The 57,671-nt window shown below is 69.1% G+C and carries 44 protein-coding genes and 4 pseudogenes; 21 read left to right on the top strand and 27 right to left on the bottom strand.

Going from position 1 to position 57,671, the window contains the following annotated elements:
- Positions 1-146 precede the first annotated feature (146 nt).
- From ABT004_RS14365 to ABT004_RS14335, 7 genes are all read left to right on the top strand, one after another.
- On the top strand, positions 147-647 hold the full coding sequence (locus ABT004_RS14365) for a flavin reductase family protein (RefSeq protein WP_351335758.1): 501 nt from the start codon (positions 147-149) through the stop codon (positions 645-647).
- Between the two features lie 145 nt (positions 648-792).
- Positions 793-933, top strand: coding sequence for a hypothetical protein (locus ABT004_RS14360; RefSeq protein ID WP_351335755.1), 141 nt, complete (start codon positions 793-795; stop codon positions 931-933).
- A 90-nt stretch (positions 934-1,023) separates the two neighbouring features.
- Positions 1,024-2,103 (top strand): LLM class flavin-dependent oxidoreductase, encoded by a 1,080-nt coding sequence (locus tag ABT004_RS14355; RefSeq protein WP_351335752.1) that lies wholly within the window; start codon positions 1,024-1,026, stop codon positions 2,101-2,103.
- Between the two features lie 35 nt (positions 2,104-2,138).
- Entirely contained in the window at positions 2,139-3,596 is a 1,458-nt protein-coding gene (locus ABT004_RS14350) for a benzaldehyde dehydrogenase (protein ID WP_351335750.1), read from the top strand.
- Positions 3,597-3,715: 119 nt separating this feature from the next.
- Positions 3,716-5,041, top strand: coding sequence for an MFS transporter (locus ABT004_RS14345; RefSeq protein ID WP_351335748.1), 1,326 nt, complete (start codon positions 3,716-3,718; stop codon positions 5,039-5,041).
- Positions 5,042-5,079: 38 nt separating this feature from the next.
- Positions 5,080-5,964, top strand: coding sequence for a LysR family transcriptional regulator (locus tag ABT004_RS14340; RefSeq protein ID WP_351335745.1), 885 nt, complete (start codon positions 5,080-5,082; stop codon positions 5,962-5,964).
- Between the two features lie 103 nt (positions 5,965-6,067).
- On the top strand, positions 6,068-6,877 hold the full coding sequence (locus tag ABT004_RS14335) for an IclR family transcriptional regulator (protein ID WP_351335742.1): 810 nt from the start codon (positions 6,068-6,070) through the stop codon (positions 6,875-6,877).
- 89 nt (positions 6,878-6,966) lie between these two features.
- On the opposite strand, the gene ABT004_RS14330 is transcribed toward ABT004_RS14335, so the two are convergent.
- Positions 6,967-7,482 (bottom strand): VOC family protein, encoded by a 516-nt coding sequence (locus tag ABT004_RS14330; protein WP_351335739.1) that lies wholly within the window; start codon positions 7,480-7,482, stop codon positions 6,967-6,969.
- Between the two features lie 185 nt (positions 7,483-7,667).
- Here ABT004_RS14330 and ABT004_RS14325 point away from each other — a divergent pair, with 185 nt between their 5' ends.
- Positions 7,668-9,278 (top strand): bifunctional 3-(3-hydroxy-phenyl)propionate/3-hydroxycinnamic acid hydroxylase, encoded by a 1,611-nt coding sequence (locus tag ABT004_RS14325; RefSeq protein WP_351335736.1) that lies wholly within the window; start codon positions 7,668-7,670, stop codon positions 9,276-9,278.
- 36 nt (positions 9,279-9,314) lie between these two features.
- Positions 9,315-10,142 carry a fumarylacetoacetate hydrolase family protein gene (locus ABT004_RS14320; protein WP_351335734.1) on the top strand — a complete coding sequence of 276 codons (828 nt, stop codon included), beginning with the start codon at positions 9,315-9,317 and terminating at the stop codon, positions 10,140-10,142.
- A gap of 66 nt (positions 10,143-10,208) precedes the next feature.
- On the opposite strand, the pseudogene ABT004_RS14315 reads toward ABT004_RS14320, so the two are convergent.
- From ABT004_RS14315 to ABT004_RS14305, 3 genes and pseudogenes are all read right to left on the bottom strand, one after another.
- Positions 10,209-10,658: pseudogene (locus tag ABT004_RS14315) on the bottom strand (hydroxymethylglutaryl-CoA lyase-like TIM-barrel protein); the annotation flags it as partial.
- A 6-nt stretch (positions 10,659-10,664) separates the two neighbouring features.
- Positions 10,665-10,814, bottom strand: coding sequence for a hypothetical protein (locus ABT004_RS14310; RefSeq protein WP_351335731.1), 150 nt, complete (start codon positions 10,812-10,814; stop codon positions 10,665-10,667).
- A 164-nt stretch (positions 10,815-10,978) separates the two neighbouring features.
- A complete protein-coding gene (locus ABT004_RS14305; RefSeq protein WP_351335729.1) occupies positions 10,979-11,398 on the bottom strand; it encodes a TOBE domain-containing protein in 420 nt (139 codons plus the stop codon).
- 94 nt (positions 11,399-11,492) lie between these two features.
- Here ABT004_RS14305 and ABT004_RS14300 point away from each other — a divergent pair.
- From ABT004_RS14300 to ABT004_RS14285, 4 genes and pseudogenes are all read left to right on the top strand, one after another.
- Positions 11,493-11,690, top strand: a pseudogene (locus ABT004_RS14300) (TOBE domain-containing protein); the annotation flags it as partial.
- A gap of 212 nt (positions 11,691-11,902) precedes the next feature.
- On the top strand, positions 11,903-12,556 hold the full coding sequence (locus ABT004_RS14295) for a molybdopterin-dependent oxidoreductase (protein ID WP_351335726.1): 654 nt from the start codon (positions 11,903-11,905) through the stop codon (positions 12,554-12,556).
- A gap of 128 nt (positions 12,557-12,684) precedes the next feature.
- Positions 12,685-13,461 carry a class I SAM-dependent methyltransferase gene (locus ABT004_RS14290; RefSeq protein WP_351335723.1) on the top strand — a complete coding sequence of 259 codons (777 nt, stop codon included), beginning with the start codon at positions 12,685-12,687 and terminating at the stop codon, positions 13,459-13,461.
- 25 nt (positions 13,462-13,486) lie between these two features.
- Positions 13,487-14,093: pseudogene (locus tag ABT004_RS14285) on the top strand (NAD-dependent formate dehydrogenase); the annotation flags it as partial.
- Positions 14,094-14,294: 201 nt separating this feature from the next.
- Here the strand turns inward: ABT004_RS14285 and ABT004_RS14280 are convergent.
- Together ABT004_RS14280 and ABT004_RS14275 are read right to left on the bottom strand one after the other, a co-directional pair.
- Positions 14,295-15,302, bottom strand: a complete 1,008-nt coding sequence (locus tag ABT004_RS14280; RefSeq protein ID WP_351335721.1) for an arginase family protein — start codon at positions 15,300-15,302, stop codon at positions 14,295-14,297.
- 43 nt (positions 15,303-15,345) lie between these two features.
- Positions 15,346-16,692 (bottom strand): MFS transporter, encoded by a 1,347-nt coding sequence (locus ABT004_RS14275; RefSeq protein ID WP_351335713.1) that lies wholly within the window; start codon positions 16,690-16,692, stop codon positions 15,346-15,348.
- Positions 16,693-16,982: 290 nt separating this feature from the next.
- Here ABT004_RS14275 and ABT004_RS14270 point away from each other — a divergent pair, with 290 nt between their 5' ends.
- Together ABT004_RS14270 and ABT004_RS14265 are read left to right on the top strand one after the other, a co-directional pair.
- Positions 16,983-17,744, top strand: a complete 762-nt coding sequence (locus ABT004_RS14270; RefSeq protein WP_351335711.1) for an FCD domain-containing protein — start codon at positions 16,983-16,985, stop codon at positions 17,742-17,744.
- 192 nt (positions 17,745-17,936) lie between these two features.
- On the top strand, positions 17,937-19,646 hold the full coding sequence (locus tag ABT004_RS14265; protein ID WP_351335709.1) for an ABC transporter substrate-binding protein: 1,710 nt from the start codon (positions 17,937-17,939) through the stop codon (positions 19,644-19,646).
- Here the strand turns inward: ABT004_RS14265 and ABT004_RS14260 are convergent.
- The 12 genes from ABT004_RS14260 to ABT004_RS14205 all read right to left on the bottom strand — a co-directional run bounded on the left by ABT004_RS14260 (position 19,639) and on the right by ABT004_RS14205 (position 41,094).
- A complete protein-coding gene (locus ABT004_RS14260) occupies positions 19,639-20,352 on the bottom strand; it encodes an SDR family NAD(P)-dependent oxidoreductase (protein WP_351335707.1) in 714 nt (237 codons plus the stop codon). The two genes, ABT004_RS14265 and ABT004_RS14260, sit on opposite strands and share 8 nt — an antisense overlap.
- Complete coding sequence (locus ABT004_RS14255; protein ID WP_351335704.1) at positions 20,349-21,185, bottom strand: polysaccharide deacetylase family protein; 837 nt, start codon at positions 21,183-21,185, stop codon at positions 20,349-20,351. Before ABT004_RS14255 ends, ABT004_RS14260 begins: the two co-directional genes overlap by 4 nt.
- Positions 21,182-22,369: a C45 family autoproteolytic acyltransferase/hydrolase gene (locus tag ABT004_RS14250; RefSeq protein ID WP_351335701.1), complete on the bottom strand. Its 1,188-nt coding sequence runs from the start codon at positions 22,367-22,369 to the stop codon at positions 21,182-21,184. The genes ABT004_RS14255 and ABT004_RS14250 overlap by 4 nt, the downstream gene beginning before the upstream one ends.
- An 11-nt stretch (positions 22,370-22,380) precedes the next feature.
- Positions 22,381-23,691 (bottom strand): MFS transporter, encoded by a 1,311-nt coding sequence (locus tag ABT004_RS14245; RefSeq protein WP_351335698.1) that lies wholly within the window; start codon positions 23,689-23,691, stop codon positions 22,381-22,383.
- 75 nt (positions 23,692-23,766) lie between these two features.
- Positions 23,767-24,525: an SDR family NAD(P)-dependent oxidoreductase gene (locus ABT004_RS14240; RefSeq protein WP_351335695.1), complete on the bottom strand. Its 759-nt coding sequence runs from the start codon at positions 24,523-24,525 to the stop codon at positions 23,767-23,769.
- A 97-nt stretch (positions 24,526-24,622) separates the two neighbouring features.
- Positions 24,623-26,593: a GTP-binding protein gene (locus tag ABT004_RS14235; protein ID WP_351335692.1), complete on the bottom strand. Its 1,971-nt coding sequence runs from the start codon at positions 26,591-26,593 to the stop codon at positions 24,623-24,625.
- Positions 26,594-26,719: 126 nt separating this feature from the next.
- Positions 26,720-26,890, bottom strand: coding sequence for a hypothetical protein (locus tag ABT004_RS14230; protein ID WP_351335689.1), 171 nt, complete (start codon positions 26,888-26,890; stop codon positions 26,720-26,722).
- Between the two features lie 19 nt (positions 26,891-26,909).
- Positions 26,910-28,319: a DUF3500 domain-containing protein gene (locus ABT004_RS14225; RefSeq protein WP_351335687.1), complete on the bottom strand. Its 1,410-nt coding sequence runs from the start codon at positions 28,317-28,319 to the stop codon at positions 26,910-26,912.
- A 119-nt stretch (positions 28,320-28,438) separates the two neighbouring features.
- A complete protein-coding gene (locus tag ABT004_RS14220) occupies positions 28,439-29,269 on the bottom strand; it encodes an ABC transporter permease (RefSeq protein WP_351335685.1) in 831 nt (276 codons plus the stop codon).
- Positions 29,257-30,324, bottom strand: coding sequence for an ATP-binding cassette domain-containing protein (locus tag ABT004_RS14215; protein ID WP_351335817.1), 1,068 nt, complete (start codon positions 30,322-30,324; stop codon positions 29,257-29,259). The genes ABT004_RS14220 and ABT004_RS14215 overlap by 13 nt, the downstream gene beginning before the upstream one ends.
- A gap of 98 nt (positions 30,325-30,422) precedes the next feature.
- Positions 30,423-30,626 (bottom strand): MbtH family protein, encoded by a 204-nt coding sequence (locus ABT004_RS14210; RefSeq protein WP_351335682.1) that lies wholly within the window; start codon positions 30,624-30,626, stop codon positions 30,423-30,425.
- 37 nt (positions 30,627-30,663) lie between these two features.
- On the bottom strand, positions 30,664-41,094 hold the full coding sequence (locus tag ABT004_RS14205; RefSeq protein WP_351335679.1) for a non-ribosomal peptide synthetase: 10,431 nt from the start codon (positions 41,092-41,094) through the stop codon (positions 30,664-30,666).
- 325 nt (positions 41,095-41,419) lie between these two features.
- Between ABT004_RS14205 and ABT004_RS14200 the strand changes: the two genes are divergently transcribed.
- Together ABT004_RS14200 and ABT004_RS14195 are read left to right on the top strand one after the other, a co-directional pair.
- Positions 41,420-41,734 carry a hypothetical protein gene (locus tag ABT004_RS14200; RefSeq protein ID WP_351335676.1) on the top strand — a complete coding sequence of 105 codons (315 nt, stop codon included), beginning with the start codon at positions 41,420-41,422 and terminating at the stop codon, positions 41,732-41,734.
- A 127-nt stretch (positions 41,735-41,861) separates the two neighbouring features.
- On the top strand, positions 41,862-42,323 hold the full coding sequence (locus tag ABT004_RS14195; protein WP_351335673.1) for an SRPBCC family protein: 462 nt from the start codon (positions 41,862-41,864) through the stop codon (positions 42,321-42,323).
- A 68-nt stretch (positions 42,324-42,391) separates the two neighbouring features.
- Here the strand turns inward: ABT004_RS14195 and ABT004_RS14190 are convergent, their stop codons facing one another.
- On the bottom strand, positions 42,392-43,132 hold the full coding sequence (locus tag ABT004_RS14190) for a metallophosphoesterase (RefSeq protein ID WP_351335672.1): 741 nt from the start codon (positions 43,130-43,132) through the stop codon (positions 42,392-42,394).
- Between the two features lie 145 nt (positions 43,133-43,277).
- On the opposite strand from ABT004_RS14190, the gene ABT004_RS14185 reads away from it, so the two are divergent.
- Entirely contained in the window at positions 43,278-43,895 is a 618-nt protein-coding gene (locus tag ABT004_RS14185; protein WP_351335669.1) for a CGNR zinc finger domain-containing protein, read from the top strand.
- Positions 43,896-43,968: 73 nt separating this feature from the next.
- Here the strand turns inward: ABT004_RS14185 and ABT004_RS14180 are convergent, their stop codons facing one another.
- Positions 43,969-45,288 carry an MFS transporter gene (locus ABT004_RS14180; RefSeq protein ID WP_351335667.1) on the bottom strand — a complete coding sequence of 440 codons (1,320 nt, stop codon included), beginning with the start codon at positions 45,286-45,288 and terminating at the stop codon, positions 43,969-43,971.
- A 151-nt stretch (positions 45,289-45,439) separates the two neighbouring features.
- The gene (locus ABT004_RS14175) at positions 45,440-46,750 is read right to left on the bottom strand and encodes an FAD-dependent oxidoreductase (protein WP_351335664.1); all 1,311 of its coding nucleotides are present in this window, start codon (positions 46,748-46,750) and stop codon (positions 45,440-45,442) included.
- 126 nt (positions 46,751-46,876) lie between these two features.
- On the opposite strand from ABT004_RS14175, the gene ABT004_RS14170 reads away from it, so the two are divergent.
- A complete protein-coding gene (locus ABT004_RS14170) occupies positions 46,877-47,944 on the top strand; it encodes a LysR family transcriptional regulator (RefSeq protein ID WP_351335663.1) in 1,068 nt (355 codons plus the stop codon).
- Here ABT004_RS14170 and ABT004_RS14165 read toward each other — a convergent pair.
- Complete coding sequence (locus tag ABT004_RS14165) at positions 47,830-48,570, bottom strand: IclR family transcriptional regulator (protein ID WP_351335660.1); 741 nt, start codon at positions 48,568-48,570, stop codon at positions 47,830-47,832. The two genes, ABT004_RS14170 and ABT004_RS14165, sit on opposite strands and share 115 nt — an antisense overlap.
- 83 nt (positions 48,571-48,653) lie before the next feature.
- Between ABT004_RS14165 and ABT004_RS14160 the strand changes: the two genes are divergently transcribed.
- Entirely contained in the window at positions 48,654-50,570 is a 1,917-nt protein-coding gene (locus ABT004_RS14160) for an FAD-dependent monooxygenase (RefSeq protein WP_351335657.1), read from the top strand.
- Positions 50,571-50,652: 82 nt separating this feature from the next.
- Here ABT004_RS14160 and ABT004_RS14155 read toward each other — a convergent pair whose 3' ends face one another.
- From ABT004_RS14155 to ABT004_RS14140, 4 genes are read right to left on the bottom strand one after another with little or no spacing between them, the layout of a single operon-like run.
- Positions 50,653-51,918: an NAD(P)/FAD-dependent oxidoreductase gene (locus ABT004_RS14155; RefSeq protein WP_351335654.1), complete on the bottom strand. Its 1,266-nt coding sequence runs from the start codon at positions 51,916-51,918 to the stop codon at positions 50,653-50,655.
- A complete protein-coding gene (locus ABT004_RS14150; protein ID WP_351335652.1) occupies positions 51,918-53,378 on the bottom strand; it encodes an NAD(P)/FAD-dependent oxidoreductase in 1,461 nt (486 codons plus the stop codon). The genes ABT004_RS14155 and ABT004_RS14150 overlap by 1 nt, the downstream gene beginning before the upstream one ends.
- The gene (locus ABT004_RS14145) at positions 53,375-54,808 is read right to left on the bottom strand and encodes an FGGY family carbohydrate kinase (RefSeq protein ID WP_351335649.1); all 1,434 of its coding nucleotides are present in this window, start codon (positions 54,806-54,808) and stop codon (positions 53,375-53,377) included. Before ABT004_RS14145 ends, ABT004_RS14150 begins: the two co-directional genes overlap by 4 nt.
- Positions 54,805-56,343 (bottom strand): APC family permease, encoded by a 1,539-nt coding sequence (locus ABT004_RS14140; protein ID WP_351335647.1) that lies wholly within the window; start codon positions 56,341-56,343, stop codon positions 54,805-54,807. The genes ABT004_RS14145 and ABT004_RS14140 overlap by 4 nt, the downstream gene beginning before the upstream one ends.
- Positions 56,344-56,618: 275 nt before the next feature.
- Between ABT004_RS14140 and ABT004_RS14135 the strand changes: the two genes are divergently transcribed.
- Positions 56,619-57,380 (top strand): DeoR/GlpR family DNA-binding transcription regulator, encoded by a 762-nt coding sequence (locus ABT004_RS14135; protein WP_351335644.1) that lies wholly within the window; start codon positions 56,619-56,621, stop codon positions 57,378-57,380.
- Positions 57,381-57,563: 183 nt separating this feature from the next.
- On the opposite strand, the pseudogene ABT004_RS14130 reads toward ABT004_RS14135, so the two are convergent.
- Positions 57,564-57,671, bottom strand: a pseudogene (locus tag ABT004_RS14130) (DNA-binding response regulator); the annotation flags it as partial.

The raw sequence follows: 57,671 nt of genomic DNA, 5'->3' as shown, positions 1-57,671 counted from the left end.
CATTCGACTGTTGTGGCAGCTCACAGGGGTTAAGGCAGAGCCATAAGTGCCTCTTATCGAGAGCATACGGAAAGCGACTTGGACTCGATCGGGCGGCAGCTTCTAGCTTGTGTCTCACAGCACATATCGAGCCGGAGGAGATCGACATGGCCACCTTGAATTCCTCACTTCACCCGATAGAACCCCATCGCATGCGCGCTGCCATGGCGAAGGTTCCGACCAGTGTCGCAGTCGTGGCCGGAGACCCGGATGGTCGGGCGGCGATCGTCGTTGGCTCCTTTGTGTCCGTTTCGCTGGAGCCTTCGCTGGCCGGATTCTTCGTGGACCGATCCTCGACCAGCTGGCCCAAACTACGGGCTGCTGAAATTCTCGGGATCAGTGTTCTTTCGTCCCGCCAGCATTTCATGTGCGACAAAATCGTGCGCAAGCACGAGGATCGATTCGATGAAGTGCATTGGACACATGGGCCGTTGGGGTCTCCGCTCCTTCCGGGAGCGGTCGCGCACATTGAGTGCCGAGTCGAACAGGTGTCATCGGCGGGAGACCACGAACTCGTCCTGGTCAGGGTGGTCGGCTTGTCCGAAGGCGAAATCGCGGACCCGCTGGTTTTCCACGATCGCGGGTACGCGGGCCTGGCCGCACGCTGATCCCCGACCGACGGGCCGCTCAGCTGTGCCGGCGCCCTCAACGACGCCTCATGGAGCGGGACATCGTGACCTGCGGTGGGGCCAGAGTCCGAACCAGGTCGCCGGCCGCTTGAAGCGGGAGTTCGAAGACGCCACCGTATCCGTCGTGGAAGGCGTCCTGTCGCCCGGCGGACAGACCCTCTCGCACGAGGCCGTCTACGCCTGGATCCAGTCCCCGCCCAAGGACGAACTAGCCTGCCACGGCACCCTGTTGCCCTCCGGGAGCACCCGGAGCGTGGCGCCCTGACTGTGCCGCCCCCACGACCCCTGGCCGTCGCCCGCCAACGGTGTCATCCGCCGTCACTCAAACTCCCTCCTATAGAAAGCAGGAGCACTCATGACAGTTGAATTCGGTTGGTTCATTCCCACAATGGGCGACACTGCCGCACACGGAGTGGCCGAGGCAGCCATCCCTCAGAGTATCGAACTGTTCACGAACGTTGCACAAACCGCGGAGGACGCAGGATTCGAATACATTCTCGTCCCCGTGCAGACCAACTGCTACGACGCCTACATCACTTGTGCCATGGTCGCGGCGAAGACGAAGAAGATCTCTCCTCTGCTGGCAGCCCGCGGAGGATTCATGGCACCGACACTGATGGCCAAGATGATCTCTACCTTCGATCAGCTCAGCCAGGGACGTGTTCGCATCAACCTCATCACCGGCGGCAGCTCTGTCGAGATGGCAGCTGATGGGATGTTCCATGACCATGACCAACGCTACGCGGTACTCACCGAATCGCTCGAGGTCATGAAGGAGGCGTGGACGGAAACCGAGCCGTTCGACGTCGATGGCACGTTCTTCAAGGCCAACGGTGTCAATGTCCTCCCCAAGCCGTACCAGACGCCATACCCGCCCCTGTATCTCGGCGGGCTCTCGCCGGCGGCGAAGGAGCTGTGCGCGAAGCACGCGGACGTGCATCTGTTCTGGGGCGACACTCCGGACAACATCGCCAAGCTGGTAGCAGAGATGGACGAGCGCGCCGCGGCCGAGGGGCGTTCCCTCCGGTACGGGATGCGCTTGCATGTCGTCGTGCGAGAGACCGAGGACGAGGCGTGGAATGCCGCGCACGCGATTATCGCCAACGCCGCTGACGGTCCCAGCGAGACCAGCGTCAAGTGGGACCAGTCCACGGCCAATCTTCGGATGAAGGAACTGGCAAAGGCAGAGAATCACCTGATCGCAGACCACTTGTGGAGCGGAATCGCCAGTGTTCGTGAGGGGTCGGGCGTGGCCATCGTGGGCAACCCGGAACAGGTGGCCGCCACAATTCGCGAGTTCATGGCGGCCGGGTGCTCAAGTTTCTGCCTGTCGGGTTACCCGCACGCCGAGGAAGCAGAGCGCTTCGGCCGGCTCGTGATGCCGCTCTTCGCCGATGAACTTGCCGAGCGTGGTGTGGAATTGGCAAGCGTCTGAGTCGGACGTCCCCCAACGTCATCGAGGAGATGTACATGTTGCTGTCCGATACTGCCGCTTGGGCAGGACAAATCTTCGTGGACGGTTGGTCTGTCGGAGGCGGTGGCACCCGCGACGTCGTCGAACCAGCCACGGGAAACCGGATTGCACGGTGCGGCAATGCGTCGGTGGAAGATGTCTTTCGTGCATCCACTTCCGCCGCCGAGGCGCAGCGGTCATGGGCCGCGTTGCCCCCGGAGCAACGAGCAGCGATCCTGCGCCGAGCCGGCTCGATCATCGAAGAGAACGCCGCGGAGATCGCGCAATGGATCATCCGCGAGAGCGGATCCGCTTCCGCCAAAGCAGAGCACGAGACACGCTCCGCGGCCGCGGAGTGTTTCGACGCCGCGGGACTGCCGAGCCATCCGGCAGGTGAGGTGCTGACGTCCAACGAGGACAGGTGGTCCTTCGCGCGTCGCCGGCCGGCCGGCGTGGTCAGTGTCATCGCCCCGTTCAACGTCCCGCTGCTACTGGCAATGCGATCAATCGCACCTGCACTTGCGCTGGGGAACAGCGTGCTGCTCAAACCGGATCCGCGAACCACGATGTGCGGCGGAGTGGTACTTCTGCGCGTCTTCGAAGAGGCAGGGCTGCCCGCGGGCCTGCTCCAGTTGCTGCCTGGGGGCGCAGATGTTGGAGCAGCGGTGGTCGAGGCGCCGGAGGTGCGCATCATCTCCTTCACCGGCTCGACACCGGCCGGCCGAAAGATCGGTGAGACCGCTGCCCGACTCCTCAAGCGCGCCCACCTCGAACTGGGGGGAAACAACGCGCTCGTGGTTCTGCCTGGAGCAGACGTTCCCAAGGCGGCGTCCGCGGGCGCCTTCGGAACGTTCAACCACCAGGGGCAGGTCTGTATGAGCACCGGCCGTCACATTGTTCATGAGTCGCTTTATGACGAGTATGTGACGGCGCTGGTCGAAAAGGCGGAGAAGCTGTCGGTCGGCGACCCTGCCGCTACGTCCGCCGACCTGGGTCCGATAATCGACGAAGGTCAGTTGTCTCGAATCGACGAGATCGTGCGACGTGCGGAGCGCGCAGGTGGACGAATCGCAACAGGCGGCACATTCGACGGATTGTTCTACGCGCCCACTGTGATGGTGGACATTACCCGGAACAATCCGGCCTGGCGCGAGGAGGTCTTTGGGCCGGTAGCCCCTGTCCTCACATTCTCCTCCCTCGATGAAGCCGTCGATCTCGTGAACGACAGTGAGTATGGGCTTTCGGTCGGAATCCTCGGCAACGTCGACGATGCCATGACCCTCGCCGACAGGATCGACTCCGGCAAGATTCACATCAACGAGCAAACGGTGAACGACGAGTCCAATGCACCGTTCGGCGGCACTCGCGCATCGGGGAATGGAGCCCGATTCGGCGGCGCGGGCGCGAACATCGAGGCATTCACCGAGACGCAATGGCTCACGATGCGGCCAACTACCGCCCCATACCCCTTCTGATGAACGGGAGTCCCCAGAGGGGCGTGTGGCCTGCATCCTCCGATGGGCGGCGCGGCGCACCGTATTGGCCAACCATGAGAATTCTCAAGTGCTGCACAGGCATATCTTAGGGAGGGTTGATGAGCGTTACGACCATCGATTCTGAGCCAACGAGTGATGTCTCCACGACCCGGCGGGTCGTGACAGCGGCCACGGTCGGCACTGTCGTCGAATACTTTGACTTCGCCGTATACGGCTACCTGTCGACGACCTTGGCTCTCGTGTTCTTCTCTCAGCGCGACTCCTCAACGGCACTGATGGGGACTCTCGCGACACTGGCCGTGGCGTTCGCGGTGCGACCGATCGGCGCGATCGTGTTCGGCCACGTCGGAGACCGATGGGGACGACGCACATCGTTGCTTTCCACTCTGCTGGTGATGACTGGCTCGACCGTCGCAATCGGTCTGCTTCCCGGCTACTCGAGTATCGGGGTCATGGCAACCGTCGGGCTTGTGCTACTGCGCTGCATCCAGGGGATGTCCGCCGGTGGCGAGATTGGAGCGGCGGTCTGCTTCGTGGGCGAACACGTCGAGCCGCGCCGACGGGGTTTCTACACCGGGTTCACTCAGCTCGGGGTGGTCATAGGAACACTCTTCGGCTCTGCGGCAGTTGCCGTCATCGCAGCCGTGGCGTCGGAACAGGCGACAGTTGATTGGGCGTGGCGGATACCCTTTCTGCTGGCCGTTCCGATGGGTACTATAGGAATCTATGTACGCCTTAAATTGGAAGAATCTCCCGATTTCAAGCGTGCGATTGCCTCAAAAGAGACTCCGCCCCTGCCTGTCAGGGGACTGCTTCAGAACCACCGCGGCGCGCTGCTTCGCACGATCGGCATTGCGACCACGAGCGTTGCGGGCTATTGGGTGGTATATGTCTACATGGCCGTCTACCTGCAGAAAAGCCTTGACTACAGTCTAGGTGTGGCCATGGGCTCGACCACGGTCTGTCTTTTGGTGTCGGCGGGAGCGATGCTCCTGTTCGGTAAGTTCACCGACCTCTTTGGCCGCCGTAGGACCTTCAACGCCTCCGCGATTGCCCTGTTCGTACTGGTTTGGCCGCTGATCAAGGTGATGCAAGTCGGCTCAATTCCGTTGGCGATAGCCGCTCACGCCTGCCTGGGTGTCCTCGCCGGCGGCCTCATGCCGGTCATCAGTGCGGCCATGCCTGAATCGTTCCCGACATCTGTCCGTGCCACGGGAATGGGGCTAGGGTTCAACATCGCGAACATCCTCGCCGGTGGAACTGCCCCGTATGTTATCGCCCAGTTGACGATGTGGTTTCCGGGTATCGACATCCCGGCTTTCTACGTCATGTTCTTCGCGGTGGTCGGTTTGATTGCGGCGCAATCCCTCCCGAGGACCGAGGGTCTCGCCTTTCGTGAGATCGATCGCCGGCTGTCCCTGTAGAGGGCGGTGTCACTGCGAAAACTTGAGGAGGCAGTTCCATGGAAGTCCGCCAGGCCAGCCACTTTCTGGCTATCGCAGATCATGGCACGATGGGGCGGGCTGCCGAACACCTACACCTCTCCCAACCCGCACTCTCACAGTCGCTTGTGGCTCTGGAGCGTGAAGTCAGCGCAGTATTGTTCGAGCGATTCACTCGAGGGATGAGATTGACCACTGCGGGTGAGGCGCTGCTGCAACCCGCCCGCAGGCTCGTGGACGCAGGCATACGTGCGAAAGCCGCGATTGACGGTATCAAGGACTCTCCAAGAGGGGAATTCCATATAGCCGCGATGCCCGCTCTCGCGGCCGTTCCCGTGTCTCAGTGGATCGCTCGGTTCCGGGAGCGGTACCCTAAACTTTCCGTACATTTCGGACCGTTCACCGGGGAAGAGCCCATCGAGCGTTTCCTTGATCGTGGCCCAGTGGAACTGGTGATCAGTCACTACGACAACGCGACCCCGAGTTCGATCCAAAAGTTCTCGGCAGGAATGCAGGGTATGGTGGTGGCGTTTCCGCCGAACATGGTGGTTCCTGACGCCCCTCTCATCACTATCGAGCAGCTCGCTCATTATCCGCTCATAGTCAGCCCCCCGAACACGTCCATGCGACGTGTGGTCGAGCGTGCATTCGCCGATGCGAATCAGGTCCTCACCGTGGCGGTCGAGACACAGCTGATGGATTCCTTCGCATCGCTGGTGGCGGCCGGTGCCGGCTGCGCTTTGCTGCCCCTGCAGATTGTCGAGACTCTCCACCGGCTGGGCGTTACTACCCGCCATCTCGACATCCCGATCACGCGGACCTATTCGTTGTTGTACCGAAAAGATCAACTCTCCTATGCGGGGCAGGAGTTTGCGCGAATGGTTCTGTCCGAAAACGGGAGTTGAACCGGCCCGTCCCCTGTAGCGGGTGTTCCCGGCGACGGTGATCCGCGAGGTCGGTTGAGGCCCGCTGTCTACCCGTGCAGTGTTTCCCGGTAGCATGTCCTGCATGACAGGACGTGAGTCGAGTGCCGTGCCCGCCGCCTCCTCCGGGCAGTACCGGGAGCGCAATTCCACCGCCGACAAGGCGCTGGACATCCTTGGGCTCTTCTCCGACGAGCGGCTGTCGTTGTCCGGCCAGGAGGTGGCGCAGGCGCTGGGCACCGCGCGGTCGACCGCGTACCGGTACCTGCAGAGTCTGGTGGCCGGCGGGTTTCTCGAGGAGGACCCGCGCGGCGGGTTCCGGTTGGGGATGCGGGTGCTGGAGCTGGCCCGCCTGGCCCGCAGGCGCTACGGGTTGTCCGAGATCGCGGTGCCGGTCATGGAGAAGCTGTGCGAGCAGGTGCAGGAGACCGTGCTGTTGACCCGCCGCTCGGGAACCAGGGCGATCTGTCTGGAGAAGTGCGAGGCCGGGCACGCGGTGCGCATCTCCTACGAGCGCGGCGGCGTTCTGCCGGTCAATGCCGGCGCCGCGGCGCTGGTGCTGCTGGCGTGGCTGCCGAAGGAGGAGGCGCGCCGACTGCTGGAGAGCGAGCCGCTGCAGCGCTTCACTGCCCGCACGCTCACGGATGTCGACGCGCTGCAGGCGCGATTGGCGACGATCCGCCGGGAAGGGCAGTGCGTGACCTGGAGCGAGTTGGACGAGGACGTGCTGGGCGTCGCGGCTCCTGTCTTCGACGCCTCGGGTTCGGTCGTCTCCGCCCTGAGCATCGCGGCACTGGAGCGGAGGGTGCCCGACAGCCGGCTGGAGGAGGTGGTGAGCGCGGTGCGTGAGGCGGCCGCGCAGGTCACCACGCAGCTGGAGCTGGCCACGGCCTGAGAAGCGCAGGTCTTCATTACAACGCATCCCCCGCCGCGGAGCGCTGCTCGGCGACGGGGGAGGGGCCGGGAAGTGACGTGGCGCAGCCGTCAACCGGCCATGTCGGGCTGGGTGGTGACGGGCTGGTAGGAGGCGCCGCCCTCTGCCAGTAGCCGGTCGGCCTCGGCGATGATCTGCTCCAGGTCCTGGTCGAGGTCGAGGGACTTGCGGAAGGGCTGGCGCACGTCCTTGTCGATGCGCAGGTAGACCTCATTGCGGTTGCCCTCGGGGTCGAAGAAGTAGATCCCGATGGCGTTGCCGTGTGTGACTTCCTGCTGGACCTGGACGCCTTCGGCGCGGAAGCGGCGGTGGTAGTCGACGATCGTCTCCAGGGAGTCCACGCGCCAGGAGACCTGGTGGGTGAGCAGTGTCCCCATGGGGGCGGTGCGTCCCTTGGCGAGGACGAATTCGTGGTGTTCCTCCTTGGGGCGGGAGGAGAAGAAGACGATGCCGAGTTCCTCGTCCTCGTCGGTGACCGTCAGTCCCAGGACGCGGGTGTAGAAGTCGCGCATCTTCTCCAGGTCCTCGACCCAGAAGCCGGTGTGTCCGAGCTCGACGATGGCCATGGTGTCTCCTTTTATAGGACGGCTGACCTAGCAATCAGTACAGTAGGGAGCCCGGCAGGGGCGGTCAACCCTTGATCTGGCCAAGAGTGTCCGGTACACAGAGACTGCGTTCCTGAATTACGGGACACTGTTCCGTGCCGCGGCGTACACCCTCCCCACGGCACGACGGAGAAGGGAAACCCCTCGTGAAACGCGAAGAACCGACCGTCGACGTGGTCGTCGTCGGAGCCGGCCCCGTCGGTATGACGGCAGCCGCCCTCCTGGCGGCCCGCAACCTCTCCGTCCTCGTTCTGGAAGCTCAGGCCGAACCCGTCCCCGAACCCAAAGCCATCAGCATCGACGACGAATCCCTGCGCACTTACCAGGCCGCAGGCGTGGCCGACCGGATCCTGGAGATCGTCGTCCCCGGCACCGGAACCGTCTACTACGACACCGAGGGCAGCCCCCTCTTCCAGGCCACCGGACCTGCGCCCTACCGCCTGGGCTTCCCCTTCAAGAACCCCTTCGCCCAGCCCGACCTGGAACACGTCCTGCGCCAGGTCCTCGCAGCCTCCCCGCACATCCGGGTGCGCTTCGGCTCCCGCGTCACCGGTCTCGAACGCGACGGTCACGACATCCGCGTCACCACCGTCGAAGCCGGCGGCACCCGGCACGTGCGCGGCCGCTACGTCATCGGCGCCGACGGCGGACGCTCAACCGTGCGCACCCTCCTGGGAATTGACATGGACGGACGCTCCTACTCCGACAGCTGGCTGGTGGCCGACACCCTGGAGGACCCCCACACCCAGCGCTACGCCATGCACCACGGCGACCCCGAACGTCCCCACGTCATCGTCCCCGGCCTGAACGGCCGCTGCCGCTACGAGTTCCGCCTCAAGCCCGGCGAGGCAGCCCCCGGGACCGATCCCGACTTCGCCCTGATCGAGAAGCTCCTCGCCCCCCACCGCACGCTCACTCCCGAGCAGCTCGAACGTGCCGTCGTCTACCGCTTCCACGCCCTCAACGCCCGCCAGTGGCAGGCCGGAAACGTCTTCCTGATGGGCGACGCCGCCCACATGATGCCGCCCTTCGCCGGGCAGGGCCTCAACTCCGGTGTCCGGGACGCCGCCAACCTCTGCTGGAAGATCGCCGGTGTCCTGGACGGCACCCTCCACGAAAGAGCCCTGCACACCTACGGCTCCGAGCGCCGCCCCCACGTCGCCGCCACCATCCGTACCTCCCAGCGCCTCGGCCGGGTGGTGATGACCACCTCCCACCGTCTGGCCGCCGCCCGCGACCGCATCATCGGCCGCATGCTCGAGACCGACGAGGGCCGCAACTGGCTCGAGGAGATGCGCTACCGCCCCGCCACGAGTGCCACCGACGGACTCTCCCGTACCGGCGACCCGGGTGCCGGTACCGCCGTCGGCCAGCCCCGCGCCTTCGACGCAGGCACCAGCCGCGTCCGCATGCTCGACGAACTCCTCGGCAACGAATGGGCGTTGATCGGCGTCGACGTCCCCGCCCACGCCTGGCCCGTGGCCCGGCAAGCCGCAGCACCGGTCCGAGCCCACCCCCTCCACGTCGTCGCCGACCAGACCCTGCCCCGTGACACCGGGACCACCCTGGCCGTCGACGTCGACGGCGGCCTCCTGCGTGAATTCGCCCCGCACCGCGGGAGGTTCCTCCTCGTACGCCCCGACCGGTTCATCGCCGCCACCTGGACGCCGGGCGATGACGAACAGCTCCACACCTGGCTCACCCGCTGGTGCACCACCACCGACGCCCCGCGGCCCCGCCCGCTCGTGGGCGTCTGAACCCCGAAGCCCCTTCCGCCCGACCCAAGGAGAGCAATGCGCTACGTCCGCTACTACGACGACAACGACACCATCCGCGTGGGCGAGTTGAACGGCGACCACGTCACCCCGCTCACTGACATCACCACCATCGACGCCACCACCGACACCGACCGCCTCGCCGCCGCCGACCGCGACACCGGCGCACGCTTCCCCGCCGGAGCCCGCCGCCTGGCCCCTGTCGCCGACCCGCGCCGCGTCTTCTGCGTCGGCCTCAATTACCACGCCCACGTTGAAGAGACCCGCCGCGAACTGCCCACCTACCCCGTGCTGTTCACCAAGTTCGCCTCCGCTCTCATCGGCGCCCACGACGACATCCCCCTGCCCCCTGAGTCCGAACAAGTCGACTACGAAGGCGAGTTGGCCGTCATCATCGGCCGCCCCGGACGCCGCATCACCCCCGAGGATGCCCCCCGCCACATCCTCGGCTACAGCGTCGCCAACGACATCACCATGCGCGACTTCCAGTACAAGACGCACCAGTGGCTCCAGGGCAAGGCCTGGGACAACTCCACCCCGCTCGGCCCCTGCCTGGTCACCCCCGACGAGATCGATCTGGACTCCCAGCGCATCACCACCACCCTCAACGGCGAAGTCCTCCAGTCCTCCACCCTCGACCGCCTGATCTTCTCCATCCCCCAACTCATCAGCACCGTCTCCGGGTTCACGGCCCTCCAGCCCGGCGACGTCATCCTCACCGGCACCCCCGGCGGCGTCGGCCACCGCCGTGACCCTCAGCTCTTCCTCCACTCCGGCGACGAGATCACCGTCGAGGTCACAGGCATCGGCAAGACCCACAACCGGGTCGTGGACGAGAAGTTGTAACCGCATCCCCAACGCGCTGGGCCTCCGCCGCACGCCGGAGGCCCGGCGGGCGGCGCAACTCCCGCATCAGCTGCCGGCGAGGGCACGGACGGTGCGGGAGGGGCTGGGCCGGCCGAGCAGGCCGGCGAGCCAGGTACTCGTCTCGACGAGCTTGTCCAGGTTCACGCCGGTGTCGATGCCGAGACCCGCGAGCTGCCACGGCAGATCCTCGGTGGCCAGGTTGCCGGTGGCGGACTTCGCGTAAGGGCAACCGCCAAGGCCGCCGGCGGAGGCGTCGGCCGTGGTCACTCCGTGCCGCAGAGCCGTCAGGGTGTTGGAGAGGGCCTGACCGTATGTGTCGTGGAAGTGCACCGCGATGTTCTCCACCGGCAGGCCGCTCGCGGTGAGGGCGTCCAGCAATGCGGAGACCCTGCCGGGCGTGGCGACCCCGATGGTGTCGCCGAGCGACAGTTCGGTGCAGCCCAGGGCCAGCATTCGGGAGGCCACGGACACTACTTGCGGAATCGGGACCTCGCCCGTCTTTCAGGCTGGCGACGGTGAGTGCGGCGTGCTCAGCGAGCATGCGGTGCGCCCACACCAGTAACGGGCGCCGCGGCGGATGAGGGGGATGCCGAGTTCGCTCTCGAGTTTGCGTAGGCCGGCAGACAGAGAGAGTTGGGAGACGAAGCACACCTCAGCAGCGCGGCCGAGTGTTGCTCCCGGGCGAGAGCCACCAGGTACTCGAGTTGCCGCAGCACATGCCCCGCCCCCCTGAGCGATCGCGTGGATCAGTGGCTGCACTCCAGGCCCGCAGGCCCGCACCGTGGAGGGCGCGGGCCACTGCTTCGGCGTCTGGATCAGACGCCGGCGAGGGAGACCTCGGTGGACTTGATCAGCGCGACGACCGGAGAGCCTGCAGCCAGGGCGAGGTCGGCCACGGCGTCCCTGGTGATGGCCGCGGTGAGTGTGCCGCCCTCGACATCGACCTTGACGGAGGCCATGGCGCCGCCGACCGCGATGTCGGTGACGGTCCCGGCGATCTGGTTACGGATGGAAAGACCCTGGAGGGGGCCGGTGGCCAGCGAGACCTCGGTGGACTTCACGAGGATCTTGACTTCGGCGCCTTCGGCGAGGCCGAGGTCCTTCACGGACTCGGTGGTGATCGCTGCCGTGATGTCCTGTCCGCCGCCCAGGCGAACCTTGACGGTCGCCATGGCTTCGCCTGTGGTGACGGAGGTGATGGTTCCCGGGAGCTGGTTGCGGATGCTCAAACTCATGGGGTGTTGCCTCACAGGTCTGGGGATGGTGATGAGGGTGCGGTGGCGGGCCACCACCGTAAACGTAGTACGTCCGTGAATGTCCCGTTGGAACCGTCTCATTGAGGGACGCGACCTCGCGGCGTTCGCGGCTGCGATGGCGCGTGGCGGGATCGCCCAGGTCGGGATCCAGGCCGGCCCGCACCGGCTGGTGTCCCTCGTGACCAGGGAGGCCGTCGAAGAACTCGGCCTCGAGGTGGGGATGCGGGCCACGGCGCGCGTGAAGTCGACGAACGTGCACGTCGACCGCGTCTGGTCCGGCCTGGGCCGGACCAGCGGCTGCGTCTCCCGGTTGATCGCCTGCCGAGGCTGTGCCGCGAGCCGCGGATCGTGCGGTACAGCCCCTCCGGCATCGCGACAGGTTTCGGCAAATTCCCACCGCACGGTTCAATGTGGCTCGCATGTGCTGGCTACACGTAGGATTATTCCTGGAATTTGCGACCTATGTAGATGGTGGGGCTGTCGATGAAGGAAGGCATGCTGCCGCCCGGTCAGCGCCTGGCCAAAGGGTGGCCGGTCTCGCACTACGGGCCGGTGCCACGGTTCCGTCCGGATCGCTGGAGGCTGCAGGTCTTCGGCGCGACGGCGAGCGGCGGGACTCATTCCTGGACCTTCGACGAGGTCACTGCCATGCCCAGGGACACCGTGCACGCGGACCTGCACTGCGCTTCGGGTACGAGCACCATCGGACACACCTTCTTCGGCGTGCCCGCCCGTCTCCTGCTGGACCTCGCTCCACCGGCCGAGGGTGTTGAGCACGTCATGGCCTGGGCCGAGTACGGGTACAGCGCCAACCTGCGGCTTGCCGACCTCGCCGCCGAGACCACGCTCATGGCGACCCATCACGGCGGCGAGCCGCTCACCGCCGAGCACGGTTTCCCGCTGCGTCTCGTGGTGCCGCACCTGTACGGCTACAAGGGCCCCAAGTGGCTGCGTGGGATCGAGTACATGACGCAGGACAGGCGCGGATTCTGGGAGGAGCGCGGCTTTCACAACCTGGCCGACCCGTGGGTCGGTCAGCGCTACTCCCACCAGGAGGAGGGTGAAGGGCGGCCGGGCGGCGAAGAAGCGCCGACACAACCTACAAACCGAACAGGGTCGCAGATGCAAGTGATCTGAATGTTCCACCAAGCATGAGCCAGTCCTATGCACAAGTCTGCCTAGCAGATGCAAGATGAAGGCGTAGTTCGGTGCGGTGGGGGTGTGACCGCTCCGGTCAGGTCCAGGCCCACAAGGCGAGGTCTTTCATGGTCATTCGAACTCACGACGGCAGTGCCGGTGATGTCGACTACGGCGCCATCGGCTCCGGTTACTCCTCCTTCCGCCGCCCCGATGCACGCATCGCCCACGTCATCGCCCGGGCCCTGGGCGGCGCCGACACGGTCCTGAATGTCGGCGCCGGCACCGGCTCCTACGAGAACCCCGCGCACACCGTCACCGCGGTCGAGCCGTCCCTGGCCATGCGCGCCCAGCGTCCGGCCCAACTGGCCACCGCCATCGACGCCGTCGCCGAGGACCTGCCCTTCGATGACGATCAGTTCGAGGCCTCCATGGCCCTCTTCAGCGTCCATCAGTGGTCCGACACCGCCGCGGGTCTGCGGGAGATGCGCCGCGTGACCCGCGGCCCGGTCGTCGTCCTCACTTGCGACCCCACCCTCGTACGCGACTTCTGGCTCTACGACTACGCGCCCGACGTTCTCGACACCGAGGCCCGCCGCTACCCGTCCCTGAATACCCTGACCGAAGCCCTCGGCGGCACCGTGACCGTCGAGGCCGTCCCCATTCCGCTGGACTGCACCGACGGTTTCAACGAGGCGTACTACGGCCGCCCTGAGATACTCCTCGACCCTGCGGCCCGCCAGGCGTGTTCGGCATGGAGCTTCATCGACGACCGCGCACGTCAGGAGTTCGACATCTCGCTGCGCCGAGCCCTGGGCTCCGGCGCATGGGACGAAGCCTTCGGCCACCTGCGCAGCCGCCCCGTTTACCGCGGCTCTCTCGTCCTCCTGCGGGCCTTTGCCTGAGCACTCTCCGAGACCACCATCGATACCCCTGGGCACCGACTTCGCTCCTGGTCACCTGCTCGGCAGCGTTTCCGGCCAACTCGGCCTGCGGGCCTTCTTGGAAAGCCGCGGCCACACCCTGGCCGTCACCTCTGACAAGGAGAGCGACGGCAGCGTCTTCGACCGTGCGCTGCCCGACGCCGACGTGGCGATCTCTCAGCCGTTCTGGCCCGCCTACCTGACTGCCGAGCGCATCTCAGCCGTCAAGAACCTCAAGCTGGCCATCACCGCCGGCATCTGCTCCGACCACGTCGACCTCGATGCCGCCATCGCCCATGACGGTGGCCGTCGCCGAGGTCGCGTCCTCCAACAGCATCAGCGTCGCCGAGCACGTCGTGATGTCGATCCTGGCGCTGGTGCGCGACCACCTGCCCTCCCACCACATCGCACGGGAGGGAGGGTGGAACATCGCCGGCCGCATCGGCCAGGCCGTACTGCGACACTTGGCTCCCTTCGACGTCAACCTGCACTAGACCGACAGACCACCGCCTGTCCGCCGACATCGAGGGCGAACTGGGCCTGGTGTTCCACGAGTCGCCGCCGACCTGGTGCCGCACTGCGACGTCGTCATCATCAACGCTCCTCAGCATCCGCCCGCGCCCTCCTGTGTGCTGATGTCCATGGCCCAGGTCACGCGGTCACCGTCGACGAGGTCGAGAACGTCGCCGATCAGCTTCAACAGTTCACGCGGTCGACACCAACCACGCCCTCGCCGCCGCGGTCGACTGACTCGGCGACTCCGCTGTGGTCGCCGCCGGTCAGGCGCCCCGAGGCCGCGCTGCCCGGGCCCAGGGTCAGTTGGCAGGGGTGGCTTCGGCGGCCGGGAGTCGGCCGTTCCTGCGCAGGAACGGATCGCTGTCGGCCACGCGTGCCATGAATTCCACGCCCAACTGGGCTCCGAGCAGGGAGGTGTTGTTGGACCGGACGTCGATCATCGGGTTGATCTCGACGATGTCGAAGCCGACGACGTCGGCGTGCCGGGCGATGCCGAACAGGGTCTGCTTCATCTCCTCGTAGCCGAACCCGTCGGGTTCGGCAGAGGCGCATCCCGGGACGAGCGGCATGTCGAGCACGTCGATGTCCATGCTGACGTACACGGCTGCGCCCTCGGGGATCCTGTCGAGCAGCCGCTCAAGACCGTGCCGGCGGTACTGCTTCATCGTGATGACGTCGTTGCCGTGCTGCCGGGCGTCGGCCAGATCGTCCTGGCTCATCCGCATGCTGCGCATGCCGACCTGCACCATCTGCCCGACCTGCTTCAGGGATGCCATCTGCCGCACCGGGCTGCCGTTGCCGTAGTGGGCGCCGTGGACGAAGGGCCGGAAGTCGAGGTGCGCGTCGAAGTGGATGAGGATGACCGGCTGCTCGTAGGCGCGTACGACGCCGTAGGAGATGGCGTGGTCACCGCCGTAGACGACCGGTAGCGCGCCGGCATCGAGGATCTTGCGCACCGAGCGGGTGACGTTGCTCATCGTCTGTTCGGGGTTGGTGTAGACGATGTCGACGTCGCCGCAGTCGACGATGCGGTTGTTCTTCGTCTCGTGCACGAGGTACCGGCGGTCCTCGTCGAGGTCGTAATAGCCGCCGTGGCGCTGAGTGGGGCCGTACTCGGCGTACCGGACGGACATTTCACGGATCTGGCGTGGTGCCATGCGGGCGCCGGGGTACCAGGGGGAGCCCTCGTCGCTGGGTACGCCCAGGATCGCGATGTCGGCGTCGAGTTCGTCGAGGTCGTTCACGATCGGGGCCCGCATGAAGGACGGGATGCCGGTGAACGGGAGGTTGAGTTTGGCTTCGGACACGGTGAATCTCCAGATGTTCAGCGGAACTGTGGTGGATCGAGGGTCAGTTGAGGGGCGCCGGTGCGGTCTCCGGTTGCCCCTTGACCTTGAGGGGCTCGATGTCGCCGACCATGAAGAGGTAGACGAGGCAGCCGGCGACGGCGACGCCCGCCGCTGCGACGAGGCCTCCGGTGAAGGAGCCGGTCCGGCTGTAGAGGAGACCGATGACGAACGGGCTGGCGACACCGGCGAGGTTCGACAGCGAGTTCTGGAAGCCCTGGATGGTGGAGGCCCACGGCCGGGTCGACACCGGGGCGACGTCGGCCGGCAGCGTCACGATGCTGGAGGTCGCGAACGTGACCCCGCCGAAGGACAGCGACAGCAGGATCAGCGCCATCGCACTGCTGTCGACCACGGCCGCCAGACCGATGACCGACGAGACGAGCATCCCCGCCACGATGCAGGACTTACGGGCGAGCGTCAGGCTGTGACCGCGCCGGACCAGCGCGTCCGTGGCCCAACCGCCCACGAAATTGCCGATGAACGCCGTGATCGCGGGGATCATGCCGAGGATGCCAAGGGAGAGCAGGGAGAACCCGCGGGCCTCCACGAGGTAGGACGGGAACCACGTGATGAAGAAATAGATCACGAAGGACTGGCAGGCGAAGCCCAACGCCATTCCCCAGATCGTTCGGTACCGCAGCAGGTCCTGCCAGCGTGGCTGGGGGGCGTCTGCGGGGGCGTCGGTCTCCTGCGCCTGGCCGGCTTCGATGTGGGCGAGTTCCGCCGCGTTGACCTTGGGATGCTCGCGGGGCTCGCGGTACATCTTGAGCCAGAACACCACCCAGATCAGGCCGAGCGCCCCGGTGATGACGAACGAGCCGCGCCAGCCGACGACCGCGATCAGCGCGGTCACCACGGGGGTGGCCAGCAGCGTGCCGCCTCGTGCCCCGCTGTCGTAGATCCCCGAAGCGGTGCCGCGTTCCTGGCGGGGGAACCACCGCTCCACGACCTTCGTGCACGCCGGGAATGCGGCCGCCTCACCGATGCCGAGCAGCAGCCGGGCACCGATCAGGGTGCCGAGACCGCGGACGGCGGCCATGGCGACCGTGATGAGTGACCACCAGGCAACGGCGGCGGCGTAGAGCATGCGGCTGCCGAAGCGGTCGACGAGCCAGCCCATCGGGATCTGGAACAGGGAGTACGTCCAGAAGAAGGCGCCGAGGAGCAGCCCCGAGAGAGCCGGGTCGATGTTCAGGTCGTGGGTCATGTAGGGCAGGGCGACCGAGAGGTTGGCCCGGTCCACGTAAGAGATGAGCAGGCCGGCGAAGGCCAGCCAGATCATGACCCATCTGACGCGGGAACGGCGCTGGTTGGGAGGGGCGGTGGCAGCCCCGACCGAAGTAGTCATCGCTTCTCCTTCTGGAGAGGGACGTCTGAGCTGCCACAGGGCCACATGGACCGTGCCAACGTCAGGCGACCACCGGAACCGCCGATTCCGCGAGAAGGCGGCCTTTCGATGGCGGGGAGTCTGCCTCGGACGACCGATGTCCGTCAATGGTGACGGACATCGGTCGCCTGTGGGGGACGGCAACCAGGGCTGGCATACTGGCGTCCGAGTGGTTGGAGGCACGGGCCCATGCCCGTTGCCGTCTCCGAATGGGGAGTGTTGTGAGCGAATCGGTACGTGGCGCGTCACCGATGCCGGACCCGCTTGACGACAACGTTGCTGACGCGCTGCTTGTCGTCATCCACGAAGCCGACAGCCCGGTGGGCGCTCGGCAGATCAGCGCGGCGTTGGCCGCACGCGGCCGGACAGTTTCCGAGTCCAGCGTGGCGCGCCGACTGCGTCACCTGGACGCCCGCGAGCTGACCGTGCAGCTGGGGGCCAAGGGGCGTGTCCTCACCGAGGAGGGCGTCCGGGCGGTGGAGCGCCTCCGCCGAGTGTCGCGGAGCGCGAGTCTCGCGTCGGCATCCGAGGTCCGCACGGCTCAGGACGTGGTCCATCTGCTCAAGGCCAGGCGCGCCATCGAACCCGAGGCGGTGCGCGACGCCACGGAGCGGATCTCCGATGTCGATCTCGACGTCCTGCGGAGGGTCGTGGCCGAGCACCATGACCGTGCCAAGGGGGAGAAGCGCCCTCCCCGCGACATCGCTCTGACGTTCCACCGGCTGGTGAGCGGCCCCGCACGGAACCCGCTGGTGCAGGCGATGATCTCGATCGTGCTCGACACCAGTCACGACCGCGTCGAGGCGGCCCTGGACATCATCCTGGAGACGCATCACCACGGCGCCCTCAGCGTGTCCGAGCACGAAGCCATCGTCGAGGCGATGGCCGGGCGTGACGCGGAAGGCGCTGCCGGGTTGATGCGGGACCACCTCGACCGGCTGCTGGGCGAGGTCGACGCGTTCATCGCCCGCTATGACGCCGAGCTTCTCGAACGGCTTCTTCGTTTGCCCTGACACCCGATCTGCCCCTCCCGCATCGGGCGAGAACCGGTGCCACCGCCGTAGTTCTTGCCGAATGCCCCAGTTGCCATGACCGGTAAGATCGTTGCCTGGACACCGTTCCCCGGGCTGGTTCGTGGTGTGCAGGTGTTATCGGTACCGGCGGATGCCTCGACCGGCCCACGCGCGGGCGTGGAGAGGAGATCCATGGTGAGAAGGCTGGATGAGTCGGCCGCTCCCTTGCCCGGGTCGCGGCGGTGGTTGCAGCCGGTGAACGGGCCGGGCAGTGGGAGCGACCCGGAGTTCTTCGCCGCGCGGCCCGATCTGGTGCTCGTCGCCCGGCGTGCGACAGATGCTCTGCCCGGCCGGGGGCTGCGCTACCTGGACATCACTGGGAACACGGTGCGCCGCGTCGCTCTCGACGTGCCGGACGCCGGGCGTGGTGTGGTGCGGCTCGACGTGTACGACTCCGAGGCGCCGTTCGGGCTCACCGTCCGGGAGCTGGAGGTGGCCACCTGCGTCGCCGGCGGGCTGGGAAACCAGGAGATCGCGGCCGTGCTGGCCTGTTCGCGGCGGACCGTCGCCACCCATCTTGAGCACATATTCGCGAAGCTCGGGGTGCGGACCCGTGCGTCCGTGGCGACGCTGATCGCGGCGGAGGACGCCTACGTCGCCCCGCTGCCGACCTCCGCCCTCGTGCTGCCCCCGGCGCTGCTCGGTGTACTCGGTGACCGGAAACCGGCGCCGCGCCCGGCCGTCACCCGGCCGCCCGTGCGGCGGCCCGCGCTCCTTGCCTCCGTGTACCCGGCCGACCCTCTGGCCGGTACCCAGGTGCTGGCGATGCGGCGCGGCGCACGTCTGGCGGTGGGGGAGATCGCGGCGCGTGGTGGGGTGTCCGGTCGTGAGGTCGAGCATGTGACCGTGTCCGCGGCGCCGGGTGAACTCCTGGGAACGGTAAGGGACTTGGCGGAGCGCGGGGTGGACGGCATCGTGTTCGGGAACTTCCCGCTGCCGATCGCTCTGCCGGCGCTCGCCGCGGCCAATGCGTCCGGTACCCCGGTGCTGCACAGCATGACCGGGCAGGCGCTGTCCGAGGGGGTGCGCGCGGACCCGGCCGGTCTCGGGGCCGTCTTCCAGGTCTGCTCCACCGAGTCCGCGTACGTACCCGGGCTGCTGCGCACCGTCCGGGATCTGGAGGACAGTGGTGCGTTCCGGCCGCGGCGTCGGCGGCTGGCCGTGCTGCAGCGGGCGAGCACCTTCGACCCGGGCCTCGTGGAGCGTGTGCAGCGGCAGGCAGCCGAGGCCGACTGGGATCTGGTGTTCCTGGAGTCGGTGGCCGACGACGCGCTGGACTTCGCGGATGTCGTCCACCGCCTTGAGCTGGCGGATCCCGACCTGGTGTCGCTGTCGATCTTCCCGGAACCGACCCTGCGCGCGTTCTTGGAGGCCGCCGCCGGGCTCCGGGAAAGCGCCACGTTCCATGCGGCGTGGTCGCCGGCCGCCCCGGAGTTCTCGCGGCGGCTGGGAGGCCTGAGCGAGGGGCTGCTGTGGTCGACGGTGATCGGTAATGTGGACGGCCCGCTGTGCATGGCGTTCGAGCAGCGGTTCCGTGCCGCGTTCGGTGCCGACCCGGGGCCTGCCGCCGCGGCCGTCCACTACGACATGGTCAATGTGCTGGCGCAGGCGTGGAGCCGGGCCAGCCGACCGTGGGATTTCGCCGCCGTCCGTGAGCAGTTGCGTACGTCGACGTCGTTCGGTGTGACGGGGGCCCACCAGTTCGTGGGGCGGGGCCAGCGCGGCCTGAGCTATCCGGACGAGACGGGCGACCCTGCCCGTGGCCACCCGCACCTCATCTACCGGATCAGCGGTGGCGTCAATCAGCGGCTGGCGCCCTCCACGCCACCCCTCGTCAGCTGAGCCAGTTCGGCGCGGTGAGCGCCCCGATGCCGTCGCCGCCGTCGACTGGAACGGTCCGCCCGTTGACCCAGTTCGCGTCCGGCCCGAGCAGCCAGCTCAACACCGCGGCGACGTCGTCGGGGCGCCCGACCCGCCCGCGCACCGAAGCCTGCGTCAGCGCCTCCACGTACGACCGCGGTACGGGGTTCACGGCCGACTCCACGTCGACGAAGCCCGGTGCCACCGCGCAGCAGCGGATGCCGTCGCGGCCGTGCTCCAGCGCGAACCCGCGGACCAGCGCGTCGAGCGCCGCCTTGGACGCGGCGTAGACGGCCGTCCCGAGCCTGGCTCTGGTGGCGGCCCCGCTGCTGACGAAGAGCAGCGTCCCTGGCCGGCCCTTGGCGTGGCAGCGGCGCACGAACTCGGCTCCCGCGCCCAGCGCCGAGCGGGTGTTCACGGCCATGACCCGGTCGAACAGCTCCTCATCGCTCTCCGTGACCGGCACGGCGGGGAACACGCCTGCCGCGTGCACCAGCGCGTCGAAGCCACCCTGCTCGGCCCAGAGTCGCGCGACATGTTCCGCCACCACGCCGCTACGGGCCAGGTCGATCTCCGGGAGATCCGTGCCCGTGACCGACCAGCCGTCTGCCGTGAGCCGGTCCACCACGGCGCGCCCGATGCCCCCGTTCGCGCCGATCACCAGCACCGAACGCCGCACAGCCGTCACGCCCCGACCAGCGCGGGCCGCACCCGGCGCGCCACGTCGACGCACCGCTCGAACGTCACGTCCAGCTCTTGGCAGCCGGTGATGAAGCGCTCGAGAGCTGCCATCCGCGCGCCCCGGCCCACGACCTGCGGGTGCAGTGTCACCGTCACCACCCCGTCGGGCACGGTCTCCGTCATGTAGCGCACATCGCGCAGGAACCGGTCGAACATCGCGTCGGCGTCCTGGAGTCCGGGCATCAGGAGCTGCGGGGTGCGGACGTACTCCAGGTGCGGATAGTCGTCCAGCGTCCAGGACACTGGGAGTTCGACCACGGCCGAGTCGGGGCCGAACCGGAACGGACCGTCGGCCGGGCAGCGGTCGCCGGAGCGCGCGACGTAGGGCTCGAAGTCGGTGCCCATCAGGGACGAGTCGTAGACAATGCCCAGCTCAGTGAGGATGTCGACGGTGTGCTCGGTGAAGTCCCAACTGGGGGTGCGGTGCCCGGCAGGCGGGGCACCGGTCAGCTTCTCGATCAGCGCCGCCGAACGGCGGTTGACCGCGAGTTCGGTGTCCCGGTCCAGCGTCGACACCGGTTCGTGGGCGTATCCGTGCAGCGCGATCTCGTGCCCGGCCTCGGCGACCGCCGCGCTCTGTGCCGGATACGTCTCCAGGGTGTGGCCCGGAATGAAGAACGTGGTCGGTACCTCCGTGCGGCGCAGCAGGGCCAGGATGCGATCGATGACGTAGGCGCCGAACTCGCCCCGGGAGACCGGGCCCGGCGTGGTCTGGCCGCGCGCCATCCACAGCGATATGGCGTCGAAGTCGAAGGTCAGACAGACAGTTCCGCGGCTCATGCGTACGTCTCCTCGCTCTGGGCGTTGAGGGTGTCCTTCGGAAGGAACTCCAGGGGCGCCGGGGTCTGGTCCTGGAAGAGGGTGTCCAGTTCCCAGCGTGCGTATCCGTGCCGGCTGGGCGGCCCCGGCGCGATCCACAGCACCCGGTCGGTCAGGTCCATGACCACGGAGTAGACGGTCGCGTTGCGCTCGCCCTCCGGGACGTCGGGGTCGGGGTGACGGCAGATGCCGTCCGGGAAGGACCACTCGTCGCGCAGGGTGGTCACGAGATCGGCGACGCCGACCCGGCGCTCGTCGAGCGCGGGTTCCAGCAGGTGCCTGGCCCGTACGGAACGCAGGACGGTGAGTGCGCTGGTCGCCGCCTTCTTGTCGTGCAGCGGCAGGGGTGACTCGAAGTGGTTGGCGTGGGCGATCAGCCCGTTCTCGGGCAGCAACGTTCCGAAGACGCCCGGTGCCAGTTCGAAGTCGACGGCCTCGCCGCCCGTGCCGTCGGCGAGCATGATGTTGCCGGACGAGATCCGTTCGACGGGCAGCAGCTTCTTGTGCGCGCCGGACATCGTCCGTGCCTGCAACGCCCCGCGCAGCAGGTAGTGGTACGGGACTCCGGCGCCGCCTTGGTCCCGGTCGGACACCAACAGGTTGGCGCACACCCCGAGCCCGGCGGAGTTGAGGCCGCTCTTCGCGAGCATGCCCGCCTCGGCCAGGGACAGCACACTGAACCCGGTCTCGTCGCGGGTGGCGAGCAGGAAGGTGACCTCGGCCTGTTCGGGGTGCCAGTCCCAGTTCTGGGCGAGCAGGGTGTGCCCGTTCTCGGTGTGCCGCGGCAGCACCGACAGGGAGGTGCAACCTTCGTCGCGGTAGCCGGTGCCGTACAGCATCTCCGTGCGGGCGTTGAGCGCGGCGAGCCGGTGGGCGGGCTGGCGGGCGCCGGTCGCCATGCCTTCGAGCATCGCGGCGATCTCGGGGGAGTACGACGCGGCGATGTCCAGGTAGATCCGTCCCCAGCCGTCGATGTCGGCGTCGCTGAGCCCGGCGTCGTCGCGGAACCGGCCCATGTAGGTGTCGAGGCTGCGGGCGATGAGGTCGGCGGTGGCCAGGCCCAGGTCCTCGCCCATCTGACGGTAGCTGCCCTGGACGACGATCAGCCGCGGGTCCTGGTGGGAGGTCGGGGTCGCTGCGGACACGATGGCATCTCTCATTTCAGTTCGGAGCGGTAGGTCTCGGGCATGCGGCACACGGTGACGAAGGTGATGAGGGCCGCGATCGTCGGCAGCAGCGCCACGGCGACGGCGTTGCCGGTGCGGTCGATGATCAGCGTCGCGATGAAGCCGGCGGTGCCGCCGAAGGCCATGACCGAGAAGTTGTAGCCGATGCCCAACGCCGAGTAGCGGACGTTGGTGGGGAACAGTTCGGCGAGCGCGGCAGGACCTGGCCCGGAGAACGCCGCGATGATCAGCCCGATGACGATCTGGCCGAGGAACACACCTGCGGTGCTTCCCGTCTGGAACACCAGCATGGCGGGATAGCTCAGGAGCACGAGGCCGCCGGAGCCGATCAGCAGCAGCGGTTTGCGGCCGATCCGGTCGGACAGCATGCCGAATCCGAAGATGGCCACGGTCAGCACGACCAGCCCCACGATGTTCGACGCCTCGACGATCGCGGAGTCGATCCCGACCTGCTCACGCAGATGTGTCGGCAGGTACGTGAGGAAGAAGAAGTAGGCGACGGTCCAGCTCACGGTGAAGAAGAAGCCACGGGCCATGGCGCTCTTCTGGGTGCGCAGCGCCAGCCGCAGGGGGCTCGCGCTGGTCTCCCCGGCGGCCTCCTGCTCGCGGAAGGCAGGGGTGTCCTCCAGACCGAAGCGCAGCAGCAGAGCCACGACGGCGGTCACAGCGCCGACGAGGAACGGCACCCGCCAGCCGAAGTCCCGCATGCCCTGCTCGCTCCAGAACAGGGAGTTCAGCGCCACCACACCGGCGGCCACCAGGAACCCGGCAGCGGTGCTGACCTGATTGAGGCTGCCGAACCTGCCGCGAGTGCGCGGAGTCGCGTACTCCACCAGCATGGCCGCGGACCCGGCCCACTCACCGGCGACGGCGAAGCCCTGGAACAGCCGCAGCACCACCAGGAGCACGGGGGCGGCGACCCCGATGGTCCGGTAACCGGGCAGCAGCCCGATCAGGACCGTCGCCGAACCCATGAGGATCACGCTGGCCAGCAGGGCGGGCCGACGGCCCATCTTGTCGCCGATGTGCCCGAAGAAGACCGTGCCGAGCGGACGGGCCAGAAAACCGACGGCGAACACGGCGAAGGTCGAGAGCATCGACGACACGGAGCCACCGCCGGAGAAGAACGCGGCACTCAGATACACCGCCGAGTAGGCGTAGACGAGATTGTCGTACTGCTCGAGCAGGTTGCCGATGCTGCCGGAGACGACCGCTCGCAGCTTGAGGCCGGTTCTGGGGCCGGTGTCGACGGCTGGTGCCTCGGTCGTTGATGCCTTCATGATCTCTCTTCTCGCGAGGGTCTCTTGAGGGGGCGCAGAGGGGCACTTGAGGAATGCGGGGGAACGCGGCGCAGGTCAGGCGGCGGCGAGATAACCGCCGTCCACGGGCAGCAGCACGCCGGTGATGAACGAGGACTCGGGCCCGGCGAGGAACGTGAGTGCGTGTGCCAGTTCGTCGGTCTCGCCAGGCCGGGTCATCGGGGCGCCGTCGACGCGCGCCCGCAGGGCCTGAGGCGGCAGGTCCTCCAGGAGCGCGGTGCGGAAGACACCGGGCAGCAGGGCGTTGACGCGGATGCCGCGCGGAGCGAGCTCGACGGCGGCCACCTTGGTGAGCTGGTGCACCGCGGCCTTGCTCATCTGGTACGCGACCGAGGACGGGACCGTGCCGTCGCCGGCGGGTGGGGTGGTGACACCGTAGATCGAGCCGACGTTGATGATGACACCTCGGGTACGGGCCAGGTCGTCGGCGAAGGTCTTGATGCCTCGCCACGGGCCGAACGCGTTCACCGCCAGCACGCGCGTGAAGTCCTCGTCGCTGGTGCCGAGCAGGTCCGCCCGCGCGCTGACACCGGCGTTGTTCACCAGCAGGTCGACCGGCCCGAACTCGCGGCGGACAATGTCACGCAACCGGTTCCACGACGCGGGATCGGTGACATCGAGGTGCACACGGTCCGGCCGCTCTCCGCCCTCCGCGTACTGGACGTCGGCACGCACCACGAGGGCTCCGAGGCGTGCCAGCCGCTCAGCGGCGGCGGCACCGATACCGCCGGCCGCACCCGTGATCACTGCGGTTTTGCCGTCCAGCCCATGGCCACCACTCCTGCTGCTGTTCATGCAGGGGACAGTAGGTCTGGCCGCAGGGCACGACATCGGTCATCTGACCGATGCGCGAGTGTGCGCCGAGGTGGGTCAGGGCGCCGCTCTGGGAGCGTCAGTCATGCCTTCTTCCAGTGGTTCGTACGGGCCGATAGGAGTCGTGGACGGAGTCAAGAACGCCCTCGCCGCGAGCCGCGCCGTGCAACCCTCCGCGTACTGCGTGCACTTCCGCCTTCCGCAGGGTTCCAGTGACCACGGTGAGGGGGCCGGTGGTCTGGTGTGTCTCGGGGACACCGCTGTGGTGGGCCAGCAGAGCGAGTACGGGGGACAGGTCCTCTGTTGGAGTTTCGAGGACGAACCGGTCGACGGGTTCACAGATGTTCGTCCCGGCCCGTTGGAGTGCCTCGCGAACCACCAGGTTGGTGGTGCGTCTGACCTCTGCGGCCTGCGGTGCCGGCGGTTGGTAGCCGCTTTCGGTGACGGTGATCCGTGCGTCGGTCACCCGCCAGCCGTGCGGGCCGACCGCCAAGGGCTCGTGGAGGTACTCCAGCAGTGCGGTCCGGTAACCGTCGACGTTGCCGTACACGTGCAGGGGCAGCGTGGACCGGGCCGCGGCGACGACGAGTTCGACTCCGGTGCCGGGCGCGGTCGGTTCCACGGTCACGCCGAGCGTGTAGCTGTACCGGTGGCCGGCGTCGCCCATGCGCAGCGCGGCGCTGGCGGTCGCCGACGGTCGTTCGACGCAGACCACGCCGGTGTCCCGGAAGTCGACGGCGATGTCGTATTCGGCCGCGAGTGTGTCCGCCAGGACCTCCTGTTGCACCTCGCCGTAGATCCTGATCCGTGCGGCACCGCGCTCGGGCCGCAGGCCGATCAGCGGGTCGATGTCCGCGAGTTCGGCCAGGGACCTGTGCAACTCGCCCTGCCGGGCGGGGTCTTGGGCAACCACTCTGGTCTCGAAGCCCGGCTCCGGCAGTGCTGTCGCCGCGGAGGCGGCAGGTGGGCGGCGCCCGATCCAGTCTCCGATCCGAGCGCCGTCGAGGCCCCGGATCCGGACGATCTCACCGGCCGTCGCATGGTCGCACGGCATGGCCCCGCCGGGTTTGAAGACCTCCATGCCCGTTACGGTGGCCGCCCGGTCATCGCCGAGCGACACCCGGTCGCGGACCTTGAGCGTCCCGGTACGCATCCGCACCGTGCACACGCGCTGCCCTTTCGAGCGTTCGACCTTGAACACCTGTGCCGCCGCCGGTGCGTGGTCGTCGGCGGCGGCAACCGGCAGCAGGTCGGTGACGGATTCGATCAGCGGACGGACGCCCGCACCGGTCCGGGCCGAGCCGAACAGAACCGGGTGGACAACACCGGCACGAGCGAGGCGTCCGAGGGCTGCACGGAGCCGCTGCATTCCGATGGGGCGATCGCGGGCGAGCCAGTCCTCGAGCAGATCCTCGTCGTGGTCCGCGAGCAACTCCGTCAGGCGCTCCGACTCGACGGGGTCCTTCCATGCGCATGGTGTGGCCTCGGCTGCGGCCGTGCCGGGGGCGTGCACGTGGCCGAGCGGTACGAGAGCCGTGCTCAGACGGCTCCGGATTCCCTCCAGGACCCTCTCGGGCGCGGCGCCGGCCCTGTCGATCTTGTTGACGAAGAAGACCACGGGGATGCCGAGACGGTGCAGCGCCCGGTACAGCACGATGGTCTGGGCCTGCACGCCCTCCACGGCGGACAGCACCAGGACCGCGCCGTCGAGGACAGCCAGCGAGCGGTCGACCTCGGCGATGAAGTCGGGGTGGCCCGGGGTGTCGACGAGGTTGACGGTGACGTCGTCGATCGCGAAGGCCGCGACGGCGGAGCGGATCGTGATGCCGCGTTGCCGCTCCAGGGACAGGGTGTCGGTCTGGGTCGTGCCGTCATCCACCCGGCCGACCTGTTCGATGGCACCGCCGACATGCAGCAGCGCCTCGGTCAGACTGGTCTTGCCTGCGTCGACGTGGGCCACCACGCCCAGATTGAGCCGCCGGGCGCTGGGCTCCGCGTCGGCGGGACCGGTGTCATGGTGTGCTGGGGCGGGAGAGTGCGGACGGTTCATGGCTCCTCGTGTGCAGGTCGACGGCGACGGCGGGGCACACGAGTTGGCGCATGATGAAGTCCGTTTCTCTCAGGTGGGCACGGCATGGTTGGGCAGGGGCGATGTTCCAAGTGGCATCCGGCGCTGTCAACGCATTAAGGGCGTCCGCTGGAACGGACGCCCCTGCCGTGAGCCGCGTGACAGGCGGCCGTCGAAGCCGCGACCCGTGCGCAGATCGAGGCGCCGGTCGCCGAGCACGCCCATCTCGTGGACCACCACCAGGCCGACCGGCTGCACGATCTCTACGCGCCGATGCATCGCCGAAGGTGTCAGTGGCTCAGTGGTCGGTCTCGAGGTGGAGCTTGAGCAGGTCCACGCCGTAGTCTCCGCCGTTCGGAGTCCGGATGATGGTGTGGATGTGCTGCTGCGTCGGCTTACCTCCCCCCATACCACCACCCGGCCCGCCGGACGGTGCACCACTGGGCTGACCACTGGGCTCACCACTTGGCGGGCCGCCGGCGTTCCCGTCTCCGGGCTTGGAGCCCGACTGGGCACCGGACTTGGTGCCGTACGCGAGCGGTGACTGCGCGTCGTACTCGATGAGCACCACGGGACTGTGCACGCGGTAGTAGAAGGCCGAGGAGTCCTTGGTGCTGCCGAGCCAGTAGAAGTAGGTCGCCTCGATGTGTTCCTCCACCTCCTTCATCCTCACCTCCGCGTGCCCCTCGTCCATGTAACCGATGTAGACCCCGACCAGGTCGAGCAGCTTCTGACGCTGCGCGCTCGTCATCTTCGAGCCGGGCAGACCCGCGTAGGCGAGCTTCAGGTTGTCCTGGCCTGCGCCCGCGATCATGTCGGTGCCGCTCTTCTCCTTCTTGGAGTCGATGACCTTGGCGCGCTGCGCCTGGGACAGCGAGCGGATCATCGTGAGCCCCGCCCGCGTCTCCGGCTTGAAGAGCTGGATCTTCTCGCCCTTGTACGTGGCCTTCGTCGGCTCGGAGCCCATGAACGTCGGCGTCATCACGACCTGGTCACCGAGCACGAAGTAGTTGATCACGACGTGGTGGCCCTCGTACTGGAAACCCCACGGCTTCGTGGTCGACGGGGTGCCCATGAAGGTGAAGAAGTACGCGCCCTCGGTGAGGGTGTCCTTGTTGCCGCCGCTGTACTCGCCGAGGAAGCCGTTGAGCTTCATGATGTTGCGGGTCTGCGTGAGACCGTCGGCCGAGAGGGCCTTGCCGAGCAACGCGTAACCCAACTTCCGCTGAGCGGCGGTGATGTCGCCCATGCGGACGCCCTCGCGCTCGTACCCGTCGACATTGCTCCAGGCCAGCCACTCGTCGTCGTCCACGTCGAACGTGCACGAGCGGCGCTGCTTCGCGGAGAGCCCGTCGAGGAGCTTCTGCGCGGCCTGCACCACGGCCGTCGTCGAGACGCCGGTGGAGTGGACCGAGTACAGGTCGTCGACGACCTTGCCATCGGTGGTCAGACCCTTGAAGTCGTCGTACTTCACCTCGGCGGCGCCCGGCCCCATGCCGCCGGCGCCGCCTCCCGGCCCGCCCGGTCCGCCCGAGGGCATCCCCGAGGGCTGACCGGAGGACGCGGAGGCCTGCGCGGAGTCGGAGGAGTTCGCGGAGCAGCCGGTCATGGTGGCGACGGCGGCCACACCGCCGGCGAGCAGTGCCTTGTTCATGAACCAGCGGCGGGTGCGCTCGACTTCAGGGCTGCGGGGTACGTGTCCATGCATGCCCGCAGCGTTCTTGACCTGTCCATGCACAGGGTATGAGCAAGCTGTCGCCCTCCTGTGAACGGCTGTCGGCCCAGGTGCGCTGCGTCAGGGGTGTTGGCCCGCGACGCCCACCTCCGTCAGCGTCGAGCGATCCTCCGGTACCTGCTGATCGCCAAAGGCATGAAGATCGCGATGATGGCGCATGCGCACAACAGGGCGTATGCGGTGGCGTGTTGGACGGGCCAGGAATGAGGTGGCGTTATCGCCGCCGGCGCCTCGTTCGCGAAGAGGGAACGGGTCGCGGTGGCGGTCGCCGACACGGGGTTCCACTCTGCGATGGTGCGCAGCGGGCCGGGCATCGTGGTGATGGAGACGAAGGCGCCGGAGACGAAGGTGACGGGGAACAGCCAGATGAGTCCGGCGCTCTGTGCGACTTCGACGCTGCGGGCCATGAGCCCGATGGTCGCTCCGACCCAGGACATGGCGAAGGCGAACAGCAGGATCAGGGCGTAGGCGGTCACAGCCCCTGCGACGGAGCCCTCGATGCGCCAGCCGACCAGCAGTCCGCACAGGGAGGTGACGATGAGGGTGACGGTGCTCATGGCCAGGTCGGACAGGGTGCGGCCGAGGATGACGGAGCCGCGCGGCATGGGCAGTGCGCGGAAGCGGTCGATCATGCCCTTGTCCATGTCGGCGGCGAGCCCGATGGCTGTGAACGAGGCGTTGAACGTCACGGCTTGGGCGAAGATGCCGCCCATCAAGAACGTGCGGTACTGGGCGCCACCGAGGCTGCCTCCGAAGACGTAGGCGAGCAGCAGGACGAACATGAGTGGCTGGATGAGTGCGGCGATGACCGCTCCCGGTGTGCGGCGCAGGTTGATGAGGTTGCGCTCGGCGATCAACAGGCCGTCACGGGCCGGGCGGAGCAGGCCGGTCCGTTTGTGCGGGGCCAGGTTCATCGTCGCCATGCGTGGGCTCCCTTCTTGCGGCCGGTGCGGCTCCGTCGTCCGTCGCGGATTTCCGGCTGTGCGCTTCCGCCGGGTCCGTCGAGCTGTACGAGTTCCTCTGCATCCGGCATGTCCGTGGAGGTGGGGCGGGTCTGAGGTTTGCCGGTCAGTGCGAGGAACACGTCATCGAGGGTGGGGGGCGCCAGCGACACGTCCCGCACGGTGAGCCGTGCCGACTGGAGGGCGGTAAGGGCCTGTTGCAGGTCGGCGGCGCCGTTGTCGGTTGCTATGGAGACCAGCCCCGTCCGTCGGTCCACCTCCGGTTGGTACGGGCTCAGCCCTGCCAGGAGTTCGGCGATCGCCGCGGTGGTTCGTGCGTCGGCGGGGCGGAGGGTGATGCGGTCTCCGCCGACGGCGTCCTTGAGCTGGTGCGCGGTGCCTCGGGCGATGACGCGGCCGTCGTCGATGACGGCTATGGAGTCGGCGAGTTGGTCGGCTTCCTCCAGATACTGGGTGGTGAGCAGGACGGTGGTGCCGTCGGCCACCAGGTCGTGCACGGCTTGCCAGGTGTCGGTGCGGCCGCGCGGGTCGAGCCCGGTGGTGGGCTCGTCGAGGAAGACGACGGCAGGGCGTGCCATGAGAGCGCCGGCCAGGTCGAGACGGCGGCGCATGCCGCCGGAGAAGCTGCCGCTGGGCCGGTCGGCTGCCTCGTTGAGCGTGAACCGGTCGAGCAGGTCACCGACGCGGCGGCGACCTGCTGTGCGGCCCATGCCGTAGAGCCGGGCCACGAGGTAGAGGTTCTCGCGGGCGGTGAGCCGCTCGTCGACGGCGGCGTACTGCCCCGACAGGCCGATGCGTTCGCGCACGGCTTCCGGTGCCTCGCACACGTCGTGGCCGGCGACGAGGGCACGGCCCCCGTCCGGGCGGAGCAGGGTGGTGAGGATGCGCACCGTGGTGGTCTTACCCGCGCCGTTGGGGCCGAGGAGGCCGAGTACGCTGCCCGCCGGCGCCCGCAGGTCGATGCCCGCGAGTGCCTGGCGGTTCCCGAAACTGCGCGTGAGGCCCTCCGCCACAATGGTGTCCTGCCCTCTGGGGCGTGCCGCCCCCCGACCCGTGTGTTCGTGGTGCGGGAGGGGCTGCCTGAGCGGGCTGAGCAGACGCGTTCCTTGTGCGCTCACCGCGATGCCAGAGCGCTGCGGGGCGTGAGATCCGTCCAGTGGACGTCGACGTAGGCGACGCATGCCTCGCGGGTCGTGGGTCCGTGGACGACGTGCCAGCCCTCGGGGACGTCGGCGAACTCGGGCCACAGGGAGTGCTGGCCCTCGTCGTTGATCAGGACACGGTGCTGGATGGCGGGGTTGTCGAACGGGTTGGTCATCTGGGGGGCTCTCTTTCGTGACGGTGGAGTGAGTGGTTCAGGTGGCGCGCAGTGCCGCGTCGAGGACGGGGCCGATGAGGGCCCGCGAGTCGGGGCGGAGCATCTGGGCGTGGCCGCACGGCACGTCGTGCACCTGGAGGGTTCCGTCGATGTACGGATCCCACAGGGCAGGCACGAGACCGTTCGCGGGGTCTTCCTCCGTGGCGCGGAAGAAGAGCACGTCACCGCGGAAGGCGCGCGGTGCGTAACTGCGCATGAGGCGGGCCTGGGCGGCGAAGTTGCCGACCATCGCCTCGATGGTGGCCGGCTCCAAGGCGCCGAGAGGACTGCCGGTGTCCCGCAGCGCGTCCCGCACTGCTGACGCGTCGAGCGGGGCGTCGGCGTCCCAGGCGGAGATGTCGAGGCCGAGCGCGGTGAGCAGGGCGCGGAAGACGACATCGCGGCCGGCGTCCTCCAGACCGTCGGCGGGCGGCACAGGGAAGGCATCCATCACCGCCAGCAGCGCCACCTCCTCGTCTGCTGCCTGGAGTTGGACGGCGATCTCCTGGACGACGTTGCCGCCGAAGGACCAGCCGAGCAGCCGGTAGGGGCCGTGCGGCTGCACGGTGCGCACCTGGTCGATGTAATGGGCGGCCATCGCCTCGATGCTCTCGGGGAAGGGCCGGGTGCCATCCAGGTTGGGTGTCTGGAGTCCGTAGACCGGCCGGTCGGCGACGTGCTGCAGCAGCCCGGCGTAGGACCAGGCCAGACCGCCGGCCGGATGCACGCAGAACAGTGGCGCGAGGCTGCCGCTGACGCGCAGCGGCAGCAGGGAGTCCAGGTCCGCCTCCGCGCGGGCGTCGCCGGACTCCGCCTCGCGTCGAGCCAGCGCGGTCGCGAGACCGGCCGGGGTGGGAGCCTCGAACAGCGCCCGGATGCCCAGGTCCGTGCCGGTGGCGTCACGCACCTGGGCCAACAGACGTGCTGCCAGCAGGGAATGGCCGCCCAGCGCGAAGAAGTCGTCGTCGGCCCAGCACCGTTCCATGCCCAGAACCTCTGCGAACAGCGCACACAGAAGGTCCTCACGAGGCCCGGCCGGAGGCCGACCCGCGCCACGGGCTCCCTGCCCGTCCCGGGGTGCCGGAAGGGCTCGACGGTCGAGCTTGCCGCTCGCGGTCAGGGGGAGCGAACCGAGCGGGACGAACGCGGCAGGGACCATGTACCCGGGCAGTTCGGCGGCGACGGCCGCGCGCAACCGGTCCAGGTCGTGGCCGTCCGGACCGAGTGGCCCGGCGTCGTCGTGGGGCACCACGTAGGCGACCAACTGCTCCGTACCGTGCGCCTCCTGAGCGCCCACCGAACGCAGCACCACTGCCGCCCGTGCGATGCCGGGCTGTCGCTCGAGTACAGCGACGATCTCATCGGGCTCCACCCGGAAACCGCGTACCTTCAGCTGGCCGTCGGCCCGGCCCGTGAACTCCAGTTGGCCGTCGGTGCAGCGGCGTACGAGGTCACCGGTGCGGTACATCCGCTCGCCCGGCGGGCCGAACGGATCCGCGACGAAGCGCGCGGCGCTCTCGGCGGGACGTCCGAGGTAGCCGCGTGCCAGACCGGCGCCCGCGAGGTACAGCTCGCCGGTCGCGTTGGGTGCGGCGGGCCGCAGGTGACGGTCGAGGACGTAGCAGCGGGTCCCGGCGACAGGGCGGCCGAGCACAGGCCGCTCTGTCTCGTGCAAGGGAGCGTACAAGGTGTCGACAGTGGCCTCGGTGGGACCGTAGAGGTTCCAGACGGTGAGGCCGGCCACCTCGCGCAGTTGCCGCCACAGGCCGGGTGGCACGGCCTCGCCGCCGAGCGCCAGGACGGCCGGGCGGTGTGCGGATTCCGTGGCGTCGCACAGTCCGGCGTCCAGGAGCGCGGCCGCGTGGCTGGGCGTGGTCTCCAGCACGTCTATGCGCTCCTCGCGCACGGCCCGTACGAGGGCGGCCGGATCGCGGCGGGTGTCGTTGTCCACGACGACGAGCTCGTGTCCGGCCAGCATCCACAGGACGGGATCCCAGGAGGCGTCGAAGGACAGCGAGGCGGTCAGCGCCACCCGCAGCCTGCGGCCGTCGGGCGCCGCCTGCGTGAACAGGGTTCGCCGGTGGTGCTCCCACAGCTGGGCCAGCGACCGGTGTTCGACGACGACGCCCTTGGGGCGCCCGGTGGAGCCCGAGGTGTGCAGCACGTAGGCCGCGTCCCGGGGGCCGGGCGCACTCTCGGGCGGGGCCTCGCCGGGCAGAGCGGCCAGGACCGTCCGGGTGTCGGGGGAGTCCAGCAGGACCACCTGCCACGACCCGGAGGGAACCCGGCCGGCGGTCTCACTGGTTGCCAGCACCACGTCGGGCTGAGCATCCTCCAGTACGGCGGCCACGCGCGCGTGCGGCAAAGCGTCGTCCAGCGGCGCGTACGTGCCGCCGGCCGCCAGCACACCGAGCAGAGCGCTCAGGGATTCGGTGGAGCGCGGCAGCAGCACCGCGACGGTACGGTCCGGGCCCACGCCGTGCGCCCGGAGGAGATGGGCCAGTCGGGCGCTGTTCTGGGACAGTTCCGCGAAGGACAGCGCCTGGCTGCCGCAGCGCACCGCGATGTCGCTGCTGCGCATCGTGGCCGCCGTCGCCGCAAAGCCCGCCACCACCGTCGGATGCCGGGGCGCGCACTGCGGCCCAGATGTGCCCGGCCGCTCGGTGTCCCGGTCGAGGGGATCGTGCCGGGACAACCGGGTGTCCGGCTCCGCGACGACGAGCCGCAGCAGAGCGACGAAGGAGTCGGCCAGCAACTGCGCCGACGCCGTGTCGAACAGGCCGTGTGAGAACTCCAGCTCGCCGGTCAGTTCTCCGTTGCCGGCCTGCTCCGAGAAGTTGAACGACAGGTCGAACTTGGCGGCGGCTGTGTCCACGCCCTGCACTGCGGCGTGCAGACCGGGAAGGTCAAGTGCCGGGCGCGAGGCGTTGTTCAGGGAGAGCATGACCTGGAAGAGCGGGTGCCGGGACAGGGACCGCGGTGGCGCCAAGTGCTCCACGAGCGACTCGAAGGGCAGGTCCTGGTGCGCGTAAGCGGCCAGATCGGCTTCGCGGGTGCGGTGCAGCAGACCACGGAAGTCCGGGTCGCCGTCGGTGTGGACCCGCAGGGTCAGTGTGTTGACGAAGAAGCCCACCAGTGGGGTGAGGGCCTCGTCGGTGCGGCCGGCGACGGGTGTGCCGACGACGATGTCCTCGCCCGCGCCGAAGCGGTCCAACAACGCGGCGAGCACAGCGTGCAGGGCCATGAAGGCACTGGAGCCCTCGTGGCGGGCCAGCTCCGTCAGCCGTCGCCCGTCATCCCTGGTGAGGGGCAGGGCGACGCGACCTCCGTGCCCCGAGGCCACTGCGGGCCGCGGCCGGTCCGTGGGCAGGGCGAGTTCGGTGGGGGCGTCGGTCAACGTCTGCTGCCAGTGGGCGAGTTGGCGTGCGTGGACGCTGTCGGGGTCGTCGGGGCTGCCCAGCAGTTCGCGCTGCCACAGGGCGTAGTCCGCGTACTGGACCGGAAGCGGAGTCCAGTCCGGGGTACGGCCGGCTATTCGTGCGGCGTAGGCGGCTGCCAGGTCCTGGGCCAGCGGCCCCATGGACCAGCCGTCGGCCGCGATGTGGTGCACGACCAACAGAAGAACGTGCTCCTTGGCGCCGGTCCGCACGAGCTCGGCGCGCACCGGGAGGTCTGTAGCGAGATCGAAGCCCCTGCGGGCCGCCCTGTGCAGCAGCTCAGGCGCCTGGTCGGCATCGGTGAAGGTGACAGGGAGGTCGGGCATGGCCTCCCCGGGGGACAGGATGCGCTGGGCCGGGCTCCCGGACCGGCCCGATCCGTCACGCAGGACCGTGCGCAGGCTCTCGTGCCGGACGACCACGTCGCCGAGCGCACCGCGCAGTGCGGGCACGTCCAGCCGCCCCCGCAGAGCCACGGCCATGGGCAGGTTGTACGAGGCGTCGCCGGAGTCCATCCGGTTGAGGAACCAGAGCCGCTGCTGCGCGAAGGACAGGGGCAGGTCCGCCGGGCGGTCGGTCCGGGCGTGCAGGGTCGGACGGCCGCGTGCGGCGCCGTCGAGGTGCCGGGCCAGTCCGGCCGGTGTGGGGTCCTCGAACAGGGCGCGGACCGGGATCTCGACGCCGAAGGCGTTCCGGACGCGGTTGACGATGCGGGTGGCCATCAGCGAGTGGCCGCCGAGCGCGAAGAAGTCCGCGTCCCGGCTCAGGGACCCGGTGCCCAGGCACTCGGCGAACAACGCGCAGAGAATCTCCTCCTGCGGAGTGCGCGGAGCCTCGCCCTGCTCGTCCGCCGCGGCGTCCGGCGCGGGAAGGGCCGCGAAGTCGGTCTTTCCGTGCACCGTCAGGGGGATGTTCGCCACCGTCACGATGTGAGAGGGCGTCATATAGGCCGGGAGCCGGTCGCCGACGAACGCGCGCAGCTGGGCGGCCTTCGGCTCCGCGCCGGTCTCCGGCACGGCCCAGGCCACCAGCCTGGCACCGTCCGCAGCGTCGAGGACGGTCACGACGGCCTGCCGGACAGCCGGATGGGCTGTGAGGGCGGCCTCCACCTCTCCCGTCTCGACACGGAATCCGCGCACCTTGACCTGGGAGTCGGTTCGGCCCAAGAAGACCAGCGAACTGTCCGGCCGACGGCGCACCAGGTCGCCGGTCCGGTACATCCGGCTGCCCGGAGGACCGTAGGGGTCGGCGAGGAACCGGTCGGCGGTCAGGCCGGTCGCGCCGTCATAGCCCCGGGCCACGCCGGCACCGGCCAGATACAGCTCACCCGTGACGCCCGGCGCCGCGGGGCGCAGCCGCGCGTCGAGGACCCGGGCGCGCATTCCGGAGACCGCGTGGCCGATGCCGGGTGCGGAACCGGGGGTGACCCGGGCGATGACACTGTCCACGGTCGTTTCGGTCGGCCCGTAGAGATTCCACACGGCCACACCGGGCAGTTCCGCCAGCTCCCGCCACAGCTTCTCCCGCACCGGCTCGCCGCCCAGCGCCACCACGCGCGGCCAGGGCCTGCCGGGTGCGAACAGGCCGCACATCCGCAGCTGCTCAAGGAAGGACGGCGTCGTCTCGATCACGTCGACCCGCCGCTCGTGCAGCAGTTGAACCAGCGCCTCCGGGTCCCGCCTGCTCCGGTCGTCGACGAGGTGCAGCTCGTGTCCGGCGGCCATCCACAGCAGCGGATCCCACGACGCGTCGAAGGTCGCGGCCGCGGTCAGGGCCACGCGCAGGGGCCGACCGTTGTTGGCCCGTTCGGCGGGCTCGATCAGCGTGCGCCCGTGGTGGCGCAGCAGGTTCGCGAGCGCACGGTGTTCGACGACCACACCCTTGGGCCTGCCGGTGGAGCCGGAGGTGTACAGCACGTACGCGGGATCGGAGCCCCGGGGCCCGTCCAGCGGCAGCACATCTTCCGCAGGGTCGGCGTGCGTCTCGTCCAGATATAGCGCGGGCGTACCGGAGGCCGGCAGGCCGGCGGCGACGGCCCGTTCGGTGATCAGGAGCGCGGGCTGCGCGGACCGAAGGATCTGCGCGTTGCGTTCCTTGGGGTGCGCGGGATCGAGGGGAACGTACACCGCGCCGACCCGCAGGACGCCGAAGACGGCCGCGATCTGACGTACGGAACGGGGCAGGGCCACCGCGACGCGATCACCTGGACGCACCCCTTCGGCCATCAGACGCCGGGCGATGCCGTGCAGTTCGGCTGTCAGTTCACCGAAGGAGACCGTGTGCCGACCGTCGGCCACGGCGATGCGCCCTGGCGTGACGGCGGCCTGCGTCTCCAGCACGTCACAGATACTGTGCACCAGCTGGGGCCCCTGGGCCGTGGCACCAGGCGTCCGGGCCGTGTCCAAAGCCGCGTGGCGCTGGTCGGCCGTGAGCATTTCCAGCTCGCTCAGCCGTCGCCCGGGAGCGGCGAGAGCGGAGCGCAGCAGACGCACGAAGTGGTCCGCGAAGCGCCGGACCGTGCTTTCGTCGAACAGCTCGGCGCTGTACTCCAGTTCGCCCGACAGGCCGACGGGGAGACCGTCCGCATCGTGCAGCTCGGTGAAGTCCCAGGTGAGGTCGAACTTCGCAGTCGTCCGTTCGGGCTGGAGCACCGCCGCTCGTACCCCGGGGAGGTCGAGCCGCGGAGCGGCGGTGTTGTTGAGGGCGAGCATGACCTGGAAGAGGGGATGGCGCGAGAGGGACCGCGGTGGGGCGAGAGCCTCCACCAGCTGTTCGAAGGGCAGATCCTGACGGCTGTAGGCGCCCAGGTCCGTCTCCCGCACCCGTTCCAGCAGCTCGCGGAAGGCGACGTCGCCTGCCGCGTCGACCCGCAGGACAAGGGTGTTGACGAAGAAGCCCACGACATCGTGGAACGCTTCCTCGTCGCGTCCTGCCACCGGAGTGCCGACGACGATGTCGTCACCCGCACCCAAGCGATGCAGCAAAGTGGCGAGCACCGCGTGCAGGACCATGAACGGGCTGACGTGCGCCTCGCGCGCGAGCGCGACGAGCGCGCCGTGCTCAGCGGCGTCGAGCCGCATCGGGACCCGGCCGCCACGAAATGTGGCGCGCTCCGGTCGCGGCCGGTCGCAGGGCAGAGGTAGCTCGGGCGGTAGCCCCTCCAGGGCCGCGCGCCAGTCCACCAGTTGTGTCGCGGCGAGGGAGTCGGGGGCGTCCGGGTCGCCGAGCAGGGCGCGCTGGCGCAGCGCGTAGTCCGGGTACTGGGCGGGCAGCGGCTGCCACTGCGGCGGCTCTCCGCCGGCCCGCGCCTGGTAGGCCGAGCTGAGATCGCGTACCAGGGGACCCATCGACCAGCCGTCGGTGACGATGTGGTGGAACGTCAGCACCAGGAGATGGGTGCGGCCGGCGCCGTCCCCTTGATCATGAGTGAGCAGGAGGGCTTGCACGGGAGGCTGTCGGGCGAGGTCGAACCGGGGCTGTGCCACGTGTGTAGCCCCGTCGGCCAGGGGCATTGAGGTGCACAGCAGCTCGATGCCGCACGCCTCGGCAGGCAGTACGACCTGGTGCGGCCCCTGATCGTCCTCCCGGTACACCGTGCGAAGGCTCTCGTGCCGCGCGAGCAGATCGAAGAAGGCGGCTCGCAGGGCGGCCACGTCGAGTTCGCCGTCGAGCCGGACCGTTACGGGGATGTGGTAGCGCTCCCCGCCCTCGCCCATCTGCTCAAGCATCCACAGACGTTGCTGGCCCGCGGACAGGGGGAGCCGCGCAGGGCGCGTCCCGAAAGTCGGATCGTGCTGCGTCCTTGTACGCCGGCTCTGTTCGGTCTGTGTGTCCACGCGCTCGGCCAGGGCGGCGACCGTCGGAGCCTCGAACAGCGCTCGGACCGGCAGCCGGACTCCGGTCCGTGCCGCCAGCCGGGACAGCAGGCCAGTGGCCAGGAGCGAGTGACCGCCGAGGGCGAAGAAGTCGTCGTCCCGACCGATCGCGGTCAGGTTGAGGACCTCCGCCATCGCCGCGCAGACAGCTTGTTCGGAGGCGGTGCGAGGCATGATCCGGGGGCCTGCCGCCGCTGCCGTCGGTTGCGGCAGTTCTGCGGTGTCGAGCTTTCCGTTCGGCGTCAAAGGGAGCCGATCGAGGACCGAGTAGGCCGCGGGCACCATGTAAGGCGGCAGTTGCGCCGACAGCGCGTCGCGCAGCTGACCCGGGTCGTCGCGCACCTGGGCGCCGGACGTGTCCGCTGCGGGCACGAGGTAGGCGGCCAGCAACTCCTCGCCGGGCCGCGCGGCGTTCACCGTCACCGCGGCCCCGGCGACGCCCGGAAGCGCGAGGAGCGCCGATTCGATCTCACCGAGTTCCACTCGGTGGCCGCGCAGTTTCACCTGGTCGTCGCTGCGGCCGACGAACTGCAGGGACCCGCTCTCGTGCCAGCGCACCAGATCCCCGGTGCGGTACATGCGTTCACCCGGGCCGCCGAAGGGGTCCGCGAGAAACCGGTCGGCTGTCAGACCGGGCCGGCCCGCGTACCCGCGCGCCACTCCGGCGCCCGCCAGGTAGAGCTCGCCGGTCGCTCCGCGCGGCAGCAGGCGCAGCGCCGCGTCCAGCACGTAGGCGCGAGTGCCGGCGACCGGCCGCCCGATCGTGGGCACTCCGCCGACGACGCGGGCGGTGACCGCGTCCACCGTCGTCTCGGTCGGCCCGTAGAAGTTGTGGACCAGCAATTCCCCGTCTGCGGCCAGGCGTTGCCACAGCTCCTCATGGACCGGCTCGCCGCCCAGTGCGATGACCGTGGGACGGTGCTCCCACGCCCCGCTGTCGGCTGTGAGCCCGGCGGCCAGCAGCTGGTGCAGGAAGCTGGGGGTGGTCTCGATGACGTCGATGCGGGTGGTGCGCAGGAAGTGGACCAGGGCCTCGGGATCGCGGCGCGTGGCATCGTCGACGATGTGCAGATGGTGGCCGCTCAGCATCCACAGCAGCGGATCGAAGGACGCGTCGAAGGACGTGGCCGCGGTGAGCGCCACACGCAGCCGACCTTCCTTCTCCGCCGCGGCCTGGGCATGCGATTCACCGCGGTGATGAGCCAGCAGGTTGCTGATCGAGCGGTGCTCGACCACGACGCCCTTCGGCCGGCCCGTCGAACCCGATGTGTAGATGAGGTAGGCGGCATCGCCGCCACGCGGCCCCGCGAAGGGAGGGCCGTCGGGCACAGCGTCGAGGTCCCACGACGGACCGCGCACCACGGTGCTGTCGGGTGCCAGACCCGCGACGGCCGCGTCGGGCTCGCAGACCACGATCACGGGCTCGGCGTCCGCCAGCAGATAGGCGATGCGCTCGACCGGGTAGGACACGTCCACCGGCATGTACGCGGCGCCGCTGCGCAGCACAGCGAGTGACGCCACCACCGTGTCCACCGAACGCGGCAGGGCGACCGCCACCGTCGTGCCGGGACCGGCCCCGTCGGCCCGCAGAGCCGATGCCGCCGCTTCGACTGCCTGATGCAGCTCGGCGAAGGTCAGAGTGCGTACGCCGTCGTCCACGGCCGGAGCCTCGGGTATCTCCCGCGCCAGCCGGGCCAGTTCCTCCGGCAGCGTGGCCTGGTCGGTCAGACCGCTCCGACCCGTTCCACAGGACGGTGCGGCGCCTTCGCCGGTGCCCTGATCCAGCAACCGGGCTTGCCCCTCGGCGCCGAGGAGTTCCAGACCGCCGAGCGGCCGGTCCAGGTCGTCGAGGAGTTGCTCGACCAGCCATGTGACGCGCTCCAGATGTCCGGCCACCGCCTCCTCGTCGTAGAGCGCCGCGTTGGCGAGCATGTCGACGCGGGCACCGAGACCGCCGGGAGCGGGGTGAACGGCGAGGGTGAGGTCCTCCACCGGGCCAAGGCTCAGATTGTGCAGGGTTCCTGTCGCGGGCCCGAACTGGAGATTCTCCTCGAAGGCGAGGACATTGACGGACGGCCCCGTCAACGGCTCGCCCCTCACCAGGCCACGCTCGCGGCGCAGTTGCTCGGTCGGAAAGCGCTGGTGACGCAGCGCGCCGCGCATGGTGGTGTGCACCTGGCGCAGCAGGTCACGGGCTGTGTCCGCCGGGGTCAGGCGCAGTCGCAGCGGCACTATCTGGGACATCATTCCCGGTGTCTGCCGCGCCACCCTGCTTCGACGGCCTGTCACCGGCATCCCCAGGAGAAGGTCCTCCGCGCCTCGCATCCGGTGTGTGTAGACGGCCATGCCGGCCACGAACAGTGCCGGCCATGCCACCCGTCCGAGGCGTGCCCCGTCGCGCAACCGCCGCCACCGCACGCCGTCCAGCGTGACCGAGCACCGCAGGACTTTCGCACCCGGTCGTGCCTCGCTGTCCGTAAGACGTTCCACGCTCGCGGTGCCGTCCAACTGGCCGCGCCAGTACGCCCCGTCCTCGGCACCGGCTGTCGACGTCGCGTACTGCCGTGCCTCGGTCACCAGGGGCTCCAAGGGGAGCGGGGCAGCCGCGACCTCGACTCCGGCGACGAGGGCCGCGTACGTCTCGGCAATGCGGCTCAGCGCCACTGCGGCCCCGAAACCGTCCAGGACCAGGTGGTGCGTACGCATGTACAGCACATGGCGAGAGGAGGAGAGCCGGAACAGCATGAAGGCCGTGACGGGCCCGTGGACGATGTCGATGGGTACCGACAGGTCCTTTTGCATCAGCACGTGGACGTCGGTTTCCGCGTTCGCATTCGCTGACAGATCGACAAAGGAGACACCGAGGGGCCGATTGGCATGGACGACCTGACTGGCCGTCCCGCCGTCCGGGTCGTCGGTCACGGTGGTGCGCAGGGCATCCGTCTCCTGCGTCACCAAAGTCACTGCCCGGCGCAGCTGGAAGAGATTCAACTCCCCTTGCACATCGACATATTCAGCGATGGTGAAGTCGGTTCCCCCGGGGTGGAGGTGATGGGCGAACCACAGCGACTCCTGCGCGACGGTCAACGGAAGCCTCTTGGAACCATCGTCAGCCATGTGCTCGCTCCTGGTCCACGTGCTGCGTGCCGACACCGTCGACCACCCTCCCGATCTCGCCACGATCGATGCACACGCGAAGTTCTCGATGCATCGGCTTTCGTGGGGAATCCGTGACGCGTGAGGCTTCGGATTGGTCTGTGACTCAGAACACCATTTGTTACTACTGCGTATTGAGTCCTGTTTCTACTGACGGGGAGGGCATTTCGGGCGTGCGCTTCGTCAGGGCTCCGGGCACCCATCCGGACCCCGGAGGTCTACGGATCAAAGCTGAGGCATCGGCGCGCACGCGCCGTCACATTCCAGAACAGAGGAGCGTATTCAGATGCAGCGTCCAGGACGGATCAGGGCCCTTCGCGGCATGGCGGTGACGGGCGGCATGGTCATTCTGAGCCTTGCCGGAGCCACGGCCGCGTCGGCCTCCGCGGCGCCGATGAAGGGTGAAACCGCGGGTTCCCAGCAGCTCTCCCAGCCCCAGCGGACCGCCACGACGACAGACGGCTACCGGGGAACGCAGGGCTTCAACCTGTGTCTGCTTTCCCGCTGTTCCGTCGGATCCTCTGATCGCACTCAGGGGGGTGTCGGCCTGGTCCAGGGCGGCAACCTCTGCTTGCTGTCCCTGTGCGAGATACGCCCCTGAGCCTCAGGGCGATATCGCCGCATCGAACTCAGGTGGCCTCTGGTGACGCCGGCGATCCTCGCCGTAGATCGGTCCCGTTCTGCTCCGGGGTGGGCGACGTGTGAGGCAGGCGTGCAAGGGTGGTGGTATGACGACAGAACGGTTTGAAGTCACGCGTCAGATCACCGCGTCCCCCTCTGCGATCTTTGATGTGCTGCGGTCGCCGCAGGGGCATGTGAGCATCGACAGCTCCGGGATGCTGCAGTCCGCGGAGGGCGGTCCCGTGGGGGCGGTCGGGGACGAGTTCGTTGTCCACATGGACCGGGAGGCGTTGGGGGACCTGCCCATGGGCCGCTATGACGTGACCGTGATCATCACACGCTACGAACGCGATGCCCTCCTGGAATGGACGATCTCGGGCACCATCCAGCCGCCCATCCGTCACCTCTACGGATACCGTCTCGAACCCCATGGTTCAGGCACGGCCGTCACGTCGTACTACGACTGGAGCCAGATCGACGACAAGTACCGCGAGGCGGGGGTCTTCCCGGTGATCCCGGAGGCCGGTCTGCGAGCGACGCTCGGCATCCTTTCACGCACCGTCGAATAGTCCCTCGCGATTGCGGGGGCGCACGACGGCGTAGGGATGGACCACTGCCTCCCGATCGTGCGAGGGGATCAGAGCACGACGCGGTAGTGGGTGGTCAGGCGCCGGTCGTCGGACAGGATGTGGAACGCAAGGCCGGGCGGCTGGTCGCGGTCTGCGGCCTGATCGCTCTCCCAGGGCATGCGCAGGGTCCAGGTGATGGCCGGTCCGACGATCAGCGGACGCGCGGCGAAGGTCGAGGCGGCCGCGGTGTGGGCGTGGCCCGTGAGGACGGCGGCGACCTGCGGGTGCGCGTCGAGCAAGTCGGCCAGTTGTCCGGGCTCTTCGAGCATGCCGGAGTCGGGCAGGGGGTGATGGAGCTCGACCGGCGGCTGGTGGAAGGCGATCAGGGCCGGGGTGTCCTGCGTCCGGGCAGTGAGGGTGGTGTCGATCCAGGCGAGTGTTTGGGCGTCGAGGCGTCCCTCGTCGCGGCCGGGGATGGTGGAGTCGCACATCAGGATGGTGGTGCCGGCGATGTGGTGGGCCTGATTGACGGGGCCGTGTTCCGGTGCCTCTCCGAGCAGGACCTTGCGGTAGGCCGGTCGCGCGTCATGGTTCCCGGGGCAGGTGAGCACGGGGAAGGGGGCGGTCAGGAGCTGGGCTGCCTCCTCGTACTCGGCCTCCTCTCCGTGGTCGGCAATGTCCCCGGTGACCAGGAGTGCGTCGACCGGGTGGGGCAGGGCTCGCAAGTAGTCCATGACGCGGGTGGCGCGGCGGGTCGCCCTCTGGCTGCCGTCCAGGTGCAGGTCGCTGATGTGCGCGAGCAGCGTCATTTCGCAGTCTCCTCGTGTGTCGGGGCGGGTGTCGCACCCAGCCACCTAACGGAAGTTTTCAATTTTCCGTTAGGAACCTTAGGGTGTGTGCAGGGATGTGTTCAAGTGGTTGACGACCGGGCACCGAGAGGGAAGGGGATGCGTTGTGGAGCGCTGGCTGGCCTTGGAACTGGCGAGCACGATTCGCCACGACGGAGATGGCGGCGTCGCCGACGACCTCGCCACGGTCGAGGGAACAACGCTCTGGATCCAAGAGCAGGGGGATCTGCTGGCCGGTCACATTCCGGCTGGGAAGCTCGCGGCGGATGAAGACCTCAGGCTCGGGATCGTCGAGCTTCGCCAGGCAGTCCGGGCCCTGTTCGCCCGAGTGGTCAGTCCCGCTCCCCCCAGCCCGGCGGACGCCCATCGCCTGATGGCCGCCGACCAGGCGACAGCCCACATCAATGCGGCTGCCGCGCGGGAACCGGTCGCCCCGCAGATCGACTGGCCCGTCGAAGGAATCCCGACCGCCCGACTGCTGTCGGCGGAGAATGATCCGCACGTTCGGCTTGTCGCGGCCCTGGCCCGGGCCTCCATCGACTTTCTCAGTGGCCCGCAGCGCACACAGTTGCGGTCCTGCACCGCGCCCCGCTGCGTCCGCTACTTCGTCAAGAGCCACGGTCGGCAGGAGTGGTGCAAGCCGTCATGCGGAAACCGCGCCCGGGCGGCTCGCCACTACAGGCGTCAGCGCACGGCAGTTGATGGCGGTTCTGCCCCGTCCTGATCGCTCAGGGGAGCAGTGCTGCGCAAGGGTGGTGTGCTCCCTCTGGCTGGGCGGGCGGCCGAGTCCGGACTGATCAACGTCGCGAAAAGTGGCCAGATGGTCCTGAAGCGTGAGCGTCCTTGTTGGCCGAGAACTCGCTCGTCCGTGCCGTGTGACCAGGTCGGTCGTCGCGAACGCCCAGCAGCACCACCGCCCCGAGGAACGGGCCGACGGCGAGGACGGCGAAGGCCGCACCGAACGAGCCCGTCGCGCTGAACACCGGGCCGATGACCGCCGGGACGGTGACACTGCCGAGCTGCCAGACGGCGTTGCAGGCTCCCGCTGCCGAACCCGCCAGCCTTTTGCCGGACAGGGCGGGGATCATCGCGGCGGTGAGTGCGGAGTAGGCATAGGCGCCGATACCCAGGAGGGGTGCGACGAGGAGGAACAACGCGTAGCTGTGCAGCGAGCCGAAGACCAGCAGGGTGGCGCTGAAGAGCAGCAGGATCGCCATGGTCGGCAGGCGCATTCCATAGCCGAGTCGGTCGGTGGCCCATCCCATGAGCGGCTTCACGACGACCGCGATCGACGAGAAGATCACGACGACGATCCCCGCGTCCACGGGACCGATTCCGCTTCCCTTGATCATCAGCGTGTTTGACCAGGTGACGAAGCCGTACGTACCCCACAGGCCGCCGAATCCGGCGGCACCGAGCAGGAGCAGGTCCCGATTGCGGGCCAGCGGCCTGATGTCGGGCAACACCCGTCTGCGGACGCTCTGTTCGGTCGGCATGTCCGGCTCGGCCGTGACGGGGCCGTTGCGCAGGAACACCGCGCACAGCACGGCCAGCACCACGGTCACGGAGCCGAAGAAGTGGTACGAGGCGCCCCAGCCGGCGCTGCTGGACAGGGTGGGCACCACCGCGTTGGCGACGACGGTGCCCAGCGACGTCGCAGTCATGAAGATGCCGCTGGCGCGGCCGATCTCCTGGGCGGGCATCCAGGTCGTGATCAGCTTCATGCCGGCGGAGAATTCCACCCCGGCGAACAGCCCGATCGCCGCCTGCACCGCCAACCCGACCGGGACGGAAGAGGTGGAGCCGAACGCCACCATGAGCGAGCCGGAGGCCAGCAGGCTGACGCCGAGCACAAGGCGGCTGCCGACCCAGTCGGTCAGGAATCCACCAATGGCGTTGGAGACCGCGTAGCCGATGAAGTAGCAGGTGGCGAAGATCCCGAGGGCGGAAAGTGGAACTCCCCAGGACTCGCTGACGGCTGCTGAGGCGGGCCCCCAGGTCGAGCGGTCGACGGACGTCATGGTGAACCCGGCCCAGCACAGCAGGAGCACGACCCAGCGGTAGCGGGAGGGCGCGGCCGTGCCAGGGCGAGGCGGGGCAGAAGAAGCGGAACTCATCGTCGAGACTCCGATATCGGCAAGAGGGACTACGGAAGGAGCAGGCCAGGAGAGGTTACGGAGGACCCGGCACAGACAAGTGGGCCCGGTCCTGGCGAGGCGAGAGGCGAGGCGTGGCGGGCGGGCCGCCGGTGGCATGAGGTGGGCCGGTTCAGACGATCGCGCCCTGGCCGCGCAGTTCGGCTCGGATCGCGGGCAGGTCGTGCGGGCGGCCGGAGGCGTACTGGGCCGCGGCGACGCCCGCCGCGTGCCCGGTGGCCAGGGCGGTTCCCATGACCCGCACCGACGCGTATGCGTCGGCCTGGGCACTGGTCAGGCGACCCACCGCCCAGAGGTTGTCCGTATCGGACGAGCAGATCGCGCCGTACGGCACGTCGTACCAGCTCTGTTCGGCGAGCGGCGCGTAGCGGGTGACGCCGCGGCCGGCGTGGTCCTCGACGGGCCAGCCGCAGCGGGCGATCGACTCGTCCGGCTGCTTGCGCGAGGTGAGAACGTCTTCGGCGGTCAGGCTCGCGCGGCCCACCAAGTGGCGGGTCTCGCGGATGCCCATCTGGGGCCCGGTCTCGATCAGATGGGCGCCTGACCAGCCCGGAAGATGCTTGCGCAGCGCCTCCAGATACTGCCGTGACTGGCGGCGTCCGCCGGCCTCGTCGCGGCTCAGGGCCGCCGCGTCCAGTGCGTCGACCTGCTCGTCCACCAGGATCGCCATGATCTCGCCGGTGATCGGCAGTCGCACCATGATCCCGTAATCGCGCGGGAGTTGGACGCCGCCGGATGTGGCGTACTCGGCTACCGCGGTCCGGGTGCCTTCGCGGGACAGGTCCGCGTCCTCGGCGACGCCGCCGAACCGGCACACCAGCGAGCTGGTCTGACGCCGTTCGACGGGCTCCACCCTGAACTCGGCACCCGCCTCGGCGAGCAGCGCGCCGTCCCCGCTGCCGTCGACGAACGCCGCGGCGCGAACCGTCTCGCGCCCGCCGCGGTGGTGAAGTTCGAGGGCGGTGACGCGGTCCCCGAGCCGCTCCGCGCCGATCAGCGTGGAGTGCAGGCGGACGTCCACCCCGGCGGCCGCCGTGACCTCGTCGTAGGCGAGCTTGGTCGTCTCGGCGTCCAGCAGGACGATGCGGTTGCCGGTCCAGCCCATGGTCTTCTCGCGGTAGGCGCCGTGTTCACGCAGCCGGTCCAGGAGTTGATCGGTCACACCGGCCACGACCTTCTCGCCGCGCTGGTCGAAGATGCCGCACAGAGACAGCACGGAACTGATCGTGGCTGCCCCGCCCAGGAACGGGTACTTCTCGACCAACAGCACCTTCGCCCCGCTCTGCGCCGCGCCGACCGCCGCCCCGACGCCGCCCGCGCCACCACCGACAACGACCACGTCGTAGTCGCCGCGGCCGTCCGCGTCCTGTTGGGAACGGCCGACGCTCGGCGCCACCGGTCGGCCCATGTCCGTCGAACTCATCGTCCTCGTCCACCTTCTCCACTCAGTATGGGCGCCGTCCGCAACAGGAGGCACCGCGACCAGTAGGCACCGCGGCCGGGCGGGAGCGCCAATATCAACTGGACAGAGGGGATATACCTTGAAGGTATGGCGATGGATCTGCGGCAGCTGCACTACTTCACTGTGATCTTCGAGCAGCGCTCCGTTTCACGGGCAGCCGAGCACCTGTGCATCTCGCAGCCTGCGCTCACCCGTCAGCTGCGCCAGCTCGAACGCTCCCTGGACGCCGCGCTGTTCGAGCGCCTGCCCCAGGGCGTCAGTCCGACCGCTGCCGGCCAGGCTCTCTACGGACACGCCCGGCTCCTGTTGCGTCTGGCCGACACCACCCGCGAGGTCGTCCACTCCGCCGGGCCGGTCCGCGAATCCGTCCGTACGGGACTGCCGCCCGGCACACCGACGCCATGGCTCACCCGGGTCCTGGCCTCGCTCCGCGAGACGGTCCCCGAGGCCGAACTCGTCCTCACCGACGCCAACAGCACCGGCCAGCTGCGCATGCTGCGCGAGGGCCACCTCGACCTCGCCCTGGTCCACCAGCGTCCGCCCGCCCAGCTCACCGCCCGGCTTCTGTACGAGCAGCGGATCGGCCTTGCCGTCCACCCCGGACATCCCCTCGCGGCACGTACCGTATGCCGGCTTGAGGATCTGGACGATGTACGTGTCCTTGTCCACAGTCGCGAGCAGGTCACCGAGGAGCACGACCAGATACTCGGCGCGGCGGCGGCCTGCGGAGTCCAACCCCAATGGATCTTTGCATGGTTCACCGAGAACGCCCTGGCCTGCGCGACCGCCGGCGAGGCGGCGGCAGCCCTGCTGACCCGCCCCAGCGCCCACCGCCTTCTGCCGGGCTGGACCTGGCATCCCCTGGCCGAGCCGGAGTTCCGCCTCCCCACCTGGATTGCCCACCAGCCACAGACCCGCGCCATCATCGCTCGCGTCGCCGCGGCCTTCGCCGCCATACCTTTCCAGCATGACGATCCGGGTTCCGACAACTCATCCGGGCCGGTTCAGCAGCCGGTTCAGCAGCTGGTCCAGCAGCCGGTTCAGCCGGCGGCGATGCGGGCTGCGGCGGACTTGAGTGCGGTCGACAAGGAGGGCAGGAGCGTTCGGGACCAGCGGGCCGACGGGATGGACAGCGAGATCGCGGCGGGTGGGTAGCCGGCCGTGCCGGTGGGCAGGGCGACGCCCAGCGCCGTGAGGCCGGTCTCGGTGGCCTCCTGGTTGAGGGCGTGGCCCTCGCGCCGAGCGCGTTGGATGGCACGCCGGTGGACGACGCGCTGGTCCGGGTCGAGGCCGCAGCGCTCCAGGACCGCTTCCACGGCGGCGTCGTCGTACCGGGCGAGCAGGGCACGGCCGCCGGAGGCGGCGTAGGCGGGCAGGATGCGCCCGGTGCGGTCGCCGACGCGGAGCACCTGGTCGGCCTCCTCGGTGGCAAGGAAGCGGACCCCGGTGCCCTCTTCGTCCAGCAGCAGAAGGTTGGCGGTCTCGTGCCAGTGGTCCCGCAGCGCGCGCAGCTGCGGGAGGGCGGCCTCGCGCAGCCGGGCCACGGGCGCCCGGGAGCGGGCCTGGCCCAGTTGCGGTCCTGCGTCATAGCGGCGGTCGGGCAGCTGCACGGCGAAGTCGCGGTGCACGAGCGTGGAGAGCAGCCGGTGCGCGGTCGAGACGGACACCCCGACCCGCTGCGCGGCGTCGGTGACCCGCATCGGGCCTTCCTGGCGCAGCACGATCGCCAGCAGCAGGGCGGAGTCGACGGAGCCGACGGCGTAGGCGGGTTTGTTCTGCATACCAGAAAAGTCTATCCCTCATTGTGGGACGTGCGGAGAATCGTGGTCATCCCGCCCGCCCCGTCTGTCCAGGAGTTCACATCGTGCAGTTCCATCTCGACGGATACCGTCCCGGCGACCCCTCGGTGAAGGAGGCGCATCCCGCTGCCCAGGACCCGGAGGCCGGCCTGCCCGAGACCGCCGACGTACTGATCGTCGGCTGCGGTCCGGCCGGCCTGGTCCTGGCGGCGCAACTGGCCGCCTTCCCCGGGATCCGGACCGTGGTGGTGGACCGCAAGGACGGGCCGCTGCAGGTGGGACAGGCCGACGGGGTCGCCTGCCGCACCGTGGAGATGTTCGAGGCCTTCGGCCTGGCCGAGCGGCTGAAGAAGGAGGCCTACCAGGTCAACGAGGTGACCTTCTGGAAGCCCGACCCCACCGACCGCTCCGCGATCGTCCGCACCGGACGAATCCAGGACGTCGAGGACGGCATCTCCGAGATGCCGCATCTGATCGTCAACCAGGCCCGCCTGCTGGACTTCCTGCGCGAGCAGATGGCAAGTTCGGCCGCCCGCCTCGCCCCGCACTACGGGCTGCAGGTGAGCGCGGTGGAAATCACCGATGGCGCGGACGCAGGGCAGGACCCGGGGGAGTATCCGGTCGCCGTGACCCTGGAGCACTCCGGCGGCACGTCCACGGTGCGCGCCAAGTACGTGGTGGGCTGCGACGGTGCGCGCAGCGCGGTGCGCACCGCGATCGGCCGCCGGCTCGAGGGCGACGCGCTGAACCAGACCTGGGGCGTCCTGGACGTCCTGGTGGACACCGACTTCCCCGACATCCGGCTGAAGTCCGTGGTCCAGTCCGAGGCGGGGGCGCTACTGATCATTCCGCGCGAGGGCGGCTATCTGGTGCGGCTCTACATCGAGCTGGACGCGGAGCGGTACGGGGATCTGTTGCGGGAGCGTGCCGTCACCCCCGAGGTCCTGGCAGCGGCCGCGAACCGGATCCTGCGGCCCTACAGGGTCGACGTGAAGGACGTCGGCTGGTGGGCGGTGTACGAGGTCGGCCAGCGGCTGTGCGCGAAGTTCGACGACGTGCCGGAAGCCGAGACGGCCGACCGGCTGCCCCGCGTCTTCATCGCGGGCGATGCCTGCCACACCCACAGCGCCAAGGCGGGGCAGGGCATGAACGTGTCGATGGCCGACGCCTTCAACCTCGGCTGGAAGCTCGCCGCTGTGCTGACCGGCACGGCCGCTCCCGAGCTGCTGCACACCTACTCCGGCGAGCGGCAGCAGGTCGCCCAGGACCTCATCGACTTCGACCGCGACTTCGCCTCCAAAATGGCCGCGGGCGCGGGCACCCCCGGAGTCACATCGAAGGCCGACGAGGAGCAGTTCGCCGACTACTTCCTGGCCCAGGGCCGCTACACCGCAGGCCTTTCCGTCCGCTACGAGCCCTCGATGATCACGGGAACCGGCGAGCACCAGCACCTCGCGAAGGGCTTCCCGATCGGGATGCGTTTCCACTCCGCGCCGGTGGTGCGGCTCGCCGATGCCCGGCCCGTACAGCTGGGGCACGCTGCCCGGGCCGACGGCGCCTGGCGGCTGTACCTCTTCGCCGACCGGGTGGGACCGCAGGCCGCCGACGGGCCGTTCCGCCGGCTCTGCGACCATCTCGCCTCCGCTGCCTCCCCGCTGGCCCGCTTCACCCCCGCGGGCGCCGAACCGGATGCGGTCCTCGACGTCCGCGCGATCCTGCAGCAGCCGCACCGCACCCTCGAGCCGACCGCGCTGCCTGCGGTGCTGCGCCCCCGCAAGGGCCGCTTGGCCCTGACGGACCACGAGAAGGCCTTCTGTCCCGACCCGCAGCAGGGTGACGTCTTCGACCTGCGTGGAATCGACCGGGACCAGGGTTGCATGGTGCTGGTCCGCCCCGACCAGTACGTCGCCCACATCCTGCCGTTGGACGCCACTGAGCAGCTGTCCGGCTTCCTTGACGGGATCCTGCACGAAGCCGACTGAGGTCGACAGGTCGACCGCTCGGGGAAAGCGGTGGTCTCCCCGGGTGGTTGGTGCCTGGGGAGACCTTGGTCGTTCGGTGTGATCAGCTGAGGCCGATGTGTACCGGGCCACCGGTGGGGGACACCTCGGCGAGCACGCTGGAGGGGATGCGGAAGACGCGTCCGGGGGCCGCCGGCCAGGCCAGCTTCTTCTGCGCGACGGTCCGGCCGTCCTGGCGGACGGTCACCTTCGGGAAGCGCACGAAGGTGTCCGTCCACAGCAGGAGGCGATCGCGCGCCGGGGCCGGGTCGCCCTGGCGCAGGATCTGCGGCGCGACCCAGCGGAAGGGGGCGTCGGCGATCAGGCGGACACCGTCGTCGAGCGGCCGGCTGCTGTGCAGGTGGTGGAGAACCTGCTCGGCGACGTGCTTGCCGTCCAGGGCCGCGATGTCCGCGGTGTCGACCGGGTGCAGGAGATTTCCGGCCGCGAAGACGCCCGGGCGGCTGGTGCGCAGCGCGGTGTCGGTCAGCGGGCCGAGAGTTCCTTCGTCGAGCGCGATGCCACCGGTGCGGGCGAGTTCGTGGTCGGGGATCCAGTCGCCGGTGAACACGACGGTGTCGCAGTCGACGGTCCGGCGCTTGCCGGTGTCGAGGTGTTCGATCTCGACGGCCTGCAAGCGGCCCTTGCCGATGATGCGGGTGACGCGGCTGCGGGTTGCGACCGGAACGCGCAGGACGGTGCGCCCCGCCGCGTTGAAGGCGCCGTAGGATTCCGCCTTTTGGTACTGGCTGACCATGAGAGCGGGGGTGCAGCCCGCCTCGCGCAGGGTCAACGCGGCGGACCAGCTGACGAGTTCACCGCCGACGATCACCGCGCGCCTGCCCACCTCTTGGTGGTGGAGGTGGACGAGGTTCTGGAGCTGCCCGGTGGTGTAGACACCATGCGGCCGGTCGCCGGGGACACGGCGGGCGGTGCGGGGGCGTTCGCGGGCCCCGGTGGCCAGCACCATGGCGCGGGGCCGGATCTGGTAGCGACCCTCGGGGCTCGTGACATCCACCGTGAGGTGGTCGGTGGTGTCATCGGCCCAGCCGGTGACCATGGTGCGCGTACGGATGTCGGCGCCGGCCTCGGTGGCCCGGCGCACGAGAAGACGCGCGTAGGCGGGGCCGGTCAGCACGCGGCGCAGGTCGCGCAGACCGTAACCGGTGTGGTCGCTGTGGCGGGGGATGCCGCCGGCGCTCTCCTCGCGGTCGACGACCATGACGTCTTTGGTGCCCTGGCGCTTGAGTCCCGCGGCGGCGGTCAGACCTGCCGGTCCGGCGCCGATGATGAGGACGTCGGGGGTGAGGGTGGGGGGCTGGGTGTTCATCAGGCGTCCTTGTGCCGGCCGGCGCAACCGGTGCAGCTGTCGGTCTTGTTCGTGTCGTCGCTGGAGCGGTGCTTGTCTTGCAGGGCGGCCACGGCGGCGCCGCAGAAGAAGCCCTGGCAACGACCGTTCATGGCGCGCGTGCGGCGGCGCAGCCCCTCCAGGTCGCGGGCGGGCACGGTGGCGTGGCAGGCGTCCCGGATCTCGCCCTCGGTGACGCGCTCGCAGAAGCAGACGATGCTGCCGTATGCGGGATCACGGGCGATCAACTCCGCGTCCTGGTAAGGGCGTTGTGCGGCCTCGCCGATGTTCGGCATCTGCGGCGGGGCCGGGAGGTCGCCGCGCGGGGCCAGTGCGAGACCCGCGTCCTTGAGGACGGTGAGGCAGTGTTCGGCGATGGCGATGCCCGCGGTCAGTCCGGTGGAGCGGATGCCGCCGACCAGGAGGTACCGCTGCTCGGGCGTGGCCTCGATCAGGTAGTCGGGGTGGTCGATGGCCGCGCGCAGACCCGCGTAACTGGCGGTGACCTCCTCCGACAGCAGGCGCGGCATCAGGCGTTCGCCCTTGGTGAGGAGGAAGTCGTAACCGTTTTCGGAGGTGGCGGTGTCCGTCCGGTCCTCCAGGTCCTCGGCGGTCGGGCCGAGCATGACGTTGCCGTAGATGGTGGGCGAGATGAGCACGCCCTTGCCGCGGGAGCTGGGCACCGGCAGCACGATCTTGTTGACCATGGGGCGGGCGAGCTTGTCGAAGACGAACAGCTCGCCGCGGCGCGGGGTGACAGTGAAGCGGTCGTGACCGAAGAGGCGGTCGATGTGGTCGGCGCCCAGGCCTGCCGCGTTGACGACCCAGCGGGCGCGCACATCACCGGCCGAGGTGTGCAGTGTGGTCGTCTCCGTGTCCTGGTCGATGCCGGTCACCCGGTGTTCCAGCAGGATGGTGGTGCCGCGCCGCTTGGCATCGGTGGCCAGGGCGAGGTTCGTCGTCCAGGTGCAGATGATGGACTCGTCCGGGACGGTCAGGCCGCCGAGCGCGCCCTCGCCGAGGTCGGGCAGGAGGCGGTGGACCTCGTCGGCGTCGACGATGCCGCAGTGCTCGTAGCCGTTGTCCTCGGCTTTCTTCTTCAGGCCGGGCAGGGCTGCCAGTTCCTCGTCGTTCCAGGCCACGAGAATGGCGCCGGTGTGCTCGACGGGGATGCCGGTGGCCTTCGCGTACTCGCTGAGCAGGTGGTAGCCGCGGGAGACCAGACGTGATTCGAGGGTGCCCGGCTTGGCGTCGAAACCGGTGTGCAGGATCGCGGTGTTGGCCTTGCTGGTGCCGTCCCCCACATCGTCACGTGCCTCGATCAGGACGACCGAGACGTCGTGGCCGGACAGGTCTCGGGCGATGGCGGCGCCGACGATTCCGCCGCCGATCACGGCGATGTCATGGACGCCGTCCTGGGGGCGGTGGGGTGTGCGGGTCATGCGTGTTCTCCCTTGGCGGCGCAGGCAGTTGCGGCCTGCGCCCATGTGGTGCGGAACTCTGCGGCCCGATCGGCGGACCACCTCGGTTCGTAAACGGTGGTCGGCTGCCAGTCGCCGACGGCCTCCTTGAGGCTGAGCGAGGAATCGAGGGCGCAGCGGGCCAGGGCGGCCGCGCCCAGCGGGGTGGCGTGGGCGTGCGGATAGATGTCGACGGGGAGTTGAGCGATGTCCGCCTGCGCCTGCATCAGAGCCGCGGAATGGGTGAGTCCACCGTCGGCGCGCAGCCGCGTCAGGGGACGGCCCACGTCGGCGCCGACCCGGGTGCCCAACTCCGCGACCTGCGCGGCGATGCCCTGGAGTACGGCGAGTACGAGGTGTTCGCGGCGCGTGGACAGCGTCATGCCGGTCAGCGCGGCCGTCGCTTCAGGAGCCCACCAGGGGGCGGCCAGACCGGCGAACGCGGGCACGCACAGCACTCCCTCGGCGTCCGTCGCGACCACGGAGTCCAGGTCGTTCACCGACTGGAGGAGGCCGAGGTCCCTGAGCCATCGCACCGCGGACGCGACCGTGTAGACCTGACCGTCTATGCAGTACGGGGTCTCACCGCGGGCCCGCCACCCCACCGACGTCGTCAGACCGGCGCTGGAACGCACCGCCTCTGTACCGGTGTTGGCCAGCAGGAAGGCCCCGGTGCCGTACGTGCACTTCGCCATCCCCTGCTCCAGACAGCCCTCGGCCACGAGAGCGGCCTGCTGGTCGACGATGATGCCCGCGACCGGTACTTCGGGACCGAAGGCGCGGGTGGTGCCGACGATCTCGTCGCAGGCCGCGATCCGCGGCAGCTGTTCGCCCTCCAGGCCGAACAGGCCGACGAGTTCTTCGTCCCAGGTGACCGTGTCAAGGTCGAGGAGGAGGGAACGGCTGGCAGTGGCCGCGTCGGTGACGAACTGCCCGGTCAGGTGGTGGATGAGCCACGTATCGGTGGTCGTCACCACGCCGTCCCGCGTCAGGTGGCGGCGTAGCCAGGCCATCTTGGGGGCGGAGAAGTACGGGTCGAGGACGAGCCCGGTGCGCTCCCTCAACTGGTCGGCGTGTGCCGCGAGTTCGGTGACGAGCTCCTCGGAGCGCCGGTCCTGCCACACGATCGCCGGGGTGAGTGGCGTGCCGGTGGCCGGGTCCCAGGCCAGCACCGTCTCGCCCTGGTTGGCCAGGGCGACGGCGGCGATGGGGTGGCCCGCGTCGTGGACGGCCCGGCGTCCGGCGTTGAGAACGGAGTCGAGCAGTTCCTGGGGGTTCTGCTCGACGCCGCCGCCGCTGAGGTAGGCGGGACGCAGGGTCTCCTCGGCGATGGCGATGACGCCGTCCACCTCGTCGACGACGACGGCCTTGGTGCCGGAGGTGCCTTGGTCGATGGCGAGGATCGCGGTCATCGGGCGGCCCCTTCCGCGGTCGCGCCGGTGGGCTCGGGCCCGGCTGTATCCGTGCTGTCCAGTGCGCGGTCGACATCGGCCATGTCGGGCATGGTCAGTCCGGCACGGCCGCGCCGGACGAGGAGGCCGACAAGGTAGACGGCACCGATGGCGAAGAGGATCAGGACGTACGTCCATGGGGCGCGGAACGAGGCGTCGCGGAAGATCAGCAGCTCGTACACCAGCCAGACGGCGGCGACGACGAGCACCGGGATCTCCCAGCGGCCCAGCGAGAATCCCTGCGACGGGGGCAGCGAACGGCGCTTGAGGGCATACATCGCGACGGTGCCCGCGTAGATCAGCGCGGGCAGCAGGGTGCCCGCCGAGAACAGCTGGAACAGGGCGTCCGTGGACCGGCTGAACACCGCCAGGATGATCTGAGCGATCAGCATCATGAACACGGAGGCGTTCAACGGGGTGGTGGTCCGCCGGTCGACGCGGCGCAACAGCCGCCAGCCGGGGAAGCGTTCGTCACGCGACATGGCGTAGACGAGACGCGTGCCGCTGAGGGTGATGACCAGGCCGCAGGAGAAGATCGAGACCACGACCAGTACGAGCAGGATCTTGCCGACGACCGATCCGAGCACCGCCGTGATCACGGTGGCCACGGGGGTGGCCGAGTCCGCGACGCCGTCGATCCGGCCGGCCGCCGCGGTGATGGCCACCAGGAAGAGAAACCCCAAGACGCCGAGCGAGAGCACCGCTTGGACCATCGCCTTGGGGATGACACGGGCCGGGTTCTTGGTCTCCTCGGCCAGGTTCGCCGCGGACTCGAAGCCGACGATGGTGAACGCGCCCAGCAGGAACGCGAGCGCGAAAGGTCCGACCTCAGTGGCACCGCCGAGTGCGTAGTAGCCGCTCGCGGGGACGGTGGCGGTGTCGAAGAGGTGGCCGAAGTCGAGCTTGCCGGTGACGGTGCCCACCACGAACAGCAGCACGGTCAGCGCGATCATGCCGATGAGCTGCACCGTCACGGCCACGTTGTTGACCCGATGCGTCGTGCGCGTCGATGAGGCGACCAGTACGGACTGGAGCAGGACGACGACGGCGGTGATCACCCAGGCGTTCTGCACCGTGCCGACGTACTGGAACAGCTCGGGAAGGATCGTCGAGGCGATCGTGTAGTCCACGGCGACCAGGACCACCCCCAGGAACGCGAACGAGATCCACCCCATGATCCATCCCCAGACGGGGCCGACGATGCGCGACACCCACTGGTACGAGTAGCCGCTGATCGGGATCCGGGCGGCGAGCGCGCCGAAGACGAGGGCGATGGAGAGCTGGCCGATCACCGTGATCGGCCACGCCCAGATGCCGCGCGGTCCGGAGGTCGCGAGCACCGAGCCGTACGCGGTGAAGATGCCAGTGGCGATCGACACGAAGCCGAACGCGACGGAGAACGAGGCGTACCAGCCCAGTTCGCGTGCCATCTGCTGGGGCGGGGCGGCGTCACCTTGACCGGCTGGTGTCGTCCCGGTGGGAGCTGCGTCTGCCATGACTCGTATCCCTGCTTCAGGGGACCGCCGGGGCCGCATCAGGTTGACCGAATGTGTGGAATGTTGCCTGCGAATGACTGTAAGTGTGGGTCAATGCCCGAGCGGCGTCAAGGGGGCAATGCAGGGCAGTGGGGTGCCGAAACTGCCGCCTGTCAGTGATCCAGCCGAGGATCAAAGGCGGCGTGAGGCGGTGTCGCGTGTGTGGAGGTGACTGTCTGCCCGTAGGATGCAGTCATAGATCCACAGAAACGGTCACAGTTAGGCGGAGGTGGGGAGTGCTCGCTGCGGAGCGTCATCGCAGGATCGTGGCCGAAATCGGGCGGCAGAAGTTCGTCACGACCGACGACCTCACCGAGCTGCTGGGGGTCTCCCGGGAGACGGTCCGCCGTGACCTCGCGCTGCTGGAAGGGCGGGGTGAGATCTCACGGGTGCACGGGGGAGCGACCGGCTCGCAGGCCCCGGTCGGGGAAGAGGCGCCCTTCAGCGAGCGCACCGGGACACTCACGGTGCAGAAGGAGGCCATCGGACGGGCGGCCGCCAGGCTCATCGCGCCCCATCAGACCGTGGTCATCGATGTCGGCACCACGGCGCTCGAAGTGGCCCGCGCGCTGCCCGCGGACCATGTCGGTGTCATCGCCACCCCCTCGCTGCTCGTGGCGGCGGAGGTCAGTACGCGGCCGCGCGTCGAGGTCCTCGTGAGTGGTGGCCGACTGCGCCCCGGGGACCTGGCCTGCTCCAACGCGCAGACGGTGCAGTTCTTCGGCGACCTGCGGGCGGACATGGTGTTCGTCGGGTCCGGTGGCGTCGCTCCGTATGGTCTGACCGACTTCCATCTGGACGAGGTCGCGACGAAGCGGGCCATGCTCGCAGGTGCCGGGCATCGGTATGTCCTCGCCGACTCGAGCAAGTTGGGCCGCACCGCGGTTCACCGGGTGTGCGCCCTGGACGGCTTCGACACGCTGATCACCGACGGCCCCTGCCCGGACGAACTGGCGGCTGCCCTCGAAGGCGCGGGAGGCGCGGTCGTCGAGGCGTAGCCGCAGGGGCGTTGGGGCGCAGGGGCACCGCCGGCCCCGGAACGCTGTGGAGTGAACTCCCTTGGGTTCCTGAGAGGTTGCGGGCGTCAGCGGCGAAGTTGCGTGCGACGCGGTCCGGTGCCCGCTCGGCCTTCGTAGACGTCACGTTCGCGGGCGGCAGCAGTCCCGGCCCACCCCGTGGTGTCAGGCCCGCAAATACGCCAGCACCGCGAGCACCCGTCGGTGTCCCTCCGTTGCCACCGGGAGGTCCAGCTTGTTGAAGATGTTGCCGATGTGCTTGTTCACGGCCGC

The sequence above is a fragment of the Streptomyces sp. NPDC002790 genome (genome assembly GCF_040295505.1).
Classification (GTDB): domain Bacteria; phylum Actinomycetota; class Actinomycetes; order Streptomycetales; family Streptomycetaceae; genus Streptomyces.
This window is presented reverse-complemented; position numbering and strand designations above follow the sequence as displayed.

Coding starts and splice junctions, on each gene's coding strand:
- ABT004_RS14145 (WP_351335649.1), bottom strand. CDS start 54,808: ATGACCGCGATCCTCGCCATCGACCAAGGCACCTCCGGCACCAAGGCC.
- ABT004_RS14245 (WP_351335698.1), bottom strand. CDS start 23,691: ATGAAGGCATCAACGACCGAGGCACCAGCCGTCGACACCGGCCCCAGA.
- ABT004_RS14270 (WP_351335711.1), top strand. CDS start 16,983: ATGCCGGACCCGCTTGACGACAACGTTGCTGACGCGCTGCTTGTCGTC.
- ABT004_RS14155 (WP_351335654.1), bottom strand. CDS start 51,918: ATGAACACCCAGCCCCCCACCCTCACCCCCGACGTCCTCATCATCGGC.
- ABT004_RS14290 (WP_351335723.1), top strand. CDS start 12,685: ATGGTCATTCGAACTCACGACGGCAGTGCCGGTGATGTCGACTACGGC.
- ABT004_RS14265 (WP_351335709.1), top strand. CDS start 17,937: ATGGTGAGAAGGCTGGATGAGTCGGCCGCTCCCTTGCCCGGGTCGCGG.
- ABT004_RS14355 (WP_351335752.1), top strand. CDS start 1,024: ATGACAGTTGAATTCGGTTGGTTCATTCCCACAATGGGCGACACTGCC.
- ABT004_RS14175 (WP_351335664.1), bottom strand. CDS start 46,750: ATGAGTTCGACGGACATGGGCCGACCGGTGGCGCCGAGCGTCGGCCGT.
- ABT004_RS14275 (WP_351335713.1), bottom strand. CDS start 16,692: ATGACTACTTCGGTCGGGGCTGCCACCGCCCCTCCCAACCAGCGCCGT.
- ABT004_RS14240 (WP_351335695.1), bottom strand. CDS start 24,525: ATGAACAGCAGCAGGAGTGGTGGCCATGGGCTGGACGGCAAAACCGCA.
- ABT004_RS14335 (WP_351335742.1), top strand. CDS start 6,068: ATGACAGGACGTGAGTCGAGTGCCGTGCCCGCCGCCTCCTCCGGGCAG.
- ABT004_RS14320 (WP_351335734.1), top strand. CDS start 9,315: ATGCGCTACGTCCGCTACTACGACGACAACGACACCATCCGCGTGGGC.
- ABT004_RS14305 (WP_351335729.1), bottom strand. CDS start 11,398: ATGAGTTTGAGCATCCGCAACCAGCTCCCGGGAACCATCACCTCCGTC.
- ABT004_RS14205 (WP_351335679.1), bottom strand. CDS start 41,094: ATGGCTGACGATGGTTCCAAGAGGCTTCCGTTGACCGTCGCGCAGGAG.
- ABT004_RS14150 (WP_351335652.1), bottom strand. CDS start 53,378: ATGACCCGCACACCCCACCGCCCCCAGGACGGCGTCCATGACATCGCC.
- ABT004_RS14330 (WP_351335739.1), bottom strand. CDS start 7,482: ATGGCCATCGTCGAGCTCGGACACACCGGCTTCTGGGTCGAGGACCTG.
- ABT004_RS14345 (WP_351335748.1), top strand. CDS start 3,716: ATGAGCGTTACGACCATCGATTCTGAGCCAACGAGTGATGTCTCCACG.
- ABT004_RS14365 (WP_351335758.1), top strand. CDS start 147: ATGGCCACCTTGAATTCCTCACTTCACCCGATAGAACCCCATCGCATG.
- ABT004_RS14225 (WP_351335687.1), bottom strand. CDS start 28,319: ATGCATGGACACGTACCCCGCAGCCCTGAAGTCGAGCGCACCCGCCGC.
- ABT004_RS14255 (WP_351335704.1), bottom strand. CDS start 21,185: ATGAGCCGCGGAACTGTCTGTCTGACCTTCGACTTCGACGCCATATCG.
- ABT004_RS14190 (WP_351335672.1), bottom strand. CDS start 43,132: ATGACGCTGCTCGCGCACATCAGCGACCTGCACCTGGACGGCAGCCAG.
- ABT004_RS14195 (WP_351335673.1), top strand. CDS start 41,862: ATGACGACAGAACGGTTTGAAGTCACGCGTCAGATCACCGCGTCCCCC.
- ABT004_RS14180 (WP_351335667.1), bottom strand. CDS start 45,288: ATGAGTTCCGCTTCTTCTGCCCCGCCTCGCCCTGGCACGGCCGCGCCC.
- ABT004_RS14165 (WP_351335660.1), bottom strand. CDS start 48,570: ATGCAGAACAAACCCGCCTACGCCGTCGGCTCCGTCGACTCCGCCCTG.
- ABT004_RS14350 (WP_351335750.1), top strand. CDS start 2,139: ATGTTGCTGTCCGATACTGCCGCTTGGGCAGGACAAATCTTCGTGGAC.
- ABT004_RS14140 (WP_351335647.1), bottom strand. CDS start 56,343: ATGGCAGACGCAGCTCCCACCGGGACGACACCAGCCGGTCAAGGTGAC.
- ABT004_RS14210 (WP_351335682.1), bottom strand. CDS start 30,626: ATGACCAACCCGTTCGACAACCCCGCCATCCAGCACCGTGTCCTGATC.
- ABT004_RS14340 (WP_351335745.1), top strand. CDS start 5,080: ATGGAAGTCCGCCAGGCCAGCCACTTTCTGGCTATCGCAGATCATGGC.
- ABT004_RS14230 (WP_351335689.1), bottom strand. CDS start 26,890: ATGCATCGGCGCGTAGAGATCGTGCAGCCGGTCGGCCTGGTGGTGGTC.
- ABT004_RS14170 (WP_351335663.1), top strand. CDS start 46,877: ATGGCGATGGATCTGCGGCAGCTGCACTACTTCACTGTGATCTTCGAG.
- ABT004_RS14200 (WP_351335676.1), top strand. CDS start 41,420: ATGCAGCGTCCAGGACGGATCAGGGCCCTTCGCGGCATGGCGGTGACG.
- ABT004_RS14220 (WP_351335685.1), bottom strand. CDS start 29,269: ATGGCGACGATGAACCTGGCCCCGCACAAACGGACCGGCCTGCTCCGC.
- ABT004_RS14295 (WP_351335726.1), top strand. CDS start 11,903: ATGAAGGAAGGCATGCTGCCGCCCGGTCAGCGCCTGGCCAAAGGGTGG.
- ABT004_RS14235 (WP_351335692.1), bottom strand. CDS start 26,593: ATGAACCGTCCGCACTCTCCCGCCCCAGCACACCATGACACCGGTCCC.